The organism is Streptomyces ipomoeae 91-03, from assembly GCF_000317595.1.
In the GTDB taxonomy this organism is placed as follows: Bacteria; Actinomycetota; Actinomycetes; order Streptomycetales; family Streptomycetaceae; genus Streptomyces; species Streptomyces ipomoeae.
Genome location: NZ_AEJC01000152.1, coordinates 1 through 42,666 on the forward strand (window position 1 = coordinate 1; position 42,666 = coordinate 42,666).

37 protein-coding genes and 2 pseudogenes are annotated in these 42,666 nt (G+C 71.4%); 18 read left to right on the top strand and 21 right to left on the bottom strand.

All coding sequences use genetic code 11. The annotated features are described in order from the left end of the window. Positions 1 to 6 precede the first annotated feature (6 nt). Genes STRIP9103_RS09630 through STRIP9103_RS51375 form a run of 3 tightly spaced genes read right to left on the bottom strand, consistent with a single transcriptional unit; the run spans position 7 to position 5,143 of the window. On the bottom strand, positions 7 to 1,077 hold the full coding sequence (locus STRIP9103_RS09630; protein WP_009306551.1) for an iron-siderophore ABC transporter substrate-binding protein: 1,071 nt from the start codon (positions 1,075 to 1,077) through the stop codon (positions 7 to 9). Continuing rightward, positions 1,077 to 3,167, bottom strand: a complete 2,091-nt coding sequence (locus STRIP9103_RS09635; RefSeq protein ID WP_009306535.1) for an ABC transporter ATP-binding protein — start codon at positions 3,165 to 3,167, stop codon at positions 1,077 to 1,079. Before STRIP9103_RS09635 ends, STRIP9103_RS09630 begins: the two co-directional genes overlap by 1 nt. Next, positions 3,164 to 5,143: an ABC transporter transmembrane domain-containing protein gene (locus STRIP9103_RS51375; protein ID WP_009306569.1), complete on the bottom strand. Its 1,980-nt coding sequence runs from the start codon at positions 5,141 to 5,143 to the stop codon at positions 3,164 to 3,166. Before STRIP9103_RS51375 ends, STRIP9103_RS09635 begins: the two co-directional genes overlap by 4 nt. A gap of 214 nt (positions 5,144 to 5,357) precedes the next feature. Between STRIP9103_RS51375 and STRIP9103_RS09645 the strand changes: the two genes are divergently transcribed. Next, positions 5,358 to 6,920, top strand: a complete 1,563-nt coding sequence (locus tag STRIP9103_RS09645) for an amidohydrolase (protein ID WP_009306539.1) — start codon at positions 5,358 to 5,360, stop codon at positions 6,918 to 6,920. 168 nt (positions 6,921 to 7,088) lie between these two features. On the opposite strand, the gene STRIP9103_RS09650 is transcribed toward STRIP9103_RS09645, so the two are convergent. Continuing rightward, entirely contained in the window at positions 7,089 to 8,039 is a 951-nt protein-coding gene (locus STRIP9103_RS09650; protein WP_009306581.1) for a Dyp-type peroxidase, read from the bottom strand. A gap of 334 nt (positions 8,040 to 8,373) precedes the next feature. After that, positions 8,374 to 9,834 carry an MFS transporter gene (locus STRIP9103_RS09655; protein ID WP_009306561.1) on the bottom strand — a complete coding sequence of 487 codons (1,461 nt, stop codon included), beginning with the start codon at positions 9,832 to 9,834 and terminating at the stop codon, positions 8,374 to 8,376. A gap of 182 nt (positions 9,835 to 10,016) precedes the next feature. On the opposite strand from STRIP9103_RS09655, the gene STRIP9103_RS09660 reads away from it, so the two are divergent. Together STRIP9103_RS09660 and STRIP9103_RS09665 are read left to right on the top strand one after the other, a co-directional pair. Continuing rightward, a complete protein-coding gene (locus STRIP9103_RS09660) occupies positions 10,017 to 10,472 on the top strand; it encodes a MarR family winged helix-turn-helix transcriptional regulator (RefSeq protein WP_009306554.1) in 456 nt (151 codons plus the stop codon). Positions 10,473 to 10,516: 44 nt separating this feature from the next. After that, on the top strand, positions 10,517 to 11,005 hold the full coding sequence (locus STRIP9103_RS09665; protein ID WP_009306595.1) for an RpiB/LacA/LacB family sugar-phosphate isomerase: 489 nt from the start codon (positions 10,517 to 10,519) through the stop codon (positions 11,003 to 11,005). Between the two features lie 11 nt (positions 11,006 to 11,016). Here STRIP9103_RS09665 and STRIP9103_RS09670 read toward each other — a convergent pair whose 3' ends face one another. The 6 genes from STRIP9103_RS09670 to mgrA form a co-directional block, all read right to left on the bottom strand. Then, positions 11,017 to 12,009: a serine/threonine-protein kinase gene (locus STRIP9103_RS09670; protein ID WP_009306576.1), complete on the bottom strand. Its 993-nt coding sequence runs from the start codon at positions 12,007 to 12,009 to the stop codon at positions 11,017 to 11,019. Then, positions 12,002 to 12,625, bottom strand: a complete 624-nt coding sequence (locus STRIP9103_RS09675) for a hypothetical protein (RefSeq protein WP_009306528.1) — start codon at positions 12,623 to 12,625, stop codon at positions 12,002 to 12,004. Before STRIP9103_RS09675 ends, STRIP9103_RS09670 begins: the two co-directional genes overlap by 8 nt. 5 nt (positions 12,626 to 12,630) lie before the next feature. Continuing rightward, a complete protein-coding gene (locus STRIP9103_RS09680; RefSeq protein WP_009306593.1) occupies positions 12,631 to 14,955 on the bottom strand; it encodes an FHA domain-containing protein in 2,325 nt (774 codons plus the stop codon). Between the two features lie 123 nt (positions 14,956 to 15,078). Then, on the bottom strand, positions 15,079 to 15,489 hold the full coding sequence (locus STRIP9103_RS09685) for a hypothetical protein (protein ID WP_009306529.1): 411 nt from the start codon (positions 15,487 to 15,489) through the stop codon (positions 15,079 to 15,081). Between the two features lie 345 nt (positions 15,490 to 15,834). Continuing rightward, complete coding sequence (locus STRIP9103_RS09690) at positions 15,835 to 16,293, bottom strand: hypothetical protein (RefSeq protein WP_009306559.1); 459 nt, start codon at positions 16,291 to 16,293, stop codon at positions 15,835 to 15,837. 103 nt (positions 16,294 to 16,396) lie between these two features. Further along, positions 16,397 to 17,395 (bottom strand): L-glyceraldehyde 3-phosphate reductase, encoded by a 999-nt coding sequence (gene mgrA / locus STRIP9103_RS09695; RefSeq protein ID WP_009306557.1) that lies wholly within the window; start codon positions 17,393 to 17,395, stop codon positions 16,397 to 16,399. A 152-nt stretch (positions 17,396 to 17,547) separates the two neighbouring features. Between mgrA and STRIP9103_RS09700 the strand changes: the two genes are divergently transcribed. Beyond that, positions 17,548 to 18,459 carry a LysR family transcriptional regulator gene (locus STRIP9103_RS09700; protein ID WP_048819998.1) on the top strand — a complete coding sequence of 304 codons (912 nt, stop codon included), beginning with the start codon at positions 17,548 to 17,550 and terminating at the stop codon, positions 18,457 to 18,459. Positions 18,460 to 18,563: 104 nt separating this feature from the next. Next, positions 18,564 to 19,079 carry a mycothiol transferase gene (locus tag STRIP9103_RS09705; protein WP_009306586.1) on the top strand — a complete coding sequence of 172 codons (516 nt, stop codon included), beginning with the start codon at positions 18,564 to 18,566 and terminating at the stop codon, positions 19,077 to 19,079. Here STRIP9103_RS09705 and STRIP9103_RS09710 read toward each other — a convergent pair. The 4 genes from STRIP9103_RS09710 to STRIP9103_RS09725 form a co-directional block, all read right to left on the bottom strand. After that, a complete protein-coding gene (locus STRIP9103_RS09710) occupies positions 19,061 to 20,131 on the bottom strand; it encodes an adenosine deaminase (RefSeq protein ID WP_009306579.1) in 1,071 nt (356 codons plus the stop codon). The genes STRIP9103_RS09705 and STRIP9103_RS09710 overlap by 19 nt on opposite strands. A gap of 161 nt (positions 20,132 to 20,292) precedes the next feature. After that, a complete protein-coding gene (locus tag STRIP9103_RS09715; RefSeq protein WP_009306563.1) occupies positions 20,293 to 20,688 on the bottom strand; it encodes a VOC family protein in 396 nt (131 codons plus the stop codon). A 231-nt stretch (positions 20,689 to 20,919) separates the two neighbouring features. Then, on the bottom strand, positions 20,920 to 22,185 hold the full coding sequence (locus STRIP9103_RS09720; RefSeq protein ID WP_009306553.1) for a hypothetical protein: 1,266 nt from the start codon (positions 22,183 to 22,185) through the stop codon (positions 20,920 to 20,922). 48 nt (positions 22,186 to 22,233) lie between these two features. Continuing rightward, positions 22,234 to 23,172, bottom strand: coding sequence for an oxidoreductase (locus STRIP9103_RS09725; RefSeq protein ID WP_009306533.1), 939 nt, complete (start codon positions 23,170 to 23,172; stop codon positions 22,234 to 22,236). Positions 23,173 to 23,592: 420 nt separating this feature from the next. Here STRIP9103_RS09725 and STRIP9103_RS09730 point away from each other — a divergent pair, with 420 nt between their 5' ends. Then, entirely contained in the window at positions 23,593 to 24,636 is a 1,044-nt protein-coding gene (locus STRIP9103_RS09730) for an acyl-CoA dehydrogenase family protein (RefSeq protein WP_009306540.1), read from the top strand. Between the two features lie 197 nt (positions 24,637 to 24,833). Here STRIP9103_RS09730 and ssuE read toward each other — a convergent pair. Together ssuE and STRIP9103_RS52735 are read right to left on the bottom strand one after the other, a co-directional pair. Continuing rightward, positions 24,834 to 25,358, bottom strand: a pseudogene (ssuE, locus tag STRIP9103_RS09735) (NADPH-dependent FMN reductase); the annotation flags it as partial. Positions 25,359 to 25,493: 135 nt separating this feature from the next. Further along, positions 25,494 to 25,616 carry a hypothetical protein gene (locus tag STRIP9103_RS52735; RefSeq protein ID WP_009306537.1) on the bottom strand — a complete coding sequence of 41 codons (123 nt, stop codon included), beginning with the start codon at positions 25,614 to 25,616 and terminating at the stop codon, positions 25,494 to 25,496. Between the two features lie 472 nt (positions 25,617 to 26,088). Here STRIP9103_RS52735 and STRIP9103_RS53065 point away from each other — a divergent pair. The 6 genes and pseudogenes from STRIP9103_RS53065 to STRIP9103_RS09760 all read left to right on the top strand — a co-directional run. Then, positions 26,089 to 26,328, top strand: a pseudogene (locus STRIP9103_RS53065) (FAD-binding domain-containing protein); the annotation flags it as partial. 69 nt (positions 26,329 to 26,397) lie between these two features. After that, a complete protein-coding gene (locus tag STRIP9103_RS09740; RefSeq protein ID WP_009306550.1) occupies positions 26,398 to 26,838 on the top strand; it encodes an SPW repeat protein in 441 nt (146 codons plus the stop codon). A 464-nt stretch (positions 26,839 to 27,302) separates the two neighbouring features. Next, complete coding sequence (locus tag STRIP9103_RS09745) at positions 27,303 to 28,535, top strand: aminoglycoside phosphotransferase family protein (RefSeq protein ID WP_009306548.1); 1,233 nt, start codon at positions 27,303 to 27,305, stop codon at positions 28,533 to 28,535. Continuing rightward, on the top strand, positions 28,536 to 29,108 hold the full coding sequence (locus STRIP9103_RS09750) for a nucleoside/nucleotide kinase family protein (RefSeq protein WP_009306599.1): 573 nt from the start codon (positions 28,536 to 28,538) through the stop codon (positions 29,106 to 29,108). 94 nt (positions 29,109 to 29,202) lie between these two features. Beyond that, entirely contained in the window at positions 29,203 to 29,466 is a 264-nt protein-coding gene (locus STRIP9103_RS09755; RefSeq protein WP_009306571.1) for a GlsB/YeaQ/YmgE family stress response membrane protein, read from the top strand. A 97-nt stretch (positions 29,467 to 29,563) separates the two neighbouring features. After that, entirely contained in the window at positions 29,564 to 30,442 is an 879-nt protein-coding gene (locus STRIP9103_RS09760) for a GNAT family N-acetyltransferase (protein ID WP_009306597.1), read from the top strand. A gap of 9 nt (positions 30,443 to 30,451) precedes the next feature. Here STRIP9103_RS09760 and STRIP9103_RS09765 read toward each other — a convergent pair whose 3' ends face one another. Then, the gene (locus STRIP9103_RS09765) at positions 30,452 to 31,246 is read right to left on the bottom strand and encodes a GNAT family N-acetyltransferase (protein WP_009306590.1); all 795 of its coding nucleotides are present in this window, start codon (positions 31,244 to 31,246) and stop codon (positions 30,452 to 30,454) included. A 166-nt stretch (positions 31,247 to 31,412) separates the two neighbouring features. Between STRIP9103_RS09765 and STRIP9103_RS09770 the strand changes: the two genes are divergently transcribed. After that, positions 31,413 to 32,543, top strand: a complete 1,131-nt coding sequence (locus tag STRIP9103_RS09770) for an acyltransferase family protein (protein WP_009306591.1) — start codon at positions 31,413 to 31,415, stop codon at positions 32,541 to 32,543. Here STRIP9103_RS09770 and STRIP9103_RS09775 read toward each other — a convergent pair. Beyond that, positions 32,521 to 33,369 (bottom strand): GNAT family N-acetyltransferase, encoded by an 849-nt coding sequence (locus STRIP9103_RS09775; protein WP_009306543.1) that lies wholly within the window; start codon positions 33,367 to 33,369, stop codon positions 32,521 to 32,523. The genes STRIP9103_RS09770 and STRIP9103_RS09775 overlap by 23 nt on opposite strands. A 394-nt stretch (positions 33,370 to 33,763) precedes the next feature. On the opposite strand from STRIP9103_RS09775, the gene STRIP9103_RS09780 reads away from it, so the two are divergent. The 3 genes from STRIP9103_RS09780 to STRIP9103_RS09790 all read left to right on the top strand — a co-directional run bounded on the left by STRIP9103_RS09780 (position 33,764) and on the right by STRIP9103_RS09790 (position 37,307). Continuing rightward, the gene (locus STRIP9103_RS09780; RefSeq protein ID WP_009306546.1) at positions 33,764 to 35,380 is read left to right on the top strand and encodes an alpha/beta hydrolase; all 1,617 of its coding nucleotides are present in this window, start codon (positions 33,764 to 33,766) and stop codon (positions 35,378 to 35,380) included. A gap of 125 nt (positions 35,381 to 35,505) precedes the next feature. After that, entirely contained in the window at positions 35,506 to 36,036 is a 531-nt protein-coding gene (locus STRIP9103_RS09785; protein WP_009306603.1) for a DUF4232 domain-containing protein, read from the top strand. A gap of 173 nt (positions 36,037 to 36,209) precedes the next feature. Beyond that, positions 36,210 to 37,307, top strand: coding sequence for a baeRF3 domain-containing protein (locus STRIP9103_RS09790; protein ID WP_009306573.1), 1,098 nt, complete (start codon positions 36,210 to 36,212; stop codon positions 37,305 to 37,307). Between the two features lie 45 nt (positions 37,308 to 37,352). On the opposite strand, the gene STRIP9103_RS09795 is transcribed toward STRIP9103_RS09790, so the two are convergent. After that, positions 37,353 to 37,766: an SsgA family sporulation/cell division regulator gene (locus tag STRIP9103_RS09795; protein ID WP_009306605.1), complete on the bottom strand. Its 414-nt coding sequence runs from the start codon at positions 37,764 to 37,766 to the stop codon at positions 37,353 to 37,355. Positions 37,767 to 38,254: 488 nt separating this feature from the next. Between STRIP9103_RS09795 and STRIP9103_RS09800 the strand changes: the two genes are divergently transcribed. Next, on the top strand, positions 38,255 to 39,721 hold the full coding sequence (locus tag STRIP9103_RS09800; RefSeq protein ID WP_009306583.1) for a PP2C family protein-serine/threonine phosphatase: 1,467 nt from the start codon (positions 38,255 to 38,257) through the stop codon (positions 39,719 to 39,721). Between the two features lie 57 nt (positions 39,722 to 39,778). Here STRIP9103_RS09800 and STRIP9103_RS09805 read toward each other — a convergent pair whose 3' ends face one another. Then, the gene (locus tag STRIP9103_RS09805) at positions 39,779 to 41,275 is read right to left on the bottom strand and encodes a DNA-binding protein NsdB (RefSeq protein WP_009306588.1); all 1,497 of its coding nucleotides are present in this window, start codon (positions 41,273 to 41,275) and stop codon (positions 39,779 to 39,781) included. Positions 41,276 to 41,520: 245 nt separating this feature from the next. Here STRIP9103_RS09805 and STRIP9103_RS09810 point away from each other — a divergent pair, with 245 nt between their 5' ends. Beyond that, positions 41,521 to 42,660 (top strand): aminoglycoside phosphotransferase family protein, encoded by a 1,140-nt coding sequence (locus tag STRIP9103_RS09810; protein ID WP_048820000.1) that lies wholly within the window; start codon positions 41,521 to 41,523, stop codon positions 42,658 to 42,660. The last annotated feature ends 6 nt before the right edge of the window (positions 42,661 to 42,666 follow it).

Here is a 42,666-nt window from a genome sequence, read left to right on the forward strand (position 1 = left end):
CCCGCGTCAGGACGCGGGCTGCTCCACCTTCGTGTCCGTCTTGCCGTCGACGGCCGCCGCCAGCTGCGGGACCAGCCGTTCGACGACGTACCGCAGGCTGAGGACGGTGCCCATGGACAGGGCGTTGCCGTAGTCGCTGGTCTCGCTGACGTAGACCTCGCGGCCCTCCTTGACGACGTTCAGGTCCTTGTAGGAGGCGTCCTTGTGCAGCTTGTCGGCGTCCTTGGTGACGTCGGTGACCTGCCACACGATGGCGTCCTGGTCGAGCAGGTCGGTGCGCTCCTTGCTGATGTTCGCGCCGAACTGGTCGCCGATCACCTTGTCGAGGTCGGCGGGCAGCGAGAAGCCGAGGTCGGTGAGGAGGTGCGAGCGCGGGTCCTGGCTGCCGAAGACGAACATGCCCTCGTACGGCGTCGCCATCACGGCGCTCTTCCCCTTGAACTCGGGGTGTTCCGCCACGGCCTTCGCGATGGTGTCCTCGGTCTCCTTGACCACCGCGGCGGCCTCGTCCGGCTTGCCGAGCGCCTTGCCGATCGTCTCCGTCTGCTCCTGCCACGGGACGCCGTAGTCGTTGTACTTCTTCGGCTGGGCGACCACCGGGGCGAACTTCGACAGCGACTCGTACTGCTCCTTGGTGAGTCCGCCGTACACCGCGAGGATCAGGTCCGGCTTGAGCGCGGCGATCTTCTCGACCTGCGGGCCGGTGCCGGTGTCCTTCAGCACGGTCGGCGTCTCGGCGGAGCCGAGCTTGTCCTCGGCCCAGGGGGCGATGGCGCCGTCGTAGCCGCCGAGCCACTCCGTGGTGCCGACGGGGACCGTGCCGAGGGCGAGGACCGAGTCCTGGTCGGTGAGGCCGACGGTGACGATCCGCTTCGGTTCGGCCTCGATCGTCGTGCTGCCGTACTTGTGGTCGATGGAGACCGGGAAGGCGGACTCGCCGGAGGAACTCGCCTTGGCGCCGGCGTCCGTCGCGTCGGAGTCCGAGTCGTCGCCCCCACAGGCCGTGGCCGTGACGACGAGCAGGGTGGCGGAGGCGAGCGCGGCGGCGAGCCGTGGCGCTCTGCGGGAGCGGAACATCAGCGGTCCTTCTGTTCGGGTTCCTGTGGAGCGGTACGTGTGGGGGGTTTGAGGGCGGCTTGGGGGCCGCTGTGGCGGGGGGCGGTGTCGCGGGAGGCGGGCTCTTGGCGGCCGGTGGCGCCGGGTCGGGGCTCGCGGGTGTCGGCGGTCCGCGAACCGCTGTCGCGGGAGCCGGTATCGCGGGGGTCGGTGTCGCGGGAGCCGGTGTCACGGGAGCCGGTGTCGCGGGTGTTCGACCAGGCCGACCACAGGGCGGCGTACGGGCCCTGGGCGGTGCGCAGTCCGTCGTGCGTGCCGGTCTCGACGATTCGGCCCGCTTCCATGACGACGACGCGATCGGCGGTCGCCGCCTGGCTGAGGCGGTGGGCGACGATCAGCGCGGTCCGGCCGTCCACGGCTCGGGCGACCGACTTCTCCAGGGCGCGCGCCCCGGCGCTGCCCGCCTCGGCGGTGGCCTCGTCGAGGATCACCAGTGGCGGGTCGGCGAGGATCAGCCGGGCCAGCGCGAGGGCCTGGGTGCGCTCGCCGCTGAGCCGGTGGCCGCCGTCGCCGACGACCGTGGCGAGCCCGTCGGGCAGGGCCTCGGCCCAGCCGAGGGCGTCGACTCGGTCGAGTGCGGCGCGGAGTTCGTCGTCGGTGGCGTCGGGTTTGGCGAGCCGGAGGTCGTCGGCGAGGGGGCCGGCGAAGACATGGGTCTCCTGGGTGATCAGGGCGATCGTGCGGGATGCGGCGGACCCGAGTTCGGTGGGCGGGACACCGCCGACCAGCACCGTGCCCGAGGTGGGCGACTGGATGCCTGCCACAAGTCTGGCCAGGGTCGTCTTGCCCGCTCCGCTGGCGCCGACGAGGGCGACCCGTTCGCCGTGACCGATCGTCAGGTCGATGTCGTGCAGCACGGGGTGGCCGGGCCGATAGGAGTGGCCGAGACCGCGGACGGTGACCTCGACGCCACCCGCCTCGACGGTGTGGTCCGGGGTCGGCGGCACCGGCTCGTCCGTGACGCCGACGAGCCGGGTGAGGCCCGCCGTGGCGGACTGGGCGTCGTCGAGGAGGGCGAGGGCGGCGTTGACCGGTCCGAACAGGCTGTGGAAGTACAGGGCGGCGGCCGTCGCCGTACCGATGCCGGCCGAGCCCTGGCGGACGAGCCAGTACCCGGTGACCAGGACGGCGGCGAGCCCTATGTACTCGGCGATGTGCAGACGGCTGTAGAAGCCGAAGACGAGCCGCACGCCCCGCATGGTCAGCGCCACCACCGACCAGGACCGTTCGGTGACCCGCTCGGTGTGCTGCCGCTCCAGCCGGAACGCCCGCACGGTCGAACTGCCGCCCATGGTGTCGAGCAGTTGCTGCTGCTGGGCGCCCGCCGCCACGCGCTGCTCCGCGTAGAGCGGGACGGCCCGGGTGACGTACCAGCGTGCGGTGGCCGCCTGTACGGGGACCGCGAGCAGCGCGGCCAGCAGGAACCGCCAGTCCAGCAGGGCCATGGCCCCGAGGGTGAGGACGATGGTGAGCACCGAACGGCCCAGCGCGGGAAGGGCGTTGCGTACGGCGTCGGCGATGAGGGACACATCGGCGGTGACCCGGGCGGTCAGATCACCGGAGCCGGCCTTCTCCAGCCGGTCCAGCGGCAGCGCCAACGCCCGCTCGACGAAGCGTTCACGCAGCCGCGCCAGCGTGGTCTCCCCCAGCCGTGCGATCAACGACAGCCCGTAGCCGGCGCCGGCCCCCTGCGCCACCACGACCGCCACCAGCAGCCCCGCGGTGCCTGTGATGGCGTCGACCGAACCGCGCTCGGCCGCCAGGTCGACGATCCGGCCCAGCAGGGGTGGCACCAGCAGGCCCACGGCGGTGGAGCCGACCATCACCGTGAACGCCAGCAGCGCCGACCACCGCTGCGGGCGCACCAGTTCGGCGACGGCGGCACGGGTACGGGCGGGGGTGGCTATGGGGAGCAGCACCGCGGCGGGGGCAGTGGGGGCGGCGGCGGCCGAGTCGAGGTGTGGGTCGGTGGTCGGGGCGGTGCGGGGGCCGGTGGTCGCGTCGGCGCGCGTCTCGGTGGCCGGTCTCATGTCCGCGCGTGCTTCGGTCATGTCAGCACCGCCGTCCGGTAGGCCGCGCACTCGTGGACGAGTTGCTCGTGGGCGCCGGTCGCGTTGACGCGGCCGTCGTGGAGGAGGACGACGCGGTCGGTGACGGCGAGGAGGGCGGGGCTGTTGGTGACCAGGAGCGTGGTGCGTCCCCGGCGGACGTCCCTGATCCCGGCGGCGATCCGCACCTCGGTGACGGCGTCGACCGCGGTGGTGGGCTCGTGCACGACGAGGACCGGCGCGTCGGCGGCCAGGGCGCGGGCCAGGGCGACCCGTTGCCGTTGCCCGCCGGACAGGGAGCGGCCTCGGGCGGTGATGGGCGTGTCGGCGCCGTCGGGCAGCGCGCGGGTGACCTCGTCGGTGCCGGACGCGGCCATCGCGGCGGCGACGGTGGTCCCGGTGTGCACGCCGGTCGCAGTGTGCACACCGGTCGCGGTCGCCCCCGGCGCGAGTGCGAGGGCTCCGACCGCGGCGGTGACGTTCTCCAGGACCGTCCCCTCGAACAGGTCCGCGTCGTGCTCGGCGACGAGGATCGCCGAGCGTACGTCCGCGAGCCCGAGGGCGGTCAGTGCCGTGCCGTCCAGTTCCACGGCGCCGGCGTCCGGGTCGGCGCGACGGCCGAGGCAGCGCAGCAGTGCCGAGGCGTCGGCGGGGTCGGTGGTGGCGACGCCGACGGTCTCACCGGCGGCGATGTCGATGTCCAGGCCGCGCAGGGTGCCGTGGGAGAGGCCGCGCAGACGCAGTCGGCCCTCGACGGCGCGGCTCCCGGTCGCCCGGACTTCCGACCCCCGTCCGCCGGTCACCGGCGTCGGCTCCTCCGTGGCCCGGATCCCCGTCACCCTGTGATCGGTCATCCGGCCATCGGTCACCCGGCCATCGGTCACGGTGCCCTCAGTCAGCCGGCTCGCGTCGGCGTACTCCTTCGGGTGCCCGTTGCCACTCGCGCGCTCGCTCTCGCTCATATGCGTGTCGCCGCTCGCGTACGCGCCGGCGGCCGACGGCGCCGGCTGCACCGCCCCCGGTGCCCCCAATACCTCCGCGATCCGGCTCGCCGACGCCCGCCCCTGCGCCAACTCCGCGTTCACCCAGGCGAATTCGGTGAGCGGTCCGATGAGGAACAGGGCGAGGCCGACGGAGGAGACCAGTTCGCCCAGGCCGATGTCGCCACGGGCGGCGAGCCGTCCGCCGACGAGGGCGACCAGGGCGATGAACGTGCCGGTGAGGATGGTGACGACGCCGTTCTGCCAGGCTTCGGCGCGGGCGGCGCGCAGGGTGGCGGCGAGCGAGTCCTGGCTGATGTCCCGGTAGCGGGCGACGGCGGCCGACTCGGCGCCGATGCCCTTGAGGACGCGGAGTCCGGCGACCAGGTCCGCCGCGACGCCGGAGGCGCGGGCCGCGCGTTCCTGTTCGGTCTCGCTGCGCCGCTCGAGGGGCTTGCTCAGCAGGTGTCCCAGCCACAGCAGCAGCGGTGTGCCCAGCAGGACGAGGAGGCCCAGGACGAGGGACACCCGGAGCAGGGCGACCGCGCTGACCACGAGTCCCGCCGTCGCCGCGAAGGCGACGATGAGGGCCATGGCGACGGCACCGACCCGCTTGGCGTCCTCGGTGGCGATGTTCGTCAACTCGCCGGGCAGCCGCCCCTCTTCGGCGCCGCCCTCGGGGGCGAGGACGCGGCCGACCAGCTCGGTCCTGAGGTGGTGCGCGGCGGTGACGGAGGCGCGTTCGCCCGCGCGGGCGCTGACGCGGAAGCTGTAGGAGAGTCCGACGTAGACGGCGGCGAGGACGGCGAGCCACAGCAGCAGTCCGGGGACGTCGCCGTCCACGACCCCGCGTTCGATGGCCAGTCCGATGAGCACCGGCACGAGCGCCTCGCCCGTCTGGTGCCCCATGCCCAGCACCGAACCCAGCGCGACATCCCGGCGCTGTCCGCCGATCGCGCGCCACAGAATGCTCCGTCCCGGCGGATCCGCTTTCCTCACGCATCCCTCCGGACCGGTTTCACCAACACAGGAACCGTACAAGAAAACTTAGGCAAGGCTAACTACATTTGTCGACCTGGACCAGCCCCGAAGTGCCATGGATACGGAACCGCCGCCCGAAGCGGCGGAAGTTGCCGAAGGAACATCAACTCGCTTGATCCTTACGGCACTTCCGCGTCCACAGCTCTGAAACGACCGGAAGGACCTCTCTGTCGTGCTCTGCACCAGGATCACCAACGCCCGCATCATCACGATGGATCCGGCCCGCCCGGCCGCCCGGGAACTCGGCATCTGGCGGGGACGCGTCGTCGGTCTGGACGAGGACGTGGCGGGGCTGTCGGCGCGGCGCACCCTGGATCTGGGCGGCGCCACGGTGCTCCCCGGTTTCATCGACGCCCATGTGCATCTGGCGTGGGCGGGGTTGAAGGCCGAGGCGCCCAGTGTCGCGCCGAGTCGGCGGGCCGAGGACGTGCTCCGGGTCGTGGCGGAAGCGGTGACGCGGGCCCCGGCCGGCGGCTGGGTGGACTTCGGCGGCTACGACCAGCGGGCTCTGGACCGCCCCCTCACGGCGGCCGACCTCGACACCGTCAGCGCCGGGCGCAAGGTGTTTCTGGGCCATCTCTCCGGGCACGCCTGCCTGGTCAACTCGGCGATCCTCGACGGACTTCCGGCGGAGGTGGCCCATCCCGACGGCTTCCTCGCGGAGGGTGCCATGGCCGCCGCGCTGCAGACCCGGCCGCCGCACTCCCTCGCCGAACTGGCCGCGGCGATCGAGCGGGCCGCGCGCGACTGCCGCGCCGAGGGCATCACGGGCTGCACGGAGGCCGGGGTCGGCGGCCGGCTCATCGGCCACAGCCCGATCGAGGCCGCCGCCTACCAACTCGCCCACGAGTCGGGCCGACTGCCGCTACGGGTACAGCTGATGGTGGCCGCCGACGCGCTCCACCCGGTCGCCGCCGACGCCGAGGACACCACGAGCCGGGCGATCGACCTCGGTCTGCGCACCGGCTTCGGCGACGGCGTGCTCTCCCTCGGCGCGCTCAAGGTGTTCACCGACGGCGGCATGATGGCCCGCACGGCAGCCCTCACCAGCCCCTACCTCGGCGGTGACGGCTCCGGCCAACTCATGCACGAACCGGAGGCGTTGGAGAGCACGATCGTCGCCGGGCATCGCGCGGGCTGGCAGCTCGCCGTGCACGCGATCGGCGACCGTGCCGTCGATGTCGCCCTGGACGCGCTGGAGAAGGCCCAGAAGCTGAGCCCCCGCCCCGAGGCTCGCCACCGTATCGAGCATGCGGGCCTGGTCCGCCCCGACCAGCTGCCCCGGCTGGCGGCGCTCGGGGTCACCGTCGTCATCCAGCCGAGCTTCCTGCGCTACTACGGCGACGACTACGCCACGGTGATGGGCGAGGAGCGGGCCGACTGGCTGTACCGGGGCCGGGGTTTCCTCGACCAGGGCGTCCGGGTCGCGGGCAGCTCCGACCGCCCGGTCGCGAACGGCGCCCCGCTGCGCGCCGTCCAGTTCATGGTGGAGCGGGCCTCGGAGTCCGGTCGGCTCATCGGCCCCGGCGAGGCGGTGACCGTGGAGGAGGCGCTGAACGCGTACACCGTCGAGGCCGCCCGCGCCTGCCACTGGGAGGCCGACGCCGGCAGTCTCGCTCCCGGCAAGCGGGCGGATCTCGTGGTGCTGGGGGACGATCCGCGCGGGGTGGACGTGTCGCGCATCGGGGACATCGAGGTGGTGCGGACGTTCGTCGAAGGCACCGACGAGTACTGAGACGACGAGACGAGTACTGAGACGACGAGACCACTACCGAGACCGACGAGTACCAAGACCGACGAGTACCGAGACTGGGACGGGGGTGCGCCGGCAGGTTGTCGTACGGCGGGGGTCGCTTCGGCTACGCCGGTTCCGCCCCCGCCCTCGACTCCGCCGGGCAGCCGGTCACTCCGGTGGGCGGCTGTTCGGTATGGCGCGGAGGAAGTCGGCCGACGGAACGAAGAACATCGTTCCGGTGACGGCCCGGGAATAATCCAGGATGGGGTCGTGCCCGGTCGGGGGTTCGCCGATGAACATCTTCCGCAGCATCGTCTCGGGGACCTCGGGATCGCGGGCGTAGGCGATGAAGTACGTGCCGAACTCGCCGTGTCCGGGCCTGCCGAAGGGCATCGCGGCGCGCAGTATGCGCCGCTCGGCCCCGTCGGGGCCGAGGACGGTGTTGACGTCGACGTGGGAACCCGGCACGTCCAGTTCGAGATTGGTCAGCTTGGTCCGGCCGATGACCTTCTCCTGTGCCTCGACGGCGAGGGCGTCCCAGGAGTCCAGGTCGTGCACGTACTTCTGCACGAGCGCATAGCTGCCGCCGCGGAACCCGGGGTCCTCGTCGCCGACGAGCACGGCCTCGGCGGCCACCCGCCCGACGGGGTTCTCGGTGCCGTCGACGAAGCCGAGGAGGTTGCGGGAGTCGAAGTACGCGAAGGCCTGGACCTCGTCCTCCGGCGTGGCCGCGCCGCGCAGTTGCCGCATGATCTCCGCGGCCAGCGCGAAGCACAGGTCCACGCGCGTCGCCCGGATGTGGAACAGCAGGTCGCCCGGCGTGGACACGGCGCGGTGGCGTGGGCCGTCGAGTTCGGGGAAGGGGTGCAGCGCGGCGGGCCGAGGGTCGCCGAAGAGCCGGTCCCAGGCCGCCGAGCCGATTCCGGCCACACAGCCGAGGGCGCCGTCGGGGCTGGAGAACCCCACCGCCCGTTCCAGTCCGGCGAGCCCCGCCAGCACCCCGCGTGCGGCGGACTCTCCGCCCGGAACGACCGTGACGACCAGAAACACGGCGGCGGGTGTCAACGGGCTCAGCATCGGCTGGGGCAGTACGTCATCCGACGGGACCGGCAGCACCATGGGCGCTCCCCCTTCGCGCAACACGCGTGCGGGGACACGCGTGGACCACTCGAGACGGCTCTTCAGGGACGGATCCGGCGACCGCCGGCGCGCACGACTCCGTCGTCGGCCACCGCATGCCCCGGGCACGTTCCGCCCCCAACACCATGCCCGGTCGCGGCGGAGACGATGCCCGCCGAGTCCCGGTCGTCCGCAAACAACGATGAACAGCACGTCGTCGCAGGTCACCCAGTACGAGGCCGCCACTCGTGGATCGAGGTTCCGGTGCGGACCTCCCCACGGGCGGCGGCCGTTGTACCGCCCGCCCGTCCGATCGCCGCGGACGTCAGGCCCGTTACGCGGCGCCGGCGGGCACCTCGGCGGTGGTCGACTCCCGACCGGGATCGGTGTCCTGCGCGGTGACACGTGCGGCGGGGATGAACACGGCGACCGCGGCGGCGGCCAGGGCGGCGCCGCCGCCGATCATCAGGCCGACGCGGAAGCCGTCCTCGGACGGCAGGGTGAAGCCGCCCAGGGTGGTGGTCATCTGCGCGAGCACCACACCGACCACCGCGGCGGCGGTGGAGGTGCCCAGAGCACGCATGAGGGTGTTGAAGCTGTTGGCGGAGGCCGTCTCGGACAGCGGCACCGTGCTCATGATCAGCGCGGGCATCGCGCCGTACGCCACACCGACACCGGCGCTGACGACGACGGACACGATCAGCAGGCCCCAGGTGGAGCCCATCAGCACCAGTGAGAGCCCGTAGCCGGTCGCGATCACCACGGAGCCGGTGATGAGGGTGAACTTGGGGCCGCGGGCATCGGTGAGCTTTCCGCCCAGCGGGGAGAGCGCCATCATCATCAGCCCGGCCGGGGCCATCCACAGGGCCATCGCCAGCGTCGACTGACCCAGACCGTATCCGGTGGCCTCGGGCAACCGAAGGAGCTGCGGGCTGATGAGTGCCTGCGCGTACATGCCGAAGCCGACGAGGATCGAGGCGATGTTGGTGAGCAGCACCCTCGGGTGAGCGGTGGTGCGCAGGTCCACGAGGGGGTCACGGGTGCGCAGCTCCCAGAAGCCCCAGAACAGCAGCAGGACCGCGGCGGCGACGAACAGGCCGAGCGTCGTCGCGGAACCCCAGCCCCAGTCCGCCCCCTTGGACACCGCGAGCAGCAGGCACACCACTCCGCCACCGAGGGCGAAGGCGCCGACGTAGTCGAAGCGCTGCCCCTTGGCGCCGGCCGGGGTCTCGGGGACGAGGAACCAGATCATCGTGGTGACCAGGACGGCCAGACCGGCGGCGCCCCAGAACAGCACCCGCCAGCTGGCGTACTGCGCGACCGCCGCCGCGATCGGCAGACCGAGACCGGCGCCGATCCCCATCGAGGCGCTGACCAGCGCGATCGAGCCGCTGAGCTTCTCGGGCGCCATCACGTCACGCAGCAGGCTGATGCCGAGCGGCACCACACCCATGCCGATGCCCTGCAGACCACGGCCCGCGATCATCGGCACGACCGACGAAGACAGCGCGCACACCACCGAGCCGGTCACCAGCGGCACACAGCACACCAGCAGCATGCGCCGCTTGCCGTGGAGGTCGCCCAGGCGCCCGCCGATCGGCCCGAAGACCGCGCCCGTCAGCAGCGTCGCGGTGATCACCCAGGAGGCGTTCGACGCGCTGGTGTCGAGGATCGTGGGCAGTTCGGTGAGCAGCGGGGTCACCAGCGTCTGCATGATCGCGGCGACGATGCCGGCGAGGGCCAGCGTCGTGATGACGCCGCCCGGGCGGGCGGACGTCGGGGAGTTGGCCGTCAAGAAATTCCTCCGTGCGCTGGGACCGGCGATGCGACAGGGCGTACGTCATGCACCTGGCATGCAGGATACATGCGACAGGTATGACACCCTCCTTGTGCATGATGCACTTCACTGGTCCGCCGCCTGCCGCGGCAGGTGGAAAGATCGCCCTGGCGGTACCCGCAACTAGGAGGTAGGCGACCGTGGAAGAGCCGACGCGCCGGGTCGAGTACGAGAACATGCTGCTCGGGCGCTATCAGCATCTGAGCAAGAGCAAGGGACGCCGCAAGGACTCCACGCTGGAGCGCAGCGCGTACATCCTCCTCAGCCGCATCCGGATCGAGGGGCCCATGTCGATCAGCGAGTTGAGCGAGGCCTTCGGCCTGGACGCCTCCACCCTGCGCCGGCAGACGGCCGCCGCGCTGCGGGCCGGGCTGGTCGAGCACATCCTCGACCCCGCCGGTGGCGTGGCCCGTAAGTTCCGTATCACCGAGGAGGGAGAGCGCCGTCTGGACGAGGAGCGCGAGGGGAACGTCCGCACCCTCGCCATGGTCATGGCCGACTGGTCCGACGAGGACATCGCCGGGTTCGCCGACTACCTCGAGCGCTTCAACACCAGCATCGAACGGCTGCACGGCAAGCCGTGGCCGCGGCCGTAGGACGAGCCCGTGGAAGGTGTGCGACGGCGGGTACTCTCCAGGACATGCGGATCTCCGTCTCCTCCGACATGGACGAACCCGTCGCCCGCTTCCTCCTCACGGAGTTGCGCGATCGCGGCCACGAGGTGCTGACGCACGGGGCGCTGCGCCCCGGGGACGATCCCCAGTGGGCGGCCTGCTCGGAGGCGGCGGCCCGCGAGGTCGCCTCCGGTGCGGCGGACCAGGCGGTGGTGTGCTGCTGGACGGGCACCGGCGCGTCGATCGCCGCGAACAAGGTGCCGGGCGTACGGGCCGCCCTGTGCACCGACGCGTACACGGCGGACGGCGCCCGCCGCTGGAACGACGCCAACGTTCTGGCGATCGGTCTGCGCCTGACCTCCGAGCCGCTCCTCAAGGAGATCCTCGACGCCTGGTTCGCCGCCGAGGCCAGCCAGGACGCCGACGACCGGGAGAACGTGGCCCGCGTCGAGCGGCTCGACGGCGGCCGGGGGGGCGAGTGGGGCCGAGTGAGGACCGCTGACGAATCCGGCTGAGCGAGGACCGGCTAGGAATCCCGCCGAAGGAAGACCGGCCTGGCCCACAGGGGCGGTTCCGGTGGCGGTTCGGGCGGCCCCGGTGCCGTCGCGGCCGCACGGCTCGGGGCGTGCCCCGCCATCGCGGCGCGGGTCGTACCGGCGGCCCTGAGCGCGGCCACGAAGGACAGGCAGGAGTCGTAGCGGTCGTCGGGGGACTTGGCCAGCGCCTTCGCCAGCACCCCGTCCACGGCCGTCGGCAGATCGGGCCGCCCCTCGGTCAGCGGAGGGGGCTGGTCGTACTGGTGGGCCCACAACAGCGCCATGTCGTCGTCGCGTCGGAAGGGCGGCCCCCCGGCCAGCGTCTCGTGGACGACACAGGCGAGGCTGTAGACGTCGCAGCGGCCGTCGACGGGCTTGCCCGCGATCTGCTCCGGCGCCACGTAGTCGAGCGTCCCCACGAACTGGCCCACGGTCGTGAATCCCGTCAGCGACAGCGACTTCTTCGTCAGACCGAAGTCGGTGAGGTACACGTGCTCGGGGTGATCGCTGTCCGTGCCCGGCGCGACCAGGATGTTCCCCGGCGTCACGTCCCGGTGCACCAGACCGTGGTCGTGCGCGGCGTCCAGCGCCGAGGCGACCTGTGCCGCGATCCGCGTGGCGGTCGCGACCGACAAGGGGCCCTCCCGGTCCAGGAGATGACGCAGGTCCCGCCCGGCGACGTACCGCATGGCGATGTAGAGGACGCCGCCCGTCTCCCCCGCCTCGAAGACCGGCACGATGTTCGGATGGTCGATCGCGGCGGCCACGCGTGACTCATGGGTGAAGCGGCGCCGGAAGGTGTCGTTGCGGGCCCGTTCCGGGGCGAGGAGCTTCAGCGCGACCGTCCGCTCCAGCCGCAGGTCCCTGGCCTGGTAGACGACGGCCATGCCGCCTCGGCCGATCTCGCGTTCGATCCGGTAGCCCGCGATCTGCCGTCCGATCAGCTCGGACGGCCGCCCCGAGAACGGCCACGCCTCACTCATCGGGCGTCACCGGCGGCACCACCCGCGTGGGCTCGTGATCGGCCGCCGCCTGGCCCTTCGGCGCGCGTCCGGACTCCCCTACGACACGGGTCGGCTCCGGCGGAAAAACCGGCGCCGGGACCGGGTTCTCGTGCGGCGCGTCCGAGACGGCGAATGTGCTCAGCTGGGCCCCGTCGCAGTAGGCCCAGCGCTCGTGGGCGGTGTCGAACAGCCACAGCGACCCGCCGTCCACGACGACTCCGACCCGCAGTCCCTTCGTACGCTCCCGGAAGGACTCGCCGTCGAGGCGCCCCGCCGCGAGGGCTTCCGCCTCGGTGCGGTAGCGGACCAGCGCCTCCTCGACCCGGGCCAGCAGGGGGCGTGGATCGGCGGTGCGGGCGGGCGCGGCGCCGGCGGCGGGCGGGTCCTGGGGTAGGGCGACGAGGAGGCGGCCGTCGACCCAGGCGTCCCAGCCGTTTTTGCACAGGACGCGACCCCAGTCGCCGCGCCGGTCGAGGAGCTGGACGGGCAGCAGGGCATCGAGAAGGACGCTGGGGCGGGACGGGTCGGCGGCATCCCAGGCGGGCAGTCCGCCGGGCGGGACCACGTGCGTGGGGAGGAAGCCGGGGGTCGTCATCGCGGCTACTTCCGCATCACCGCGGGTTCGTGGCGGCGCAGCAGCCGGGCGACGACGTAACCGCAGAGCAGCGCCAGGACGACCAGCATCGCCACGTCCAGCAGCCAGATGCCCGCCGAGTGTTCGAACAGCGGGTCGGCCTTGTCGGGGACGATCCGCCCCAGGTCGATCGTGCCGGCCATCGCCGCGAACGCCCACCGCGACGGCACCAGCCACGCCAGCTGCTCCAGGACGACCGTGCCCTTCACATCCAGCAGCGCGCCGCAGAACACGACCTGGACGATCGCGAGGAGGACCAGCAGCGGCATGGTCACCTCCTCCTTGCGCACGAGCGCGGAGACGAGCAGACCGAGCATCATCGCGGTGAAGGCGAGCAGCGCCACGGCGACCGTGATCTCCACGAGGGGCGGCATCAACACGCCTTCGTCGCGGGGGGCGTTGAGGTCGACGCCGAGCAGGGCGACCAGGGTGAGGACGACGGCCTGGAGCACGGTGACGGTGCCGAGGACCACGATCTTGGACATCAGATACGCGGATCTGGACAGACCGACGGCGCGTTCGCGCTGGTAGATGCCCCGTTCCTTGACCAGTTCGCGTACGGCGTTGGCGGCGCCGGTCAGGACGCCGCCGACGCACAGGATGAGCAGGACGTTCAGGGCGGTCTCGCGGTCCAGTTCGCCGCCCGCGAGTGCCCTCGCCATCGCGCCCATCACGAAAGGCAGCGCGATCATGATGGCGAGGAAGGTGCGGTCGGCGCCGAGCGCGGCCGTGTACCGGCGCACCAGGGTGCCGAGTTGGGCGCCCCAGCTCTGCGGCTTGGGCGGTGGCGCGACGGCGACCTGTTCCGCCTCGGGCAGATACGGCTGGCCCATGGCCGCGACGACGTAATGGCTGTGGAAGGGCGAGTCGCGGTACTCCCCCGCCCAGTCCCGCTGTTGGTCCCGTTCGAAGGCTTCGAAGGCCTCCGGCCACTGCTCGAAGCCGAAGAAGGCGAGGGTGTCGTCGGGCGGCCCGTAGTAGGCGACCTTGCCGCCGGGCGCGAGGACGAGGAGACGGTCGCAGACGTCGAGGCTGAGGACGCTGTGGGTGACGACGATGACCGTGTGGCCGTCGTCGGCGAGGCCGCGCAGCATGTGCATCACCGAGCGGTCCATGCCGGGGTCGAGGCCGGAGGTCGGCTCGTCGAGGAAGAGCAGGGAGGGCTTCGTCAGCAGCTCCAGGGCGACACTGACCCGTTTGCGCTGGCCGCCGGAGAGGCTGTGGATGGACTGGTCGGCCCGCTGTTCGAGGCCCAGTTCGCGGATCACCTCGTCGACCCGCGCCAGACGCTCGGCCTTCGCCGTGTCCTGCGGGAAGCGCAGCTCGGCGGCGTACGCGAGGGCCCTGCGGACGGTCAGCTGGGCGTGCAGGATGTCGTCCTGCGGGACCAGGCCGATGCGTTGGCGCAGTTCGGCGTAGTCGTGGTACAGGTCGCGGCCGTCGTAGAGGACGGTGCCGCTGTCGGCGGGGCGCTGCCCGGTGAGGGCGTTGAGGAGGGTGGACTTTCCGGCGCCGCTGGGGCCGACGACGGCGAGGAGGCATTTCTCGCCGACCGGAAAGGACACCTTGTCGAGCAGTGTCTTCCGGCCACGGTCGACGGCGACGGTCAGTTCCTGGACGTCCAGGGAGATCTCGCCGGTGTCCACGTACTCCTGCAACTCGTGACCGATCAGGCAGAACGCGGAGTGCCCGATGCCGACGATGTCACCGGCAGTGACCGGGGCACTGTCGACGGGGCTGCCGTTGAGGAAGGTGCCGTTGTGGCTGTCGAGGTCGACGATCTCGTATGTGCCGTCCGGGCGTGCCCTCAGTTCGGCGTGCCTGCGGGAGACGACCAGGTCGTCGATGACCAGGTCGTTGTCGGCGGCGCGGCCGATGCGGACGGTCCGCTGGGGCAGCGGACGGACGCTGGTCGGCTGCCGGAAGGCGCCCGTGGAGGCGGGGCGGAAGATGCCGGAGGGGCGCTCGGGGGCCAGGCCGGCGAGGACGGCGCGGGGGCCGTCGGCGAGGCTGCCGAAGTGGATCACGGTGCCGGGGCCCACGTCCCACTCGCGGACGCGGTGGCCGTCGGCGTAGGTGCCGTTGGTGCTGTTCTCGTCCTCGATCGTCCAGTGGTCGTCGTGGGCCCGCAGCACCGCGTGGTGCCATGAGACCCGGTCGTCGTGGAGGACGATGTCGCTGAGCGGGTCGCGTCCGACGTGGTACTCGTGGCTCGGGGTCATCACCGTGGAGCCCGCCTCGGTTTCCAGCACGAGTTCGGGCGCAGTCGGTGCGATCGACCGCTCTGCCATGCCGGAGATTCTACCGATTCGATCAGATATGCGCCTGATCGCTGCCGCGTGCGGCCGTCGAGTGAGGGCGGCCGTCGTACGGGACCGGGGTCGGGCGAATCCGGCGCGAGACGGCTACGGCGGTCAGGCGGCGGGGGCGGCGATCCGCTGGGCGATGCGCTGCATCCGTACGGCGTCGACGGACTCGGCGAGCAGCTCGTACTCCGTGGTGTCGTCGTTGGTGGCGATACGGACCAGGTTCCCGGCGGCCAGCTCCTCGGCGACCAGCTCCTGTTGGACACTGTCGGCGGACCAGGCGCGCAGCAGGCTCGGCACGTCCGGTACGGTGTCGGAGACCGGAACGACCGCGTTCGGCGGGAAGTTCGGATTCTCGGGCCGCGGGTCGAGACGTTCGGCGATCCATAACGCCCGGTCACGCATCCACCACAGCGCCAGGGCCAGGGTGGGGGCACGATACGTCCCCAGGGGCACGCCGACGCGCCGGCCGCCGCACACGCCGTACGCGGTGACATGGCACAGGAATTCGTCGTGCACGCCTCGCCCCCCCGTTCGCACCGTCGAACACCATCCGGGCCCGCCCGCCGAACGGACCCGCTCTCGCCTCGCAGATGTGCTGGTCGTGCACACAGGCCGACGGATTGTCACGCAAAGTGACGACATGAACGCGTGCGGCGACGCACTTTGTTCATGCCTCAATCGCCCTCTCAGTCGAGTATCGACACTCCTGACACTCTGTCACCATGCCAATTCAGCCAGTCTCCTGGCATATGCGTGACCGCGATTGGCTGAAACGACACGAAGCCCCCTCGGACCGGGGATTCCTCCCTCACGGCCCGCGATCCGGTTCCCCGTCCCGTACGTATGTCCTCGACGGAGCGTTCACGCGAAGCCGGACCGGGACGGGTTCTGGAAGACCCACCCCTTCTCGGCAAGCACGCCGATCCCGTAGTGGAAGGCTTCGATCATGGGCTCGCACACGCCCACCGGACAGATCGCGGTCGCCCCGGGGAGGCCGACCGTGCCCGGATTGAAGAGCGCCGGGTCGGTCACATGGTCGTGCAGCCTCGACGTCGTGGTGGCGAGGCCCGCCATCGACTCTCCGACCGACCCGGTCACCAGCTCCCGGCCGTCGGTCGCGACCCGGACCAGGGCGGCCTCGAGACCGGGCTCCCGGCGGGCCTTGCGCACGATGTCCACGATCTGGCGCGCCTCGCCGCGGAGCATGCCCGGGGTGCTCGTGCAGTGCTGTTCGTGGCGCGGAGCGGCGGTGACCGCCGTCACCTGGAGAGCGGAGGCGAGGAGGGTGGCACACAGGAGCGCCGTACGGGTACGCGTCATAACCCGCACCCTCAGGGGCGCCCGCCGCGCCCGTGAGGGCAACACTCCACCGGACGCCCGCACGAGACCCGTACGGCCCCCCGGCGGCATGCTGAGGGAAGTGCTAGCCCTTCCCCTCGATGATCGCGTCGATCCGGGCCAGCTCGTCCGCCTCGAAGTCGAGATCGGCGAGGGCGCCGGCGCAGTCCTCGACCTGGCGGGCACTGCTCGCGCCGATGAGGGCGGAGGTGACCCGGCCACCGCGCAGGACCCAGGCGAGGGCGAGCTGGGCCAGGGTCTGGCCGCGGGACTTGGCGACCTCGTCCAGGGCGCGGAGCCGGCCGACGAGGTCCTCGGTGACGGCGTCGGAGTTCAGGAAGGGGCTGTCGCTCGCGGCGCGCGAACCCTCCGGGATGCCGTCGAGGTAACGCGAGGTCAGCAGGCCCTGCTCCAGCGGGGAGAAGACGATGGAGCCGACCTGGAGCTCGTCGAGGGCGTCGAGCACGCCCTCGGTCTCGGGGCGCCGGTCGAGCATCGAGTAGCGCGGCTGGTGGATGAGGAGCGGGGTGCCCAGCTCGCGCAGGATGCGGGCGGCCTCCCGGGTCTGCTCCGCCGAGTAGTTGGAGACGCCGACGTACAGCGCCTTGCCCTGCTGCACCGCCGAGTGCAGGGCGCCCATCGTCTCCTCCAGCGGAGTGTCCGGGTCGGGGCGGTGCGAGTAGAAGATGTCGACGTAGTCGAGGCCCATCCGCTTCAGGCTCTGGTCGAGCGAGGAGAGCAGATACTTGCGGGAGCCCCACTCGCCGTACGGACCGGGCCACATCAGATAGCCCGCCTTGGTGGAGATGACCAGTTCGTCACGGTACGCGGCGAAGTCGTCCTTGAGGGCCTCGCCGAACGCGGACTCGGCGGCGCCGGGCGGCGGGCCGTAGTTGTTGGCGAGGTCGAAGTGGGTGATGCCCAGGTCGAAGGCGCGGCGCAGGATCTCGCGCTGGGTCTCGACGGGCCGGTCGGGGCCGAAGTTGTGCCACAGGCCGAGCGACAGCGCCGGCAGTTTCAGGCCGCTGCGTCCGGTGCGCCGGTAGGGCATGTCCGCGTAGCGGTCGGGGTGTGCGGTGTACAACGCGACTCCAGTCGGGGTTGGCACGGTGGGACCAGGTTCCCGGAGAACCGGTGTCCGCGTTCTCCGGGAAGCCGGTGCCCACTCTTTCGCGACCTGGGGGCATTGGTCCAACAGAAGAATCCGATGGGATTCAACGCCTACGCTTCTCAGTCATGGAACTCCGCCATCTCCAGCACTTCGTCGCGGTCGCCGAGGACCAGCACTTCACCCGGGCAGCCGAACGGCTGCTGGTCTCCCAGTCGGGCCTGTCCGCCTCGATCCGGGCGCTGGAACGGGAGCTGCGGGCGCCGCTGTTCGTGCGCACCACCCGCCGGGTGACGCTCACCCCGGCCGGGCGGGCGCTGCTGACCGAGGCGGAGCGGATCCTGGCACAGGTGCGGTCGGCCCATGAGGCGGTGGCGGCGGTGCAGGGCGTGCTGCGTGGCATGCTCGCGATCGGGTCGGAGCAGTGCATCAAGGGCGTGCGGGTGGCGGGGCTGCTCGCCGCGTTCCGGCGGCGCCATCCGAACGTGGAGATCTGTCTGCGCCAGGCGGGCTCCGGCGCGCTCGCGGAGGAGGTGGCGAGCGGGCGGCTCGACCTGGCCTTCGCCGTACGGACCGCCCAGGAGGACACCGACCTGCTGCGCGTCGTACCGCTGACCAGCGAGCCGATGACCGTCCTGTGCCACCCCGATCACCGTCTCGCGGCCGTCGGCGGCGCCGTCGGCCCCGAGGACCTGGGCGGCGAGGTCTTCGTCGACTTCCACCCGGACTGGGGCCCGCGCCGCACCACGGACGCCGTCTTCGCCGCCGCGGGCATCCGCCGGACCGTCGCCCTGGAGGTCAACGACGTGCACAGCCTCCTCGAACTCGTCGACGAGAACCTCGGCATCGCCGTGATGCCCCGGCACTTCCGGCACAAGCGCGAGTCGCTGACCGCCCTGCCCGTCAAGGGCACCGGGGAGAACGTCTACGAGACGGTCGCCCTGCTCCCGCCACCGGAGGCCACCAGCCCGGCGGCACGGGCACTGCTGGGGTTGCTCGACCCGCGCTTCGCCTGCCCTCCGGGCGGTGGGGAGGAGTAGGTGCCGGGGTACGAGATCTTCCACATCGGCAGCAAGGGGGCCTCGGGAAACCGGCCTTCCCAGGGGGTGGTGCGAGTCCCGGGCCGGTGCCCGATGGTGGACGTATGAATGTGAAGGACGTTCTCATCGACGCGTACGGCCGGATCAAGGAGGAGGTCCACGCCGTCGTGGACGATCTGTCCCCGGATGACCTCCACGCCCGCCCCGCCCCCGACGCCAACTCCATCGCCTGGCTGGTCTGGCATCTCACCCGGGTCCAGGACGACCACATGGCCGACGCCTCCGGGCTCGACCAGGTCTGGCTGTCCCAGGACTGGCAAAAGCGTTTCGCCCTCGGTCTGCCGAGCCACGACACGGGCTACGGGCACAGCTCGGCGAAGGTCGCCAAGGTGCGGGTCGACTCCGGTGATCTGCTGACCGGGTACTACGACGCCGTGCACGACCGGAGTCTCGGCTTCCTGCGCGGACTGACCGGCAAGGATCTGGACCGCATCGTGGACGAGCGCTGGGATCCGCCGGTCAGCCTGGGCGTCCGTCTGATCAGCGTCCTGGCCGACGATCTTCAGCATGTCGGCCAGGCCGCCTACGTACGAGGGTTGCTTCAGCGCGCGGACTCGTAGCCCGGCAGGACGACGTCCCGGATGAGGGCGCCTCGCTCGTCGAACGGGATGAAGGCGCTCTTGAGAGCGTTGACGGTGACCGTGCGCAGGTCGTCGAGGGTCCAGCCGGCCTCCTCGACCAGCAGGGACATCTCGCGGGTCATCGTGGTGCCCGACACCAGACGGTTGTCGGTGTTGAGGGTGACGCGGAAGCCGAGGTCCTTCAGGGCCGTGATGGGGTGCTCGGCGATGGAGGTGGCGGCGCCGGTCTGGAGGTTGGAGGTGGGGCACATCTCCAGGGCGACACGGCGGTCGCGCACCCAGGAGGCGAGACGGCCGAGCTTGCCGTCGACGATGTCCTCGGTGATGCGCACACCGTGGCCGATGCGCTGGGCACCGCAGACCTGGAGGGCCTGGTGGATGCTGGGCAGGCCGTGGGCCTCGCCGGCGTGGATGGTGAAGGGCACGCTCTCGCGGCGCAGGTGTTCGAAGGCGGCCAGGTGGTCGGCGGGCGGGAAGCCGGCCTCGGCGCCCGCGATGTCGAAGCCGACGACACCCGCGTCCCGGAAGGCCACGGCCAGGTCGGCGGCCTCGCGGACCCGGTCGAACATCCGCATCCCGCACAGCAGCGTCCCGACCCGGACCGGGGTGCCCTGCGCCGCGGCCTTGGCCATACCGGCGGCCAGGCCCTCCTGCACCGTCTCGACGACCTCGGGCAGCGTCAGCCCGCCGTTGACGTTCAGCTCGGGGGCGTAGCGGACCTCGCCGTAGACGACACCGTCGGCGGCCAGGTCGAGCACATACTCCTCGGCCGCGCGCAGCAGGCCCTCGCGGGTCTGCAGCACGGCGAGGGTGTGCTCGAAGGTGGCTATGTACCGCACCAGGTCACCGGAGTTCGCGGCCTCGTAGAACCAGGCGGCGAGGCCCTCCGGGTCGGTCTCCGGGAGGGTGTGGCCGACCTCCGCCGCGAGTTCCACGAGCGTGGCGGGGCGCAGACCGCCGTCGAGGTGGTCGTGCAGGACGACCTTGGGCAGGCGGCGGATGGTGTCGGCGTCGATGCGGGGCGCGGTCATTGCGTTCGTTCCTCGGCAGGTGGTGCGGTGGGGTGGGTCGGGTGGAGCGGGATGTCGGGTGGAGCGGGGTGGCCGGGCGGCCGGGTCGCTCACTCGCCGACTGGCTCCGACGCTCGGTCGGTGGCGGATTCCGGGACCCAGCCGGTGACGGATTCCGGAGCTCAGCCGGTGGCGGGCTGGAGCAGGTCCCAGCGGTTGCCGTACAGGTCCTCGAAGACGGCCACCGAGCCGTACGGTTCGTGGCGCGGCTCCTCCAGGAACCGCACGCCCACCGCCAGCATCCGGGCGTGGTCGCGAATGAAGTCGTCGGTGTGCAGGAAGAAGCCCACGCGTCCGCCGGTCTGGTCGCCGATCCGGTCGCGCTGCGCCTCGTCCTTCGCCCTCGCGAGCAACAGTCCGCCGCCCTGCCCGTCGCCTCCCGGCTCGACGACGACCCACCGGCTGCCGTCGGGCCTCGGTGTGTCCTCGACGAGCCGGAAACCGAGCGCCTCGGTGTAGAAGCGGATCGCCTCGTCGTAGTCGGCGACTACGAGGGTGACCAGGGCGATACGTCTCATCGTGGCCTCTCGGGTGGCTCGGGGTTCCCGGGAGGTTATACGTAACACCCGCCGGACGGCAACTGGGATCTCCGTCGGCACGCCCCGCTGAGGCCGGGCACGACCTGTCGCGGCTCGGGCGCGACCCGCTGAGGCCCTCTGCCCGGCATGCGTGAGGGCCCCCTGCCCGGCATGCGTGAGGCCCCCTGCCGGGCAGAGGGCCTCACAATCATCGCGCTCCGGCGTCCCGGCTCAGGCTCCCGGCGACGCCTTCCGCAGGGCGGCGATGCAGGTGCTGAGCGCCTCCTGGAGTTCCTCCAGCCGCTGGAGCATGTCGTCCTCGTAGATCGCGTCGAGGTCGACGGCGTCGTCGAGGGTCAGCTCCTCGAAGACCTTCGTCGCCTTCTGGAGGCTGCTGTAGAACTTCGTCCGGCGTTCCTGGACCCGCAGCTCGGGGTTCGACTCGACGGTCTGGACGACGAGTTCCTTGACGGTGTCGTACGCCTCGGTCGCCCACTCGCCGGTGTCCTCGTCCTCGTCGAGCTCGTCGATGAGGGACAGATGCCGCTCGGCCTCGGCACGCAGTTCGGCGGGGGCGTCGATCACCTGCCCGGCCGGGGTCTTGACCTGCCCGTTCTCGACGATCTGCCGGACGTACCCGATGCGGCTGGCCGCCTGGGTCTCGCTCGCGACCGCCTTCTTCAGCTCCTCGGTGCGCGCGATGTCCCGGGCCAGTTCCGTCTGAAGGGAGGGGTCCTCCTTCAACCGGTCGAGGAGCGCGGTGCGGGCCGCCTGGGCGGTGGAGGGGTCGGCAAGGATCGCGGCGCGCAGCGCGGTGGGGTTCTCGGCGACCTCCAGGGCCTTGGTCGGGCGGATGCCCTCGGCCTCGGCGGCGGCGGTGATCGCGGCGCCCCGGTCGGAGGTCGCGCTGGAGCGGGAGCTGTAGTACGACAGCCACACATCCGAGTCCGGCAGATCGATCTCCGCACCGGGGGTGAGCGCCTCGAAGTGCGGGACCATGCCGTCGTCGGCCGCCTTGTCCCACGCCTTGTAGTACCGCATGACCCGCTCCGGGGAGCACCCGGCCAGCTCCGCGAACCGCTTCGCGGACACCTTCGGCGTCTCCCCGGGCAACTCCCCGCCGGGCCGCACGCTCCGCGCGACCTTGAGCGCGAACGCCCAGCCGCCGGTGCGGGCGTAGACCCCGAACTCCCGGGCGTCCCGGGCCACTTGCTCATCGACCACCTCGGCGTCGGCGTCGGCGTCGGCGTCGGCGTCGGCGTCGGCGTCGGCGTCGGCGTCGGCGGGATCGTCCGCGACGGCCGCCGGGGGCTCGTCGCCCGATGCCTGGGCGGGAACCTCTGCGACGACCTGGGGTGACGCCTCGATGTCGGCCGCGCCCGGCTCGACCCAGAACCCCTCGTCCTGCGACGGCACTCCCCCGGCGGTCTCCGGCGCGGCGGGCGTCTCGTCGGCGGGCGGTACGGCCGATGCGGAGTGGGCGGTGGCTACGCTCACGGGTGACTCTCCCGGGTGGTGACGAACGGCAGGGGCAGAACAGGCAGCCTATATGAACCCGTTGGTGCCGCTTTGCCCTGAGGACTCCCCTCGGTGCACGGCGTCCAAGCGGGCCACCTCGTCCGGCGTGAGCCGGATGGCGCCCGCCGCGATGTTCTCCGTGAGGTGGTCGGGGTTCCCGGTGCCGGGGATGGCGAGGACGTGCGGTCCCTGGTGAAGGGTCCAGGCGAGCCTGATCTGAGCGGGGGTGGCGTCGTGGGCGCGGGCGACGGCGAGCAGTTCGTCGCCGTACGCCGTACTGGCACCCTCGGGGCCGGCCTCACCGGCGATCGAGAAGAACGGTACGAAGGCGACGCCCTGCTCGCCGCAGATCCGCAGCACCTCGTCGGCGTCGGGATCCGGGGTGTGGAGGCCGTACTGGTTCTGTACGCAGACGACGGGCGCGATGGCCTGGGCCTCGGCGAGGTGCCGGGGCTCGACGGCGGAGACGCCCAGGTGCCGGATGAGCCCGGCCTCCCGCAGTTCGGCCAGTGCGCCGAAGTGCTCGGCGATGGAGTCCTGCCGCATACGCCGCAGGTTGACGACGTCGAGGTGGTCGCGACCCAACTGACGGAGGTTCTCCTCGACTTGGCCGCGCAGTTGGTCGGGGCGGGCGGCGGTGCCCCACTCTCCCGAGAATTCGCGGTGCGGGCCGACCTTGGTGACGATGACGAGGTCGTCCGGGTACGGGCCGCCCAGCGCGCTGTTGATGAGTTCGTTGGCGGAGCGCAGTGAGGAGAAGTAGAAGGCGGCGGTGTCGATGTGATTGACGCCCAGCTCTACCGCGCGCCTCAGCACGGCGATCGACCGCTCCCGTTCGCTCGGGGTGCCGAGATGGAAGGCGGCGCTGCCCGTCAGCCGCATCGCGCCGAAGCCGAGGCGGTTGACGGACAGATCGCCGAGCCTCCAGCTGCCGGCGGCGGTCGCGATGATCGTCTCCGAGGTCACCGAAGCAGTCTCGCACGCCCAACACGCCCCGCCCGCCGGGCGCCAGGGATACGTGCCGTCGTCACCGCAGCGGCCGGGTTGCCGCGGTCACAGTCCGACGGAGAGGGGGCTCGGCCGTGGACCGAGCCCCGATCCCCTGAGCCGAACCCCGAGCGTCCGGCGCGCCGGGCGGCGGCCCGCGTCTCGCGGCCCGCGGCCGATCACATCCGTCGAGGCGGCTGCTGCCGTGCGACGTGGTGTGGGCATGAGACCACCGCAGATATTTATCTAACTCAATCAATGTCAGGTGCAGTGCCCCCTGCCACCCCCGGCTCCGCGCCCCGGACAGGACGAAGCCCGTGCTGCGCAAGGTGGAGTCGGTGTGATCTTCCGGTCGAAGAAAGGGTGATCTTTGGGTGCGAGGGCGGGGAGAATCAACGCATGACCACGTCACCGCACCCCCTCGTCGTCCAGGCGCGCAGGCTCGCCGCCGAGGTGCTGGCCCCGCAGGCCGAGCGTGTCGACCAGGAGGGCGTGCCCGCGAGCAGTATCGAGGCGATCAAGAAGTCGGGGCTGCTCGGGGTGAGCGCGCCCGTGGCGTACGGCGGGTCCGGTGCCCCCAACTCGGTGGCGCGGGAGATCGCGGAGATCCTGGCGGGGGCGTGCTGCTCGACCTGGTTCGTGCAGACACAGCACTACACGCCCGTGTTGACCCTGGTGAAGAACGAACTGCCCGCCCGTGACCGCCTGTTGGGGAAGCTGGCCACCGGTGAGCTGCTGTCCGGGGTCGCGTACGCGCATCTGCGGAGGTATCCGCAGGTTCCGGTGCGGGCGGTGCCGAAGCGTGGCGGGTGGCGGTTCCACGGGATGGTTCCCTGGTACACAGGGTGGGGGCTGAACGATGTGATGCTGCTGGCCGGGGTGACGGACGCGGACGAGGTGGTGTTCGCTTTCACCGAGGCCAGACAGCAGTCCGGGTTGAAGGCCTCGGCGCCGATGCGGCTCGCCGCGCTCACTGCCGCCCGTACGGTCTCGCTCCAGTTGGACGGGCTGTGGATCCCCGAGGACAACGTGGCCCTGCACGCGCCGTACGAGACATGGGCCGCGGGCGACAGGCCCAAGCCGACCAACGCCTCCCCGGCGGTGTTCGGGGTCGCCGAGTCGGCGCTGGCGCTGCTGGACCAGAACGACCCCACGACCAAGGCGCTGCGCCTGCGCGTCGACAAGGTGCGGCGGCAGGCCTACGCCCTGGCCGACCATCCGGCGCCGCACGAGCACATGGAGGAGCGGCTGGCCCTCAAGACGAAGGCGTTCGACCTGATGCGCACGGCGACGACCGCCGCGCTCGTGGCCGGCGGCGGCCGTGCCCTGGCCCTGGACAACCGGGCCCAGCGACTGGCCCGCGAGGCGATGTTCCTGCTGGTCCAGGGCCAGACGACCGAGGTACGCCACGCACACCTCGGTTCACTGTCGGCGGCGTACTGACCCTGCGGGGCCTCGCGTCGCCGTCACCCTGGCCCCGGCCTGCCCCTCGGCTCGCTCGACGAACGGCACTCGGGCCGTCGAGGTGGTCGGCTTGCGAGCGGATGCTGTCGGAGGCCCCGGAGCGGACCTGGCGGCCAGCTCGCGAACGGCACCTGAGCCTCCGGGGCGGCCGGCTGGGTGAGCGGGTGCCGCCAGCGGCCCAGGGCGGTGAGGAACTGGTCGACGACCTGGCCCAGGGCCTCGGCCGAGTTCGGGGCGACGGTGACCTTGCCGTCCTCTGCGACGGTGATGTCCTTGTCGAGGGTGAACCAGCCGGGAACGATGTGCCGGGCGCCCATGGAGCTGAGCACCGGGCGCAGGGCGTAGTCGATGGCGAGGACGTGGGCGGTGGTGCCGCCGGTGGCCAGGGGCAGCACGGTCCTGCCGGTGAGGGCGTACTGCGGGAGCAGGTCGAGCAGAGCCTTGAGGACACCGGAGTAGGCGGCCTTGTAGACGGGGGTGCCGATGACGACGCCGTCGGCGCGTTCGAAGAGTTCGGTGACCTCGACGATCGCCGGATGCCGGAAGTCCGCGCCCAGCAGCGCCTCGGCCGGGATGGTGCGGACGTCGAGCGGGACGACCTCGTGCCCCTGGGCGGTCAGGCGGGCGTCCAGGTGCCGCAGGAGCTTCGCGGTGCGGGAGGAGACGGAGGGGCTGCCGGAGACGGACAGGACGGTGGCCATGAGTCCTCTCTCTGGGAACCGGGGCGACCGTGCGCGACGGGCGCCCCGGAGTGAGCGGTCAGGAGTACCAGGTGGGTTGGGTTCGGGCAGTTCGCCATCCCGGGCGGTTCGCCTTCAAGGACCCAGCGGGCGCGGTCAGGCGCGGACCAGGGCGGACACGAACTGCGCTCCGGCCTTGGACTCGGGCTCACGGCCCCGCAGTTCGGCTCCACTGACATGGGACACGTGGAAGGACGACTTCACGGGTACTGCGGGCATGGCGGACTCCTGTTGCGGAGAGGGTTTTACGGCACGCCGAATTCACATGGGTGCCGATGTCGGCGGGAATTCAGGCGGTGCGGGGATAACACGCCACACGACCGCACGCGCGGCGGCAGGTGGGGCGTGGAGGAGGGCGGCGGCTGCGGAGAATCAGGCCGCGGCGCTACAGGAGGTGCTGGAGACACACGCGAGGTCGACATGGCGTCGCCGCGTGAGGTCCAGTCGCATCTTCACGGGCCGATCGCGACAGCGGTTCGGTGGCGCGGTCAAGGAAATCCCGACCGGTCTCGCGTCGCGGACCACCGAATTCCACGAAGGCTTGACCGGAAAATCTTTCAACTGTCCGCCGGGAGCACCGCATTGTGCCGACGTGCGAATAGAACGGCTGGAATACACGGCGACGGTCACTCGGCTCGGCTCACCGCGCGGGGGCCGCGCTGAGCAACTGCGCCCGCCGCGGCCCCGCCCCTCCCCACCCCACCGGGTCCTCGACACGGTCACCCAGGCGAGGCGGTACGACCCGGAGGGGGCGTACGTACGCCGCTGGGTGCCGGAGTCGGCGGACGCCGAGGGGCCCGCGGTGCACGAGCCGTCAAGGCTGCCGGGGCAGGACCGTGCCGCGGTGGCCTGCCCGACTGTCGGGAGGCGTGTTCCGCCCGTCTTCCCGCCTCCCACCACTACACATAAAAGAAAAATAAGCGCAGAATGAACGTACGCGGCGCTTACCGCATTCCCCACCAGAAGCGGTCAGGCCTGCTGAGTTCGAAGGAGTCGAGTCATGGCCAACCTCTCACACAGGAGTGACATCACCAGCCACCCTGATGTATCCGAGATGCAGGCTCGCTACGCCCGCATGCTCGGTGGTCGCGATGTGGCGCTCGTCGACGGGCCGGTGTTCCTGCTCGGTCTGTACTGCGCCGTATCCCCCTGGATACTCCACTACACGACCAGCCAGCCTCCGCTGGTGCCCCACAACCTGATCGTGGGCATCGCGATCGGCCTGCTGGCCCTCGGCTTCACCGCCAGGCCGGAGAGGATGTACGGCCTGAGCTGGGCCATGTGCGCGACCGGGATCTGGATGATCGTCTCGCCATGGATCGTCGGCGACAGCCCGGACGCCGGTGTCGTGGTCAACAACGTCATCATCGGCGCACTGGCCTTGGTTCTGGGGCTGGTGTGCGCCGGCGCCGCGGCGCGAGGCGCATCACGCGCGCCGTAGGCGCGACGGAAACGCCCGCGAGGGAAAACGACGGCCGACCCGCTCAGGCGGGCCGGCCGTCGCCGTCCGGACCCACGAGGCCGGGACGGACCCACGAAGCCGGGACGGACCCAGGGGGCCCTGATCGGGCGCGCGGGGCCAGGCTCGGGCGCGCGGAGACCGGGCCGAGCACGCCCACCGGGTGCACGAGACCTCCCACGGTTCCTGCGGCATCGTGCGGCCGTTCCGCCTCCCCGCCGCACCGCGCTGACCAGGTTCGCGGTCTCCGGAACAGCAAGGTGCCGCGTCACCGACCGCCGCGCCATGGTGATCCACTCGTACAACTCCCCGGGCGTCCGCCTGCAAAGCCGACGGGTTCCACGTGAAATACACCGCCACGGCACACTCACGCTCCGCTACCGGCCGACGACCTCGGTGCCGATATTCATTCGCCGCGAGCCTCCTCCCCGTTCAGACTGACGCCCGTGACTCGAACCGTCAGCGCATGGGTGACATCGGGCGAGGACGTCCTCGGCGTCACCGGCCCCTTCCCCGTCGACGTTCCCTGGTGGGCCGAGGTCGAGCCGGTCGTCGGGCATCTGGAGCGGACGCTCGGGGTGCCCGTGTTCGTGCTGCGGCTGCTGGACGTGGACGGGGGTGAGGGCGGGCGGGACGGCCATGTGACGTATCACGTGGAGGCGTTGGAGGCGGTGGAGCCGCCGGGACTCGGGGTTCTGGAGCAACGGGACGCGCCGCGGCGGCTGTTGTACGCGTCCGAGGCTCTCCGGTCACCGTGGGCACGGGCCGGCGGGCTCCGCGAGCTGCTCGACTGGGCCTCGCGCACGCTGGCCGCGCTGGGGCGGCCGGTGACGGGGCCGGTCGAGCAGCGGCGGACCTGGAATCTCGCCGGGCTCTTCCGGCTGCCCACGGCGCAAGGGCCGGTCTGGCTCAAGGCGACGCCGCACTTCGCCTCCGACGAGGCCATGGTCATCGCCGCGTTCGCCCGAGTCGATCCCGGCCTCGTACCGACCGTCCTCGGCGCCGGTGAGGGGCGGGTGCTTCTGGAGCACATCCCGGGCGAGGACTGCTGGACAGCGGATGCCGCCACGGTCGAGGCCGGGCTGCGCCGCTTCGTCGCCGTACAGGCAGCCCTGGCCGACAACCGTCCGCCGCCCGGCCTCCGGGACCGACGCGACCGGGTGCTCGGCGGCCTGGTGCGCGAACTCCTGGACCGTACCGCCGACTTGGACATCAGCGCTCAAGAACGGACCGCCGCACACGAGTTGGCGAACCGCTGGAAGCTGCTCGCCGAGTGCGAACTGCCCGACACTGTCGTGCACGCCGACTTCCATCCGGGCAACTGGCGCAGCGACGGCGGACCACCCGTCGTCGTGGACTTCGCCGACGCCCACTGGGGCAACCCCGTCCTGGACTGTCTGCGCCTGTACGACTTCCTGCCCGACGCCGTGCGCGCGACCGCCGTCCACACCTGGGTGGACGCGTGGAAGGCCCACATCCCGACGAGCGATCCCGCCCGCGCGCTCGCGCTGGCCGAACCGCTGGCACATCTCTCGTACGCCGTGCGCTACCAGGAGTTCCTCGACGGCATCGAGAGGTCGGAGCGGCCGTATCACGAGGGTGACCCTGCGGCGGTGATCCGTGAGGCGCTGCGATGCGTCTCACGGCCGAGCTTCGATTCCCCGGGGGTGGACGGCTAGATGGACCGCGCGGAGGTGTTGCTGATCGGGGGCCGGGCCGGGGTCGGCAAGACGACGGTCGGCTGGGAGGTCTCCGATCGGCTGCGGAGCGCCGAGGTCGCGCACGCGATCATCGACGGCGACTTCATGGCACAGGTGCACCCGGCGCCGGAGGGAGACCCGCACCGGGCCGGGATCGCCGAACGCAACCTCACGGCGGTGTGGGGGAACTACGCCGCGCTCGGTCACCGGCGGCTCGTCTACACCAACACCCTGAGCGTGCTGGCCGGGACGGCGGGCACCTTCCGGCGTGCCATGGGCGCGGATGTGCGGATCGTACGGGTGCTGCTCACCGCCACCGACGAGTCCACCGAGCGGCGGCTCCGAGGGCGGGAGATCGGCTCCGAGTTCGAGCGGGAGCTGGCCGGCAGCATCCGCAAGGCGCGTCTGCTGGACGAGCAGGCGCCCGGCGACACCGTCCGGGTGGCGACCGACGGGCGTGCCGTGATCGACATCGCCACGGAGGTGTTGGCGGCCACGGGCTGGCTGGAGGTGCCGCCTCCGCCGCTCTCATCGCCACCGGTGTCCTCGTAGCGCCGAAGAAGGTGAAACCGGAACGGACTGCACCTGTGTTCGACGGGGCACTCGGACGGCTGCGGGGACCGACATGAGAAGAGGCGGAGATCAGATGGAGATCGACGGCGTCATCAGTGCCATCGTCATAGGCATCGTCATCGGCGTACTCGGCCGGCTCGTCGTGCCGGGCCGCCAGCGCATCGGCATCCTGCTGACCATCCTCGTCGGCATCGTCGCCGCGTTGATCGGATCCGCGATCGCCGCGGGGATCGGCGTGGCCGACACCGACGGCGTCGACTGGGTCGAGTGGCTCATCCAGATCGCCCTGGCGGCACTCGGAATCGGCGCCCTGGACCGTACGAGGGCGCGACGCTGAGAACCAGAGACCGGAGAATCGCGTCATCCATCGCACCACCCCAACCCACCGCCCCACCAAACACCCACCCATCACACCATCACCCCCCGGAGACGCCTTGCCCGCGCGCATCACGCCGCTCGCCGACCCCGCCGCCACCCCGTCCAGCCGCCGTCTGGCCTGGCTGGCGTCCGGGGCGGAGGGGGTGCCTCTCGGCTCCGCCTTCCTGCGACTGTTCACCAGGGAGGGACAGACGCATCTGGCGGAGCTGGAGGTGACCGTGCACCCGGCCGAGCGGCGGTGTGGCGTGGGCACGGCGCTGCTCGACGCGGCGGTCCACGCGGCCCGGGGCGAGGGGCGCCGGGCCGTGATCGCGCAGGCGCAGCAGGGCTCCCCCGGCGGCGCGTTCCTCGCCGCGCGCGGGTTCCGCGAGGTGCTGTCCCTGACGTACGCCCGGCTGGAACTGGCCGACATCGACCTCGATCACGTCCGACGCATCGCCGAACAGCCCGGGCCCGGCTACTACTTGACGGCCTGGACCGGCGTCGTGCCCGACGAGATCGCGCAGACCTATGCCGCGTCCCGTCGGGCGATGGACGACATGCCGATGGGAGACACCGACTACGGGACGGTGGTATGGGACGTCGAGCGGGTCGTGGCAGCCGCGGAGGCGATCGAGAAGCGCGGTGACGTGCTCCACACGGTCGCGGCGGTGGAGGCGTCGTCCGGCTCGATCGTCGGGTTCTCCGAGCTCGTTCTCCCGGGTGACGGCAAGGGCGACGGGCAGCACTACGGTACGGCCGTACTGCCCGAGCACCGTGGGCACGGGCTGGGTCTGAGGATGAAGGCGGAGACGATCCTCCACGCCCACAGCCTGTATCCGGACCTCGCCCTGCTCACCGACACCGCCGCGCACAACACGCCCATGCTCCGCGTCAACGACACGCTCGGCTACCGGCCCACGCACACGGCGGTGGAGTACCAGCTCGACCTGTGACGGGCGTGGTCACGCCGCCGCTTCGGTCCCCACGGCGTACACGTACGGCGTGGTGGTCGTCAGCGGCTCGAAGCCGAGGCGGGCGAGGATGTCGCGGCTGCGGGCGAGGGCGTCGACCTGGACATAGCGGTAGCCGCGGTCGGCGGCGACGCGGGCGCGATGGGCTACGAGTGCGCGGTAGATGCCCCGACCGCGCCAGCTCTCGACGGTGCCGCCGCCCCACAGTCCGGCGAAGCGGGTGCCGGGGACCAGTTCCATGCGGGCGGCGCTGACCGGTTCGTCTCCCGCTAGGGCCACGACGGCGACCACGGTGTCGGGGTCGTCGGTGAGGTGGGCGAGAAGCTGATGGCGCATACGGGAGCTGTCGGTGCCGAAGGCCTTCTCGTGGACGTCGGCCACCATGTCCACGCCCTCACGATCGGTGACGGGACGGATCCGTACGCCCTCGGGCGGCTCGACGTCGAGCGTCAGGTCGGCGACCTCGGCAACCATCAGGGTCTCCTCCGGAGCCGGTGTGAAACCGGCCGCGCGCAGGCGTTGCCCCAGGTCGACGGGGAGATCGTGACCGTACAGCTTCCACTCGAAGTCCAGGCCGAGTCCGGAGAAGTACCGGATCTGCTCGGCGACGGCCGCGTCGGCGCCGGCCTCGTCCAGGTCGGACCAGACGATGCCGCTCCATCCCTTCTCGGAGCCGACCTGACGCACCACCCCGTCGACGCGCTCGATCCGGGCTCCGGGCGCGTCGGGGCGAGCGCCCTCCCGCATGTCCCGGTCGAACAATGCCAGCACAGCAGCGTGATCCATAAGTTCACTTCATCATCACTCGTTCGCCCTGGCAACGGAATTCGCTCGCATTTCAGGCTCCAGAACCGGACAATGCGCCGCCCCGCACGGCGCGAGGGATGACTGAGACCGGCGGAACGGGGCAGGCGGTCCGCGTCCGTCGTCGTCGACCGGAGAAGTTCTCTCGATGTCCCAAGATGTGGTGCAGCACTCCCGCCCCGCCCCCGAGGCCCCTCCCGACCGGGGCGGGCCACCGGCGAGAGCCACGTCGCGGGACCCGTACTTCGACAACGTGAAGTACCTGACGATCGTCCTGGTGGCCTGCGGACACGCGTGGGAGCCGCTGACGTACGGCAGCCGGACCGCAGACGCCGCCTATCTGACGGTGTACGCCTTCCACATGCCGGCCTTCGCGCTGATCTCCGGGTACTTCTCGCGGAGCTTCGACATGGCGCCGGGCCGGCTCAAACGGCTGCTGACGGGGGTGGTTCTGCCGTACGTCGTGTTCGAGACGGCGTACACGCTGTTCTACCGGTGGGCGCAGGACGACTGGGACTATCCGCTGAGCCTGCTGGACCCCTGGTATCTGATGTGGTTCCTGGTCGCGCTCTTCATCTGGCGGCTGACCACTCCGCTGTGGCAGATGCTGCGTCACCCGGTGCCGGTGGCTCTGGCGTTGGCGACGCTGGCGGCGGTCTCACCGGATCTCGGCGGTGACGTCTCGATCCAGCGGGTGCTGGGGTTCCTGCCGTTCTTCGTGCTGGGGCTGACGCTGCGCGCCGAGCACTTCGAGCGGTTGCGGACCCGCCGGGTACGGCTGTGCGCGCTGCCCGTCGCTCTGGGGGCGTTCGTGGCGGCGTACTGGGTGGCGCCGTGGTTCGACGCGGGCTGGTTCTACCACCGGGGCAGCGTCACCGGTCAGGGCGCGCCCCGCTGGGCGGGGCTGCTCACCACGCCCGCGCTGTTCTGTCTGGCGCTGCTGCTGACGGCCTGCTTCCTGGCCTGGGTGCCGCGGCGGCGGCTGTGGTTCACGACGCTGGGCGCGGGCACGATGTACGGCTATCTGCTGCACGGCTTCGTGATCAAGTGGGCCCGCTTCCGGGACTGGTACGCCGCCGACTGGCTGCACACCCCGCTCGGGCAACTCGCGGTCACGGCCGTCGCGGTCGGCGGCATCACCCTGCTGTGCACCCCGCCCGTGCGCGCCGTACTGCGCTGTGTCGTCGAGCCACGTATGGAGTGGGCGTTCCGGCAGGGCGCCGCCGCTCCCAAGCCGGCCGACGGTGCCCCGCCGTCTAGCCGAGCTCCAGGGTCGTGATCCCGAAGACGCGCTGCTGGGCGTACGGCCGGATCGGTCCCGTGTACATCCGGGCCGTCTCGAAGGAGGGCGTCAGGCCGTACTCCTCGGCCAGGGCGACGGCCGCCGCGTTCGGCTCGGGCACGTCGATGGCGAACACCCGGCCCGCGGCCTCGGCGGCCAGCCCGGCGAGGAGCGCCCTGGCGTCCGCCTCGGTGTCGGCGAACAGCGGGCCGATGCGCAGGGCGTCCCGGCCGGGGCGGATGACGCCGTAGCCGGTGAGCCGCCCGTCGACGACGCGTGCGAGGGCCCGGTGTCCGTCGGTGGTCAGCCAGCGCTCCAGGAAGCGGGGGCGGTCGGCGGGGCAGCAGGCACGGTCGTACGCCTCGATGGTCCGTACGTCCTCGACGGGCCGGACGTCATCGGGTACGGCCACCTCGGGTGCCGTGCCCGTGAAGCGGAAGGTGCGGTGGGCGAACTCGAAGCCGGAGCGCCGGTAGTTGTCCTGCTGCGCGACCACGCCGTCGAGGCCGACCGTGCGCCCCTCGGCGTGGGCGAGGGCGGTCTTCCAGGTGGTGAGGCCGTGGCCGCGCCCTCGCAGGTCGGGGCGTACGAGGTAGAAGCCGAGGAAGGCGTAGTCGTCGCCGTAGTTGACGACGGAGATCGCCGAGACCGGTTCCGAGTCGATCCTGCCCATGAAGAAGCCCTCGGGGTCCTGGGCGAAGAAGCACGAGGGGTCGGAAAGCCCCGGGTTCCAGCCCTCCTCCCCCGCCCATGCGGCGACCACCGCCCAGTCGTCGAGCGTGGCCCGGGTGACGACGAGGTCCTGAGAGCCCGGAGAGGTCATGGTTTCGCTCCTTCGAAGAGGTCGCGGGTGCGGCGGGCGCCGTGGCCCGGTGCGGCATCGGGTGCGGTGGTGCTGTTCGGCATCGGGCTCCGTGGTGCGGTGCGGCGCGGACGAGGTGCGCCGGTCGGCCGCACATCCGCAGCATCCTCGTCGAAGCCGATCGCGTTCGCCACGCTGAAAACAGCCGACATCGCCGGGGCAACGGGCCCTCCGAACAGTCGAGTTCACACATACGAGTGAGGCGCCCGGGGCGGTCGTACGTCTCTGACGGGAGCGCAGGGTACGGCACTCCCGCCCGTCGCGCTCGCCGGGAGGCGTGGGCGCCCGGGCCCGCCTATGGTGATCCGGGGGCTGTTCCCGGCCGCCCTTGGCCGGGGGCTCCCTGGAGGCACCCATGCGGTCCACGCACACCCGGCGCCCGCTCGCCGGAGCCACGGTCGCGGTGCTGGCGCTGCTGGGGGCCGGTCTGCCGGCCATGGCGGCGGGCACCGGCGACGAGCAGGACGACAGGCAGCCCGACCTGTCCCGGTTCTACGACCAGAAGATCAAGTGGTCCAGGTGCGAGGGCCTGGAGATGCCCAAGGACCTCAGATGCGGCAAGGTCACCGTGCCGATCGACTACGCCCGGCCCGGCGCCGGAACGCTCGACCTGGCCATGGCCCGCTACCGGGCGACCGGAGACTCGCGCGGCAGCCTGCTGCTGAACTTCGGCGGCCCCGGCGGCCCGGGCGTGCCCGGACTGGCCTACGGCGGCAAGGACTTCATGGATCTCACGGACGGCTACGACATCGTGTCCTTCGATCCGCGCGGCGTCGGCCGCTCCTCCCCCGTCAGCTGCGGCGAGAACACCAACGTGGCCCTGGACGCGACGGACGACGGCGATGACGCCGTCGCCCCCGGGACCGCGCTCAAGCAGCTGCGGAAGGCCGCCGCCGCGTGCAAGAAGCACTCCGGCCCGGTCCTGCCGCACATCGGCACCGTCAACGCCTCCCGCGACCTGGACGTGATGCGCGCCGCGCTCGGCGACAAGAAGCTCAACTACCTCGGCTTCTCGTACGGGACCCGGCTGGGCGCGGTGTACGCGGCGCAGTTCCCCGACAGGGTCGGGCGGATGGTCCTCGACGGCGTGGACACCCTCACCGAACCACTGATCGAACAGGGTCTGGTGGGCGCCGAGGGCCAGCAGACCGCGCTGGAGGACTACCTCGACGCGTGCGCCGAGCAGCTGACGTGTCCGTTCGGGCAGGACGCCCGCTCGGCCCGGGAACAGGTGGTCCATCTGATCGAATCACTCGACGAGTACCCCGTGCCGACGGACTTCGGGCAGGAGTTCTCGGGGCAGGACCTCGTGAGCGCCATCAGCCAGGGTCTCTACAGCGAACAGATGTGGCCCGTTCTCACCCAGGCGCTCAACATGCTCCTGTACGACGGCGACGCCCGGGGCGTCATCGCCCTCGCGGGCGGCGGCATCGCCGCACGGCCCCACCCGTACCCGCACAGGCCCTCCGCACCCGGTACGTCCGCCACCCCCACCCCGCACAGCGACCTCGTCGACGCCGATGAGGTCCCGCTCGACAACATTCCCGCCGCGCTGATGGCCATCAACTGCGCCGACGACCCCGACCGGCCCACCGCCGACCGGATCACCGAGGAGATCGAGGAGTTGCGCGCGGCGTACGAGAAGGCCTCCCCGGTCTTCGGCCGGTACCGGCTCGCCCAGGTGCTGATGTGCTATGGCCGTCCCAAGGGCACCGACTTCATCCGTGAGAAGGTGCGGGACGTCGACACCCCGAAGATGCTGCTCGTCGGCACCCGGGGCGACCCTGCCACCCCGTACCGGTGGACCGTGGAGACGGCGAAGCGGCTCGGCTCCGCCGCGGTCGTCCTCGACCACAAGGGCACGGGACACACCGGGTACGCGTCGTCGAAGTGCGTGCACCAGAAGGTCGACGACTTCCTGCTGTTCGGATCGCTGCCGGACGACGGGAGTTCCTGCGGACCCGACGACTGAGCATCAGGCCTGTAACACGGACGCATCACGTACAACCCCGTCCGTATCTCGCGCGTCACACTGGGTGTGCGTCGCCTTTTGCGCGTGCCGTACCCGTACGTGACCAAAACTGGGGGATTTTACTGATGCGTATCCGTTCCGTCCTCGTCTTCTCGACCGCGGTGACCGCCGGCACCGCCCTGTTCATCACCGCCGCTCCGCAGAGTCTGGCCGCCCAGCCGGCCGCCAAGACCCCCGTCTGCAAGGCGAAGGTCCTCAAGCTGGGCGCCAAGCAGGCGAAGGACACGAGGATCGTGCACATCACCGCCAAGAACACCAGCGCCCGTACCTGCACCATCGACCGCCTCCCCGTCGTCACCTTCGGCGACCTCGACGGCGCGGCCCTGCCGGTGCCCTCCGGCGAGAGCGGCCCGTACAAGGTCGGTCCCGGGAAGACGGTGTACGCGGCGGTCCGTACGATCGCCGACCTGAAGGACCCGGACGCGCGCCGCGTCGGCACGATCACCGTGTCGGCCAACCCGAACTACAACGGCCGTACGTTCACCACGAAGCAGCTGGGCGCGAGCAAGAAGGTGAAGGTCTGGGAGCCGGTGACGACGTGGTGGAAGCCGTCCAAGGCCGCCGCCGACAAGGCGCTGAAGAAGGAAGTCGGCTGATCCTCTCCGGGCAGACGTACGACTGACCCCAGCCGTACGCGCACACGCCTCGTCGCCCGTCGGGCGCGCGCCCTCGCCGGTGCGCGCACGGCGGGCGACGCCCGTACCGAGGGTTCCACCCCGGCCGGATTACCCCAAATGCCCGGCGGGCGAATCGGTCCTATCGTGAAGTCATGGAGCACGCCCTGAGTTCCGCGACCCTGACCGAGCTGCGCCGCCCGCGGCCCTATCCGGCCGTGTCGGTGCTGACGCCCACGCACCGGAGGGAGCCGGAGAACGCGCAGGATCCGGTCCGGCTGCGCAATGTGCTCGCCCGGGCGAAGAAGCAGCTGGAGCACGATCCCGCGGTCACCCGGGAGCGGCGCAACGACGTCGTGGGGCAGTTGGACAAGGCGTTGGCCGAGGTGGACCTGACCCACGCCGAGGACGGTCTGGTGATCTTCGCGGCGCCGGGTGAGCACCAGGTCTGGTCGCTGTCCCGTCCGGTGCCGGAGCGCGTGGTGTTCTCGGACACCTTCCTGACCCGGAACCTGGTGGCCGCGTACGCCGCCGAACGGCCGTTCTGGGTGCTCTCGGTCTCCGCCGACCGGGTCACGCTGTGGAGCGGCGGCGGCGACCGTGTCACGGAGACGCGCACCGGCGGTTTCCCCCTGACCAGGGAGCGCGACAACTTCGACGCCGAGCGGCAGATGCGGATCGGCGACATGCCGAGCACCTTCCGCGACGAGGGGACCCGGCACTTCCTGCGGGACGCCGACATCACGATGGGCCGTGTGCTGCGCGCGCTTCCCCGGCCCCTGTACGTCACCGGGGAGACGGCGGCGCTGTCCCTGCTCGACGAGATCGGCACGGTCACCCGGGACGCCATTCATGTCCCGCACGGCGGCCTCACGCACGGCACCCCGGAGGCGGTGTGGCAGGCGGTGCGGCCGGTGGTCGCGGCGGAGGACCGCAGGAACGTCGACGCCGTGGCCCGGCGGCTCGAAGCGGCCCGCGGTCAGAAGGCCTTCGCCGCCGGGGTCGACGAGGTCCGGCAGAACGCGGAGCAGGGGCGCATCGAGCTCCTGGCGGTGGAGGAGAACTACCGGACGACCGTACGCGCCGACGGCGGCCCCCATCTCGTACCGGCCGAGAGCGGAGACCTCGACGCCCGGGACGACATCGTGGACGAGATCGTCGAACAGTGCCTGGACACGGGCGCCGAGGTGCGCTTCGTGCCCGACGGCACGCTCGGGGACGCCCGGGGCATCGCGGGCGTCCTGCGGTACTGAGGCCCGGCTCACGGGCAGCGGAGCCCGGCCGGGGCGGGGCGGGCGTCAGACGCCGCGGAGGAGGGTCGTGAGGCCCCGGTCGAGGGCCACGCCCAGCTCTTCGCTCCCCGCCGCGACCACGGCGTAGGTGCTCAGCAGGAAACGCTGGAGTGCCGCCGTGTCGAACTGGAGCATGGCCAGCCCGTACGGGGAGTGCAGTTCGATCACCGTGCGGGCACGGCCGCAGGGCCAGATGTGCACATCGCCGGCGCCGGCGGGCGCCGGGAGCCCCTCCTCCAGCAGGTCGCGGGAGAAGGTCCACGTCACCATGTCACCGCTCAGCGAGATGTCGGCCGGGAAGTCCAGGTGGACGGCGAGCGGGTCGTCGGAGGAGTAGCGCAGGGACGCGGGTACCGGAACCTCCCGGTCCTCGGCGGTGACGAGGAGCGCACGAGCGGGCTGTTCCAGCTTGACGGTCATCAACGGTCTCCCTTTCTGGTGAAGGTCTGCTTCCGGTGCGGGCCGGCCGATGCGCCGGCATGCCTCTTCGACCTCGCGGAGAGCATTCGCACGACGCGGCCATCCGGATTCACCCCTGTGACCCATGTCACTGCCAGACCTCCCGACCCGCCGGTCCCCACCCTGGAGAACATCGGCACGTTCCGATTTACATATGCCGCTCTGTGTAGTCGAGGGGAATCACACATCGACCCATCGAACACATGAGTGAAATGAGTGCCCGACGGGACCGACGCTCCGTCAAGTCACGTACGATCTCTACGACTTGACCCCGACAGACGCGTAACTGCCTACCGTGGTGAACCCACCCTCCCAGGACAGCGGCATACGCCAGAAGCATCGCCGTATCGTGTCTTGCCAAATCCCTTACAGCGCGTCGCGGGCTGTGCAACAGTCGTAACCGGCCCTTCCGTCCGCGTCGGTCGCAGTGACCCCCCATCGGAGTAGTGATGCCGTCCCACCTCTCTGCGGATCGCCCCGCCGCCCAGCCGCCCCGGCGCGGCACGGTCGACGCGCTCATCTCGCAGACCCGACGGCTGCTCGGGGACGTGGACGCCGTACGCCGTGACACGTCCGCCGGCGGAACGGACGCCGAGGGCCGGTGGCAGCGGGCGCTCTACGATCTGGCCCTGCATCAACTCAGCGATCTGGACGAGCACTTGTCCCAGCTGCGGGACGGTCCCGCCGCACCCGCCGCACCGGAGGCGACGCCCGGCACCCGGCCCGTGCCGGCCGTGCCGCCCCGGCGGCAGTCGCTGCTCAGCCGGGTCGGCAGCGCCGAATGGAACCTGCTGACGGACGAGGCCAGTTGGTCCGGGGAGCTGTACCAGATCCTCGGCCGCGACCCCGCCGCCCCGCCGCTCACCCTCGACGAGCTGCCGTCGCTGGTGCTGGACGAGGACCGGCCGAAGCTGACGGCGATGGTGACGGACTGTCTGATCGACGCCAAACGCATCGACGGGGAGTTCCGGATCGTGCTGCCCGACGGCGCGGTACGCACCGTGCACATGATGGGCGAGCCCGTACTCGACGACGACGGCAATACCGCCTCGATGTGGGCCGTACTGCGGGACGTCAGTGAACTGCGGCGCAGCCAGCTCGTGGTGAGCGAGACCCGTGACTCGCTCCAGCGTCAGCGGCACATCGCGCAGACCGAGCACCGGCTCGCGGTCGAGTTGCAGGAGGCCGTGCTGCCACCGTGGCGCGGCTCCCTGCGGCTCCCGCTGCACGGCCCCGAGGCGCTCGATCTGGCGGCCCGCTATCTGCCGTCCGCCACGAGCGCGCTGATCGGCGGCGACTGGTACGACGCCCTCGAACTCCCGGGCGGCGAGAGCCTGCTGACCGTCGGCGACCTCACCGGGCACGGTGTCACCGTCACCTCGGGCATGGCGATGCTGATCGGCGCGCTGCGCGGCATGGCGATGGCGGGCACCGAGCCGGGCCGGATGATGGCCTGCCTCAACCAGTTACTGGACGCCACCGCGCAACCGGCCCTCGGCAGCGCCGTCTGCTGCCACTACCGGCCGGCGACCCGCACCCTCGTCTGGGCACAGGCCGGACACCCCGCCCCGCTGCTGTTCCGCGACGGGACGGGGCACGTGCTGAAGGCGCCGGACGGCGTACTGCTCGGCGCCACCTCGGGTGCCGTCTACGGACAGGCCGAAGTGACGCTCGAACAGGGCGATCTGCTGCTCCTGCACACCGATGGACTGATCCCCCGGCGATGGGAGGCCACCGGCTCGGCCGACGCCGTGGGCGGGCAGGAAACGGCGACCGTGCAGCGGCTGCTGAACCTGGCCCCCCGGTTGAGCGAGGCGCGTACGGCCCAGGAGTGTGTGCGGACAGTGGTGGAGGAGTTCGGCGAGGGCGAGCGCGAGGACGACGCCTGCTTGCTCGTCGCCAGGGTCAGTTCCTGAGGCGCCGGGGCCGGTTCCTGAGGTCCCTGGGGGTCACGCCCCTGAGGCCTTTCGCCGTCACGCCTGCGCGGTGCCCCCCTTGTTCTTCGCCGTCCCCTTGGGCAGAGCGAGCCTGATCTCCTCTCGCAGCTCCCGGATCCTCGGCTGGTCGGCGTACCGGCCGGTCAACTCGTACATCTGGCCCAGCCGGTCCCAGGTGCGGTGGGAGGAGTTGGAACCCATCGCGTCCAGGGCCTCACGGGCGTAGCGTTCCCCCTGTTCCGGATCGCCGTCGATGAAACAGGCCGAGGCCATCGACAGATAGTCGAAGATCTTCGACCGCTGTCGGCCGTCGACGCGCAGGGCCAGGGCCTTCTCCGCGTAGTGCTGGCTGATCCTGGCCGCACCGGGGTCGTGCTCCGCGAGCGTGCGGTAGGACAGGGCCTGCATGCCGTACAGGTCCTCTTCCTTGAACATCGACATCCAGCTCGGCAGTGGTGTGTCCGCCTTGTCGGAGACGAACAGATCCTCCGCCTGGCCGAGGGTGCGCCGCGTGGCCTGGCCCTTGCCCATGGAGGCATGCGCCCAGGCCTCGATGGTGTAGAGCATGGCCTTGGTGCGGGGCAGCACCTGGTCGCCGGAGCCGGACTGGGCGAGCTTCATGAGGTCGAGTGCCTCGTCGGGTTTACCCAGGTGGACCAGTTGCCGGGCCGCCCGGGAGAGGGCCTCGCCGGCGCGGGGCCGGTCACCGCCCTCCCTGGCGGCGTGGGCGGCGATGACGAAGTACTTCTGGGCGGTGGCTTCCAGGCCGACGTCGTGTGACATCCAGCCGGCGAGGACCGCGAGGTCGGCGGCGACGCTCCACAGGCGCCGCTGCAGAGGGTCGGAGTGACGGTAGGAGAGCATGCCTCCCACCTCGTTGAGTTGTCCTACGACTGCCTTGCGCTGCAGCCCGCCGCCGCGGGCCGCGTCCCAGGCACGGAACACGTCGACCGAGCGCTCCAGCTCCTCGACCTCCTGCGAGCCGATGGGGGCGGCCTCGTACCGCTCGAACCCGGCCGAGTCGGCGTGCAGGGGGTTGTCGATGTCAGGGGCGTCGGCCATCAGTGCCGGATCGGTGTGCAGCCAGTCGTACATGGCGCTGCTGAGTACGGATCCCGCGGCGAGCGCGGCACCCGCGCCCACCAAACCGCGTCGGTTGAGCATGAGGTCCATTCCCGTGAATTCGGTGAGGACCGCGGCTGTCCGTTCGGGCGTCCACGGCACACCGTCGGGGTGTTCCACACCCTCGCCGGCCCGCCGCTTCCCCGTCCGCCCGTGCCGCACCAGACCGAGGTCCTCGATGGTCACGACACGGCCGAGACGCTCGGTGAACAGCATCGCCAGCACCCGTGGCACGGGATCGCGCGGGATCTCTCCCATGTCGATCCAACGCCGCACCCGTGAGGTGTCGGTCGCCAGCTGGGGGTGGCCCATGGCCGCCGCCTGCCGGTTGACCAGCCTCGCGAGCTCTCCCTTCGACCAGCCGGCCAGGCCGAACAGGTCTGCGAGTCGGGTGTTGGGTTGTCCGCTCACGTCAAGCCCCCAGGTTCTCGGCTGAGTTGACAGTAGCCCGCTGTCAGTTGCTCCGGGACTATTCGCCAGGGTTCGCCAGGGTGCGCCAGATGGTGTGCCACGGCCCATCCGGTGTCAGGTAGGAAAGCGCCACCCCGACCCGGTCGCCCTCCTGACACGACAGGTGCATTCCCCAGGGTGCGCCGAGGGCGGCCGGGGCGGGTAGCGCGTGACATCGCAGGCACACGAAGGGATCTGTATTCCCCATGTACGCAGCATCGTCCTCCGTGTCCGCCCCACCCCGGCCGCTCGCACCCCGCCAGCCTGGCAGCGGCGGCCCCTATCTCGACCCCACGCGCTCGGCGGGCACCGTCCTGGGCACCGGCCGACGGCGCGTCCCGGGGCCCGGCACCCAACCGCTCAGCGGGAGACTCGACTTGTCCGGCCCTCAGGGCGCGCAGCTGCGCACGGCGATCGCTTCGGTGCATCGCATCTGCCCGGAGTTCGCTCCGGTCCAGGTGCTGCGCCGAAGCGGCCGCTCGGTGCTGCTCGTCGGCACGACCGGGCGCAGTACGGCCGTCGCCAAGTGTTTACTGGACCACTCCCCGATGTGGGAGGAGCGGATCCGGCATGAAATAGCCGCGTACCGCTCGTTCGTCCGGCACCGCCCTCCGGTGCGCGTGCCGCGACTGGTCGCGGCGGACCCGGACAACTGCACCTTGGTCATCGAGCGGATGCCGGGCCGGATGGCCGCCCTGCAGCGGCATCCGGTGGAGGCGCCACCGCGCGCCGACATCCGGGCGGCGCTCGGCGCGATCTGCCGACTGAACGCGTGGCGGCCACCGGCGGGGACGTTCGACGCCCCGCTGGACTACGCGGAGCGGATCTCCCGGTTCCATGAGCTGGGTCTGCTCACCGACCGGGACATGGGCGATCTGCAGAAGCTGCTGCACGGCATCGCGCACGCCTCGGGCCGGCAGGGCATGGGCCAGTTCTGCCACGGCGACGCCCTGTTGTCGAACATCCTGCTCTCACCGGCCGGTCCAGTGCTGGTGGACTGGGAACACGCGGGGTGGTATCTGCCGGGGTACGACCTGGCGACGCTGTGGGCGGTGCTCGGAGACGCCCCCGTGGCACGGCGGCAGATCAGTCAGCTGGCGCAGTCGGCGGGCCCGGCCTCGCGGGACGCCTTCCTGGTGAATCTGATGCTCGTACTGACCCGGGAGATCCGTACGTACGAGACGGCCGTGCAGCGTTCGATGCACGACGCGACCCCGGCGGCACCGGGCCCGGCCCACCCGGCTGCCGCGCCATCCGGCGAGGAACAGCGGCTGCTGCTGAGGCGGCTGCACGACGACTGCCAACTGGCCCGCAAGGCCGTACGGGCGGCGGTCGGCACTCGCTGAGGGGAA

What these genes read in the sequence shown, in the direction of transcription:
- STRIP9103_RS09790 (WP_009306573.1), top strand. Translation starts at nt 36,210, where the DNA reads ATGGAGCACGCCCTGAGTTCCGCGACCCTGACCGAGCTGCGCCGCCCG.
- STRIP9103_RS09750 (WP_009306599.1), top strand. Translation starts at nt 28,536, where the DNA reads ATGGACCGCGCGGAGGTGTTGCTGATCGGGGGCCGGGCCGGGGTCGGC.
- STRIP9103_RS09810 (WP_048820000.1), top strand. Translation starts at nt 41,521, where the DNA reads ATGTACGCAGCATCGTCCTCCGTGTCCGCCCCACCCCGGCCGCTCGCA.
- STRIP9103_RS52735 (WP_009306537.1), bottom strand. Translation starts at nt 25,616, where the DNA reads ATGCCCGCAGTACCCGTGAAGTCGTCCTTCCACGTGTCCCATGTCAGT.
- STRIP9103_RS09670 (WP_009306576.1), bottom strand. Translation starts at nt 12,009, where the DNA reads ATGAGTGAGGCGTGGCCGTTCTCGGGGCGGCCGTCCGAGCTGATCGGA.
- STRIP9103_RS09650 (WP_009306581.1), bottom strand. Translation starts at nt 8,039, where the DNA reads ATGGTGCTGCCGGTCCCGTCGGATGACGTACTGCCCCAGCCGATGCTG.
- STRIP9103_RS09785 (WP_009306603.1), top strand. Translation starts at nt 35,506, where the DNA reads ATGCGTATCCGTTCCGTCCTCGTCTTCTCGACCGCGGTGACCGCCGGC.
- STRIP9103_RS09665 (WP_009306595.1), top strand. Translation starts at nt 10,517, where the DNA reads ATGCGGATCTCCGTCTCCTCCGACATGGACGAACCCGTCGCCCGCTTC.
- STRIP9103_RS09705 (WP_009306586.1), top strand. Translation starts at nt 18,564, where the DNA reads ATGAATGTGAAGGACGTTCTCATCGACGCGTACGGCCGGATCAAGGAG.
- STRIP9103_RS09755 (WP_009306571.1), top strand. Translation starts at nt 29,203, where the DNA reads ATGGAGATCGACGGCGTCATCAGTGCCATCGTCATAGGCATCGTCATC.
- STRIP9103_RS09795 (WP_009306605.1), bottom strand. Translation starts at nt 37,766, where the DNA reads ATGACCGTCAAGCTGGAACAGCCCGCTCGTGCGCTCCTCGTCACCGCC.
- STRIP9103_RS09675 (WP_009306528.1), bottom strand. Translation starts at nt 12,625, where the DNA reads ATGACGACCCCCGGCTTCCTCCCCACGCACGTGGTCCCGCCCGGCGGA.
- STRIP9103_RS09765 (WP_009306590.1), bottom strand. Translation starts at nt 31,246, where the DNA reads ATGGATCACGCTGCTGTGCTGGCATTGTTCGACCGGGACATGCGGGAG.
- STRIP9103_RS09775 (WP_009306543.1), bottom strand. Translation starts at nt 33,369, where the DNA reads ATGACCTCTCCGGGCTCTCAGGACCTCGTCGTCACCCGGGCCACGCTC.
- STRIP9103_RS09630 (WP_009306551.1), bottom strand. Translation starts at nt 1,077, where the DNA reads ATGTTCCGCTCCCGCAGAGCGCCACGGCTCGCCGCCGCGCTCGCCTCC.
- STRIP9103_RS09730 (WP_009306540.1), top strand. Translation starts at nt 23,593, where the DNA reads ATGACCACGTCACCGCACCCCCTCGTCGTCCAGGCGCGCAGGCTCGCC.
- STRIP9103_RS09690 (WP_009306559.1), bottom strand. Translation starts at nt 16,293, where the DNA reads ATGACGCGTACCCGTACGGCGCTCCTGTGTGCCACCCTCCTCGCCTCC.
- STRIP9103_RS09635 (WP_009306535.1), bottom strand. Translation starts at nt 3,167, where the DNA reads ATGACCGAAGCACGCGCGGACATGAGACCGGCCACCGAGACGCGCGCC.
- STRIP9103_RS09680 (WP_009306593.1), bottom strand. Translation starts at nt 14,955, where the DNA reads ATGGCAGAGCGGTCGATCGCACCGACTGCGCCCGAACTCGTGCTGGAA.
- STRIP9103_RS09715 (WP_009306563.1), bottom strand. Translation starts at nt 20,688, where the DNA reads ATGAGACGTATCGCCCTGGTCACCCTCGTAGTCGCCGACTACGACGAG.
- STRIP9103_RS09780 (WP_009306546.1), top strand. Translation starts at nt 33,764, where the DNA reads ATGCGGTCCACGCACACCCGGCGCCCGCTCGCCGGAGCCACGGTCGCG.
- STRIP9103_RS09770 (WP_009306591.1), top strand. Translation starts at nt 31,413, where the DNA reads ATGTCCCAAGATGTGGTGCAGCACTCCCGCCCCGCCCCCGAGGCCCCT.
- STRIP9103_RS09710 (WP_009306579.1), bottom strand. Translation starts at nt 20,131, where the DNA reads ATGACCGCGCCCCGCATCGACGCCGACACCATCCGCCGCCTGCCCAAG.
- STRIP9103_RS09800 (WP_009306583.1), top strand. Translation starts at nt 38,255, where the DNA reads ATGCCGTCCCACCTCTCTGCGGATCGCCCCGCCGCCCAGCCGCCCCGG.
- STRIP9103_RS09700 (WP_048819998.1), top strand. Translation starts at nt 17,548, where the DNA reads ATGGAACTCCGCCATCTCCAGCACTTCGTCGCGGTCGCCGAGGACCAG.
- STRIP9103_RS09740 (WP_009306550.1), top strand. Translation starts at nt 26,398, where the DNA reads ATGGCCAACCTCTCACACAGGAGTGACATCACCAGCCACCCTGATGTA.